Source organism: Protofrankia sp. BMG5.30 (assembly GCF_001983005.1).
Classification (GTDB): Bacteria; Actinomycetota; Actinomycetes; order Frankiales; family Frankiaceae; genus Protofrankia; species Protofrankia coriariae.
Genome location: NZ_MOME01000029.1, coordinates 1 through 57,671 on the forward strand (window position 1 = coordinate 1; position 57,671 = coordinate 57,671).

General features: G+C 69.6%; 44 protein-coding genes and 1 pseudogene. 8 read left to right on the plus strand and 37 right to left on the minus strand.

Annotated elements, in window-relative coordinates:
- Positions 1-470: 470 nt before the first annotated feature.
- From BL254_RS16400 to BL254_RS16435, 8 genes are all read right to left on the minus strand, one after another.
- Positions 471-2,348, minus strand: a complete 1,878-nt coding sequence (locus BL254_RS16400; RefSeq protein ID WP_052914749.1) for a hypothetical protein — start codon at positions 2,346-2,348, stop codon at positions 471-473.
- Positions 2,348-3,040: a hypothetical protein gene (locus BL254_RS16405; RefSeq protein ID WP_047223916.1), complete on the minus strand. Its 693-nt coding sequence runs from the start codon at positions 3,038-3,040 to the stop codon at positions 2,348-2,350. Before BL254_RS16405 ends, BL254_RS16400 begins: the two co-directional genes overlap by 1 nt.
- The gene (locus BL254_RS16410) at positions 3,037-4,749 is read right to left on the minus strand and encodes a GMC family oxidoreductase (RefSeq protein WP_076843915.1); all 1,713 of its coding nucleotides are present in this window, start codon (positions 4,747-4,749) and stop codon (positions 3,037-3,039) included. The genes BL254_RS16405 and BL254_RS16410 overlap by 4 nt, the downstream gene beginning before the upstream one ends.
- A gap of 285 nt (positions 4,750-5,034) precedes the next feature.
- A complete protein-coding gene (locus BL254_RS16415) occupies positions 5,035-6,066 on the minus strand; it encodes a 1-aminocyclopropane-1-carboxylate deaminase/D-cysteine desulfhydrase (protein WP_175648395.1) in 1,032 nt (343 codons plus the stop codon).
- A complete protein-coding gene (gene lnt, locus BL254_RS16420; protein WP_076843917.1) occupies positions 6,063-7,787 on the minus strand; it encodes an apolipoprotein N-acyltransferase in 1,725 nt (574 codons plus the stop codon). Before lnt ends, BL254_RS16415 begins: the two co-directional genes overlap by 4 nt.
- Before the next feature lie 72 nt (positions 7,788-7,859).
- Positions 7,860-8,312, minus strand: coding sequence for an SRPBCC family protein (locus BL254_RS16425; RefSeq protein ID WP_047223914.1), 453 nt, complete (start codon positions 8,310-8,312; stop codon positions 7,860-7,862).
- 235 nt (positions 8,313-8,547) lie between these two features.
- Complete coding sequence (locus BL254_RS16430) at positions 8,548-10,389, minus strand: hypothetical protein (protein WP_047223935.1); 1,842 nt, start codon at positions 10,387-10,389, stop codon at positions 8,548-8,550.
- A 320-nt stretch (positions 10,390-10,709) separates the two neighbouring features.
- Positions 10,710-14,546, minus strand: a complete 3,837-nt coding sequence (locus BL254_RS16435; protein ID WP_254858232.1) for a TM0106 family RecB-like putative nuclease — start codon at positions 14,544-14,546, stop codon at positions 10,710-10,712.
- 242 nt (positions 14,547-14,788) lie between these two features.
- Between BL254_RS16435 and BL254_RS16440 the strand changes: the two genes are divergently transcribed.
- The gene (locus BL254_RS16440; protein WP_047223913.1) at positions 14,789-15,355 is read left to right on the plus strand and encodes a Uma2 family endonuclease; all 567 of its coding nucleotides are present in this window, start codon (positions 14,789-14,791) and stop codon (positions 15,353-15,355) included.
- A gap of 154 nt (positions 15,356-15,509) precedes the next feature.
- Here BL254_RS16440 and BL254_RS16445 read toward each other — a convergent pair whose 3' ends face one another.
- Positions 15,510-16,544 carry a hypothetical protein gene (locus tag BL254_RS16445; protein ID WP_254858233.1) on the minus strand — a complete coding sequence of 345 codons (1,035 nt, stop codon included), beginning with the start codon at positions 16,542-16,544 and terminating at the stop codon, positions 15,510-15,512.
- Positions 16,545-17,198: 654 nt separating this feature from the next.
- Here BL254_RS16445 and BL254_RS16450 point away from each other — a divergent pair.
- The 4 genes and pseudogenes from BL254_RS16450 to BL254_RS28510 all read left to right on the plus strand — a co-directional run.
- Positions 17,199-19,823 carry an ATP-binding cassette domain-containing protein gene (locus BL254_RS16450; RefSeq protein WP_076843923.1) on the plus strand — a complete coding sequence of 875 codons (2,625 nt, stop codon included), beginning with the start codon at positions 17,199-17,201 and terminating at the stop codon, positions 19,821-19,823.
- Between the two features lie 182 nt (positions 19,824-20,005).
- On the plus strand, positions 20,006-20,947 hold the full coding sequence (locus BL254_RS16455; RefSeq protein ID WP_254858235.1) for a ParA family protein: 942 nt from the start codon (positions 20,006-20,008) through the stop codon (positions 20,945-20,947).
- Positions 20,948-21,230: 283 nt separating this feature from the next.
- Positions 21,231-21,389: a hypothetical protein gene (locus BL254_RS27215; RefSeq protein ID WP_157180533.1), complete on the plus strand. Its 159-nt coding sequence runs from the start codon at positions 21,231-21,233 to the stop codon at positions 21,387-21,389.
- A 15-nt stretch (positions 21,390-21,404) separates the two neighbouring features.
- Positions 21,405-21,592: pseudogene (locus BL254_RS28510) on the plus strand (IS982 family transposase); the annotation flags it as partial.
- 27 nt (positions 21,593-21,619) lie between these two features.
- Here the strand turns inward: BL254_RS28510 and BL254_RS16465 are convergent.
- From BL254_RS16465 to BL254_RS28515, 11 genes are all read right to left on the minus strand, one after another.
- Positions 21,620-22,813: a hypothetical protein gene (locus BL254_RS16465; RefSeq protein ID WP_047223909.1), complete on the minus strand. Its 1,194-nt coding sequence runs from the start codon at positions 22,811-22,813 to the stop codon at positions 21,620-21,622.
- 443 nt (positions 22,814-23,256) lie between these two features.
- On the minus strand, positions 23,257-23,649 hold the full coding sequence (locus tag BL254_RS16470; RefSeq protein WP_235433634.1) for an NUDIX hydrolase: 393 nt from the start codon (positions 23,647-23,649) through the stop codon (positions 23,257-23,259).
- A 37-nt stretch (positions 23,650-23,686) separates the two neighbouring features.
- Positions 23,687-26,056 (minus strand): lamin tail domain-containing protein, encoded by a 2,370-nt coding sequence (locus BL254_RS16475; RefSeq protein ID WP_076843991.1) that lies wholly within the window; start codon positions 26,054-26,056, stop codon positions 23,687-23,689.
- Positions 26,057-26,233: 177 nt separating this feature from the next.
- Entirely contained in the window at positions 26,234-27,244 is a 1,011-nt protein-coding gene (locus tag BL254_RS16480) for a DUF2889 domain-containing protein (protein WP_076843926.1), read from the minus strand.
- 199 nt (positions 27,245-27,443) lie between these two features.
- Entirely contained in the window at positions 27,444-28,430 is a 987-nt protein-coding gene (locus tag BL254_RS16485; protein ID WP_047223908.1) for a metallophosphoesterase, read from the minus strand.
- Between the two features lie 133 nt (positions 28,431-28,563).
- Positions 28,564-29,151: a DUF1353 domain-containing protein gene (locus tag BL254_RS16490; RefSeq protein ID WP_047223907.1), complete on the minus strand. Its 588-nt coding sequence runs from the start codon at positions 29,149-29,151 to the stop codon at positions 28,564-28,566.
- Positions 29,152-29,256: 105 nt separating this feature from the next.
- Entirely contained in the window at positions 29,257-30,432 is a 1,176-nt protein-coding gene (gene glgA, locus BL254_RS16495; RefSeq protein WP_076843928.1) for a glycogen synthase, read from the minus strand.
- Between the two features lie 97 nt (positions 30,433-30,529).
- A complete protein-coding gene (glgC, locus tag BL254_RS16500) occupies positions 30,530-31,774 on the minus strand; it encodes a glucose-1-phosphate adenylyltransferase (RefSeq protein ID WP_076843930.1) in 1,245 nt (414 codons plus the stop codon).
- A gap of 653 nt (positions 31,775-32,427) precedes the next feature.
- Positions 32,428-34,590: a glycosyltransferase family 39 protein gene (locus BL254_RS16505; RefSeq protein WP_076843932.1), complete on the minus strand. Its 2,163-nt coding sequence runs from the start codon at positions 34,588-34,590 to the stop codon at positions 32,428-32,430.
- Positions 34,591-34,642: 52 nt separating this feature from the next.
- Complete coding sequence (locus tag BL254_RS16510) at positions 34,643-35,149, minus strand: hypothetical protein (RefSeq protein ID WP_139342352.1); 507 nt, start codon at positions 35,147-35,149, stop codon at positions 34,643-34,645.
- 80 nt (positions 35,150-35,229) lie between these two features.
- On the minus strand, positions 35,230-35,418 hold the full coding sequence (locus BL254_RS28515; protein WP_235433633.1) for a type II toxin-antitoxin system RelE/ParE family toxin: 189 nt from the start codon (positions 35,416-35,418) through the stop codon (positions 35,230-35,232).
- Between the two features lie 302 nt (positions 35,419-35,720).
- Between BL254_RS28515 and BL254_RS16520 the strand changes: the two genes are divergently transcribed.
- Both BL254_RS16520 and BL254_RS16525 read left to right on the plus strand, forming a co-directional pair.
- Positions 35,721-36,347 (plus strand): RNA polymerase sigma factor, encoded by a 627-nt coding sequence (locus BL254_RS16520; RefSeq protein ID WP_076843935.1) that lies wholly within the window; start codon positions 35,721-35,723, stop codon positions 36,345-36,347.
- A 1-nt stretch (position 36,348) separates the two neighbouring features.
- On the plus strand, positions 36,349-37,044 hold the full coding sequence (locus BL254_RS16525; RefSeq protein WP_076843937.1) for a hypothetical protein: 696 nt from the start codon (positions 36,349-36,351) through the stop codon (positions 37,042-37,044).
- A 131-nt stretch (positions 37,045-37,175) separates the two neighbouring features.
- Here the strand turns inward: BL254_RS16525 and BL254_RS16530 are convergent, their stop codons facing one another.
- From BL254_RS16530 to BL254_RS16610, 16 genes are all read right to left on the minus strand, one after another.
- Positions 37,176-38,615: an FAD-dependent monooxygenase gene (locus tag BL254_RS16530; protein ID WP_076843939.1), complete on the minus strand. Its 1,440-nt coding sequence runs from the start codon at positions 38,613-38,615 to the stop codon at positions 37,176-37,178.
- A 22-nt stretch (positions 38,616-38,637) separates the two neighbouring features.
- Positions 38,638-39,798 (minus strand): glycosyltransferase, encoded by a 1,161-nt coding sequence (locus BL254_RS16535; RefSeq protein WP_076843941.1) that lies wholly within the window; start codon positions 39,796-39,798, stop codon positions 38,638-38,640.
- Between the two features lie 72 nt (positions 39,799-39,870).
- Positions 39,871-40,710: an ester cyclase gene (locus BL254_RS16540; protein WP_076843943.1), complete on the minus strand. Its 840-nt coding sequence runs from the start codon at positions 40,708-40,710 to the stop codon at positions 39,871-39,873.
- Positions 40,707-41,981 carry a beta-ketoacyl synthase N-terminal-like domain-containing protein gene (locus tag BL254_RS16545; protein ID WP_076843945.1) on the minus strand — a complete coding sequence of 425 codons (1,275 nt, stop codon included), beginning with the start codon at positions 41,979-41,981 and terminating at the stop codon, positions 40,707-40,709. Before BL254_RS16545 ends, BL254_RS16540 begins: the two co-directional genes overlap by 4 nt.
- Positions 41,978-43,270: a beta-ketoacyl synthase gene (locus BL254_RS16550; RefSeq protein WP_139342353.1), complete on the minus strand. Its 1,293-nt coding sequence runs from the start codon at positions 43,268-43,270 to the stop codon at positions 41,978-41,980. The genes BL254_RS16545 and BL254_RS16550 overlap by 4 nt, the downstream gene beginning before the upstream one ends.
- Positions 43,271-43,331: 61 nt before the next feature.
- Positions 43,332-43,745, minus strand: a complete 414-nt coding sequence (locus tag BL254_RS16555; RefSeq protein ID WP_047223899.1) for a cupin domain-containing protein — start codon at positions 43,743-43,745, stop codon at positions 43,332-43,334.
- Positions 43,746-43,868: 123 nt separating this feature from the next.
- Positions 43,869-44,345, minus strand: coding sequence for an SRPBCC family protein (locus BL254_RS16560; protein WP_047223898.1), 477 nt, complete (start codon positions 44,343-44,345; stop codon positions 43,869-43,871).
- Between the two features lie 52 nt (positions 44,346-44,397).
- Positions 44,398-44,742, minus strand: a complete 345-nt coding sequence (locus tag BL254_RS16565; RefSeq protein WP_076843947.1) for an antibiotic biosynthesis monooxygenase — start codon at positions 44,740-44,742, stop codon at positions 44,398-44,400.
- Between the two features lie 468 nt (positions 44,743-45,210).
- Complete coding sequence (locus BL254_RS16570; protein WP_047223896.1) at positions 45,211-45,465, minus strand: phosphopantetheine-binding protein; 255 nt, start codon at positions 45,463-45,465, stop codon at positions 45,211-45,213.
- Entirely contained in the window at positions 45,443-45,832 is a 390-nt protein-coding gene (locus tag BL254_RS16575; protein WP_047223895.1) for a TcmI family type II polyketide cyclase, read from the minus strand. The genes BL254_RS16570 and BL254_RS16575 overlap by 23 nt, the downstream gene beginning before the upstream one ends.
- Before the next feature lie 377 nt (positions 45,833-46,209).
- A complete protein-coding gene (locus BL254_RS28520; RefSeq protein WP_254858238.1) occupies positions 46,210-47,355 on the minus strand; it encodes a LuxR C-terminal-related transcriptional regulator in 1,146 nt (381 codons plus the stop codon).
- A gap of 18 nt (positions 47,356-47,373) precedes the next feature.
- Positions 47,374-48,018: an ATP/GTP-binding protein gene (locus BL254_RS16590; protein ID WP_047223893.1), complete on the minus strand. Its 645-nt coding sequence runs from the start codon at positions 48,016-48,018 to the stop codon at positions 47,374-47,376.
- Positions 47,999-48,367 (minus strand): DUF742 domain-containing protein, encoded by a 369-nt coding sequence (locus BL254_RS16595; RefSeq protein ID WP_047223892.1) that lies wholly within the window; start codon positions 48,365-48,367, stop codon positions 47,999-48,001. The genes BL254_RS16590 and BL254_RS16595 overlap by 20 nt, the downstream gene beginning before the upstream one ends.
- Positions 48,368-48,586: 219 nt before the next feature.
- A complete protein-coding gene (locus tag BL254_RS16600; RefSeq protein ID WP_013872032.1) occupies positions 48,587-49,006 on the minus strand; it encodes a roadblock/LC7 domain-containing protein in 420 nt (139 codons plus the stop codon).
- On the minus strand, positions 49,006-51,849 hold the full coding sequence (locus BL254_RS16605) for an ATP-binding protein (protein ID WP_047223891.1): 2,844 nt from the start codon (positions 51,847-51,849) through the stop codon (positions 49,006-49,008). Before BL254_RS16605 ends, BL254_RS16600 begins: the two co-directional genes overlap by 1 nt.
- A gap of 636 nt (positions 51,850-52,485) precedes the next feature.
- The gene (locus BL254_RS16610) at positions 52,486-54,972 is read right to left on the minus strand and encodes a serine/threonine-protein kinase (RefSeq protein ID WP_076843951.1); all 2,487 of its coding nucleotides are present in this window, start codon (positions 54,970-54,972) and stop codon (positions 52,486-52,488) included.
- A 420-nt stretch (positions 54,973-55,392) separates the two neighbouring features.
- Here BL254_RS16610 and BL254_RS16615 point away from each other — a divergent pair, with 420 nt between their 5' ends.
- A complete protein-coding gene (locus tag BL254_RS16615) occupies positions 55,393-55,884 on the plus strand; it encodes a hypothetical protein (protein ID WP_175648396.1) in 492 nt (163 codons plus the stop codon).
- Here the strand turns inward: BL254_RS16615 and BL254_RS16620 are convergent.
- Positions 55,871-57,511 carry a DUF2142 domain-containing protein gene (locus BL254_RS16620; RefSeq protein WP_052914740.1) on the minus strand — a complete coding sequence of 547 codons (1,641 nt, stop codon included), beginning with the start codon at positions 57,509-57,511 and terminating at the stop codon, positions 55,871-55,873. The genes BL254_RS16615 and BL254_RS16620 overlap by 14 nt on opposite strands.
- Between the last annotated feature and the right edge of the window lie 160 nt (positions 57,512-57,671).

The window sequence follows — 57,671 nt, forward strand, 5'->3', positions numbered from 1 at the left end:
ACGCCCACAGAAATATGGTCGGTCAGGCGGCCTGCCGCCGAAGACTCGTCTGCCGAATTCACAATCCATTCTATCGTGGTGGTCCGCGCATGGAAGTATGACGCACCGCCCGAGTGCATACGCCAAAAACCGCACTGAAACGATCAAGCAGATATTGATCTTGTCGGCGCCCGTTCTTATCTTAGCGGCATTGGTCCTTACCACCGAGGTAGTAGTCGTACATCCGGGTTGGCGTGGGCCGGTCGGAGCGAATATCTACGTCCGGCCCCCAGCTGCCGTCCGACGCGGGGGCGCCCGATGCAAAGGTCGAATGCGCCATCACTTTGACATCCTACGGTATTTCTCACCATGTGTTCGTCGAATCGACTCGACCGGGACTGTCGTGACGGCCCGCCGGCGGTTACTCCTGGTCGCTCTTTCTGGCGACGCCCGCGAACGACCATTCGGTGCGTATGGTGTCCTCGTCCGCGTTACGAGTTGGTCGGTTCGACGTCGTCGCCGCGAGCGTGCTGGGACGGGACGGCCGGCGGGCCGCCGTGGGCAATGCTGACCGGGGGTTCGATGAGGAATGGCTCCACCTGGCGGTCCACGGGGGTGAACCAGGGTGCGCCCGACGCCGCGTGCGGGGTGAAACGCCAGCGTTTCGGCACCCTGCGGATCCCGACCGGGTAGATGGTCAGCGATCCGTCCGGGCCGATATGCAGCCGCAGGAGGTTCTTGTAGTCGGCGATCCCCTGCGCGGCGAACAGCTCATTGGTGTTCAGGCCCGCGAACCGGTCGGCGAGCCAGAGATAGCCGGCGAGCAGTTCGATGGCGGCGAGCCCGCCGAGCACGGTCACCAGCGGCAGCACACCGGCCAGCAACCAGGTGTTCGGCAACGGGTCGACCACCGTCACCACGGCAGCCAGCAGGGCGACCGCCAGCAGGAGCTGGGCCAGCCCGTGCGCGGCTCCGACCGCCAGCCCCCGGGCCGTCCGGCCGCTCTTGGTCAGGGCCACCCCGACGCCCAGGACACCCAGGCTCAGCGCCAGCCCTGGCACGTTGTCGACCAGGCCGGCGAACAGGTCGCCGGTGCCGGCATCGCGCAGCCCGTCGGCGATGGCGTCGAGGCGTCCGGTGGCCCTTGGCCTGCCCGCGCTGGCGGTGGCGCCGATCACCAGCGCCAGCAGCAGGTGGATACCACCGAGCAGGCCCGCCAGCCCCGGCGCGAACGCCGGCAGGCGGACGATGCCGGCGGCCAGTCGGCGAGAGGTGCGCGCGTCCGGGAAACTCGTCTCGAGCTGGTAGTGCGCCGGCGGGTCGGTCCTGCTCGGCGCCCGCGACGCCGGTGACGGCAGCACCAGATGCTGTGGCAGGTGGTGGGTGGCGGACAGATAGGCTCCGCCACCGCCGGCGGTGAACTTCTGCGTGTCACCGTCGACCTGGCGGTAGCGCGCATAGTGGTGCAGGTCACCGGCGAGAGAGACCCGTACCTGCGCACCGGCCTTGCGGATCACGGTGCGTTCGAAGTAGTCGAGGACGGCGAACGCCTCGGCGTTGCCCTCGCCCGTGCTGACCCAGCTCGGTTTCGCCGAGCACAGGATCACCGCGTCGCCGGGCCGCATCTGCTCGGCGACGTCGAGGAAGTACCGGCGCTGCGGGTCGTCGATGTAGGAGTCGAACTGGATGTCGATGCCGAGCAGCCACCACCGGTGCGGCAGTTTCACCGCGAAGTAACTGCGGGTCTGCTCGGTACGCCAGCCGCCGATGGTGGAGCGCTGGCAGAACACCCGCGTGAAGGCGGTGAGCCCGTCGTACCAGTCGTGGTTGCCGGGAACGACGAACAGCTTCGGCTGGGCCGACCGGGCCGACCGGGCCGACTGGGCCGGCTGCCCGTCGGGCCCGGGCGGCGCGATGGGCGACGCCGCGGCGGGCGGTGCCACGGTGGGCAGCGCCGCCCGGTAGGGGCCGATCAGTTTGTTCTCGTAGCCGGTGATGCTCGGCGTCGGATAGCACTGGTCGCCGCCCATCACCAGCAGCTGGCCCCGCGGGGTCGGTGAAGCGGCCAGCTGCAGGCCTGGCGCGGCGAGCAGCGAGGCCACCGTGTACGTCGAGTCGAAGCCGTCGCCGAGGTCGCTGACATAGTCGAACCACAGCTCGTCCTGGTCCGACAGGTCGGTCGCGGGGGTGGCCGGCAGCGCGGCCATCGCCTCCCGCTTGTCGGCGTAGGAGCCGAGCACCTCGCTGATACCGACACGGACGGCGGTGCCGAGTAGCAGGGTGGGTGACAGCCAGCGGGACATCGACGCCCGTACGAAACCGAGCGCCTGCTCGCCGTCGTCGGCGGGCCTGGGCGGGGTACCGGACATCAGATCCCGCCATCCTGGCCGTCCCGCGGGTCGTCTCCGTCCCACGCGTCCTTCTCGTCCGTGTCCTCCTCGTCGTCCCCGCGTCCGAGGGAACGGCCGTAGACCTCCCAGAGATCGCCGAGGAACAGCCGGCCGAACTTCACCAGGCCCGCCGTGCCCCCGGCCGGACCGGACGTCCGGAACGTCGTGAGCTGCCACAGGAAGTCGGGGATGTGGATGGTGACGATGCCGGCGCCGACGATCCGGGCGGTGGATTCGCCGGCGGCGTCCACATGGCCGGCGAAAATGCGGGTGTAGAGCGTCGAGGTGTCCCGCCACAGGTCGAATCCGGGATCGTCGTGGACATCCTTGAACCCGCTGAGCGTCAGCGGGTGCCCGGCCGCGTCGCTGAACGGCAGCCGGTAGAGCATCCGCCGGTGCCCGGGGGTGTCGCCGACGAAGAGGTTGAAGACACCGTTGCCCACCGGGCGTTTGCCGCCCAATACGTCGCAGCGGACGTATCCGCTGGCGGTGGCCTCCCGCAGCCGGTCGGTGGCGAAGGCGTCCACGTTCTCGGTGTGGATGGTCAGGCGGAAGGACAGCGCGGTCCCGTCCTCCCTGCCCTGGTCGTATCCGCGTTGGGGATCGGTTTCGTCGAGGGTGAGGAAACCCTTCATCTTCTCGGTGAACCGCAGGCTGGTGGGAGGGGTCATGGCTGTGTCTCCAGGACGGGGCCGGCATCCACGGCATGTTCGGCGAGCCGGTCGGCGAAGGCTGCGATGGTCAGCGACGGGTTCGCCCCGACCGGTCCGGGCAGGGCGGCGCCGTCGGCGACGTACAGGCCGGGGTGGTTGAACACCTCGCCCCATTCGTCGATGACGCCGGTGGCGATGTCGGTGCCCATGGAGGCGCCGCCGAGAGGATGCACGGTGATGACCCGGGACAGYAGGGTCAGCGGATTCCGGTGGTATTTGCCGCCCATTTCCTCGGCTAGGTCCTCCATAAGCCTGTCCAGGCGTTCAAAGTACGGCTGGCTGTCCGCCGGATAGTTCTCGATCTGCAGATAGTCGTCGCGTACCGAAATTTTTCCGGTGGGAATGTCGCGCCCCATACCCAGCAGGGGCATCGCGCCGGCGGACGCCTCTCCCGGGCCGAGCAGCCGGCCGACCAGCGCGCCGATCTGGCGGGACGGGCCGCCGGTGAGACGGGAACGGATCAGCTCGTAGACGGTGCGGACGATCCGGGACGCCTCGTTGTCCAGATTGGCCGCCTCGACGAGCCATTCGGCGAAACCGGGGTAGCCGGCGTCCTCGATGTAGCAGCCGCGCTCGGCGCCGGGGCCGCCGCGGCCGCCGGCGTGGCCGCCGTGGCTGTCGACGGCGTCGGGGACGCGGACGGCGGTCGTGATGACCGGGGCGTGCGCGCTGCCCAGGGCCGGGCCTGGCACCCCGCTGACGAAGCCGAGCAGGTCGCCGTTGCCGCTGAAGCGTCGCCCGAGCATCCGGGAGATGCCGGGTAACGCGGCGCGGTTGCGAAGCAGCAGGTAGGTGGTGCCGAGCGTGCCGGCGGCAAGGACGAGACGATCACAGGTGATCGTCCGCTGGGGGAGCGCGGAGGTGGCGACGACATCGCCGGGGGTGTGTACCACGTATCCGACGGTGTACCCGCCGCCGTCCCCTGGGGTGATCGAACGGGCCTCGTGGTGGACGCGCAGGTCCGCGCCGTGGTGTACCGCGGCCGAAAGATAGGTGTGGTCCAGGGTGTTCTTGCTGCCGTAGTTGCAGCCGAGGTCGCACTCGCCGCACAGCACACAGGTGATCCGCGGCCGACCGTGGATGTTGCCGTAGGCCGGCTCACCGATGGGTGCCCCCGGTACCGGCGCGTCGCCGCCGACACCGAACGTGACCGCCAACGGCGGCTGCTCGGCGGTGTATCCGAGCCGTTCACCGGCCTGCTCCAGCACCTCGGTGCGGCGGGAGACCTGATAGCGCGGCTGCCCCTTGGGGAAGCGCTGCACACCTATCGTCTTTTCGACGGCCGCGTAGTGCGGTTCCAGGTCGGCTCGGCTGATCGGCCAGCTCTCGTAGCCCTCGCCGGCGGGCGCGTCGCGGACGAACCACTTCTCGTCCTTGCGGAGCATGACGTTGGCATAGATGAGCGAGCCGCCACCCAGCCCGCTGGAGACGACCGCCTCGAAGTCGGCGAAGGACCAGACGTCGAAAAGGCCGTGCCGGCCCTGGCTCGGGTCCCAGAAGTTCGCCGCGATCTCGGTCGGCGAGCGGGCGAACGACCCCGGTGGATACGCCTTCCCCCGCTCAAGCAGGACAACGCTGTGGCCCGCCTCGGCGAAACGGTAGGCGGTCACCGCCCCACCGAATCCCGAACCGACAACCACGACGTCCGCGTGCTCGCTCCTGCCCACCTGTCCCCCAGGCCCGCCCGCGGCTCGCCGACTGGAAACACCCCACTCACGGGCGTGACGAGTGAACCACGCCCAGCCGCAACCAAAACAGGGCGGGTCGCTGTCCACAGTCCGACACCGGTCCCCGCGACGCGTGGCCTGGCTTCATCAACCCACTCCTGACCTGCCCTGGGTCCGGGTGCACGCTTCGGACCGCGGCGGTGGTTGTTTCCGGCGTCGGCTACCGGTGTGTTCGTGGACGGGTGTCGCCGTCGCGCCCGCGAAAAGTTGGGAACCGGCGCGGGATCAGGCCCGCACCGGATGGCTGGCCGCTCTCGGGTGCTCGTCCGGGCCGGTGATGACGGCCAGGACGGTGCTGCCGGGGGTTATCGTGCCGCGGCGGGTCAGCTCGAGCAGGCCGTACATCATTTTCGCGACGTACACCGGCTCGAGGGCGATGCTGTGGCGTTCGGCGAAGTCGTCGATGAACCGCTGGAGATCCGGTGGGCGGCGCGCGAAACCGCCGAAGTGGAAATCGCATTCGATCCGCCAGTTGTCGGTGGCGTGGCCGAAAGTGGCACGTTGGAGGTCACCGACGACGTCCTGGAGGAACCGGCCGCCTTTGAGCGCGGAGAATCCGATGGCCCGCTGGCCGGGGCGCAGGCTCGCCGCGATACCGGCCAGGGTGCCGCCCGAGCCGCAGCCGCAGGCGGCGATGTCGAAGGGTGACTCGACCTCGTCCAGGATCTCGGCCAGGATTTCGGCGCAGCCGCGGACACCGGCCGGGTTGCTGCCGCCTTCCGGCAGCAGGAAGAAGTCACCGAAACGCGCCCGCAGGTCGGCGAGCACGTCCGGTTCGTGTTTCCGGCGGTACGTCGACCTGTCCAGGTAGGTCAGCCGCATGCCGTGGGCGGCGGCGGCCGACAGCGACCAGTTCAGCGGCAGGTGTTCCTCGCCGCGGATCACGCCGATGGTGGTGAAACCGAAAAGCGCCCCGGCGGCGGCCGTCGCCCGGACATGATTGGAGAACGCCCCGCCGAAAGTCAGGATCGTCGATTTCCCGGACGCCGCCGCGTCCACCAGATTGTATTTCAGCTTGCGCCACTTGTTGCCCGGTAGCACGGGGCTGACGAGGTCGTCACGCTTGAGCAGCACCCGGACCCCGTGCCGGGCGAACCGCTCGTCATCCAGCTCCTCGACCGGCGAGGGAAGCCGCACCACCCCCGGACGCAGGGCTATTGGTGACAGGGTCTCAGAGTGCAGGGCTTCGAGGCGTGGAATTCGAGAGTGCTCGGCCTCCGGGTCCGGAGCCTCCGGACCCGGAGACTGCATGTTCATGTCGACGCTCCCTGCGAACGTCGTGACCGCCATGTGGCGTGCAGGGCGGCGGTGATGYCGGCGGTGGACAGGATGACGAGTGAAACGGTCGGGACCCAGTTGCCGAAGCGATCGTAGAGAGTCTGTCTGGCCGCGAGCGGTATGTCGGCGCGGTAGGGGCCGCGTTCGTGGGTGTCGAGACGGACGAGTTCGCGGCCGGACGCGTCGAAGACGGCGGAGACACCGGTGAGCGTGGCGTGCACCACCGGGCGTCCCGACTCGACGGCGCGCAGCGCGGCGAGGCTCGCGTGCTGCGCGGGCGCCCAACTGCCCTGGAAGGTCGACGTCGCCGACTGCACGATGATCACTTCTGCGCCCATCCGGGCAAGCCGGCGTCCCAGGTCGGGAAAGGCCGACTCGAAACAGATCAACGTCCCGAAGCGCACGCCCGCCGCCTGCATGACGGTGAGCTGATGACCCGTCCGGCGGTTCTCCGCGGCCGCGTCGGTCACCGATGACATCCAGCCGAATACTGACCGCAGCGGGATGTACTCGCCGAACGGCACCAGGCGCATCTTGTCGTAGCGGCCGCGCGGTCCGTCCAGGCCGATGAGGACCGCTGTCTTGTAGATCCCGTCACCAGGCGCCTCCGACCGCTCTCGTGGGCCTGGCGAACCAGGTGGACGTGCCCGCTCCGGGCCGCCGCCGTCGCGGGTCGGCCCTTCGGCGGAGCCCGGTGAACCCGGTGAGGCCGGTGAGGCCGGTGAGGTCGGTGAGGTCGGTGAGGTCGGTGAACCATGTGCACCCGACAGATCGTTCGGTGTGCCGAGGGTTCCGGTTCGGCGGGCGTCGGTGTTGACCAGGATGTCGGCGCCGACCGCGCGGGCCGCCGCCTCGATCCGGGCCAGGTGGGCGGGATCGTCGGCGAGGTCGAAGCCGACGCTGCTCTCACCCCAGACGACCAGGTCGACACCGCTGCCCGCGAGACGCCGGGTGGCGGCTTCGCTCGCGGCGAACCGGGGTTCCACGGCGTGGACGACGCCCGGCTGGGCGCCGCCGAGACGCAGCGTCCCGGTTGCCGGGGGAGTGGGCCTCAGTACCGCCGCGCCGCTGACGGCGAGGGTGACGACGCCGACCGCCGCCAGGCCCGCGATGATCCGTCTGCCGGCCGGCGCGCCTGGGATCCCGACCGCGGCCAGCGCCAGCCCGACGGCGGCCAGCACGAAGCTGAGCAGCCACACTCCGCCGAGCGAGGCGAGCGCCAGCACCGGCCGGCTGTTCCACTGGCTTGCGCCCAGCAGTGCCCACGGGCCGCCGAGCCCCTGCCATGATCGGAGAAATTCGCCGGCCACCCAGGCCGACGGCACGACCAGCAGCGCCCACGCGAGCCTGCGGGCTGACGGAGACTCGCGCAGCGCCGCCCACACCGTCACACCCCACAGCGTCCAGGTTGCGCCCAGTATCGCGGCGAGTACGAGCAGGAACGGTCCGGTGTTCGGAGCCAGCCAGTAACAGGCCGCCAGGAAGAATCCGGTGCCGCCCCACCAGGCCCGTACGGCCGCCTCCCGCCTGGTCGACGCGGTGCGGACGACCAGCATGAGCGGTACGAGCCCGACGAAGCCGAGTACCCATATCCCTGGTGCAGGGAAGGCGAACGCCGGGATCGCTCCCGCCAGCCCGGCGAGCCCGCGGGCCGGCAGCCGGCGACCGGTTGTCCCGCCCGGGCGCTTCCCGCCGTCCATGTTGCGATGCTGCGACCACTTCGAGCACCCGCGCAAAGCAGCGCAGCATGTGGGCCGGTTGTGTTGATCAGCTCAGGCGGAGGGTGTCAGGCGGGGGGTGAGCTTGTCGAGGACGCCGTTGTACAGCTTGCGGATACCGATCGGTGCGAAGGTCCGTTCGAAGAATCCACCGACGCCGCTCGCGCCGGCCCAGCTCGTCTCCACCGACACCCGGGTCGTGCCCGAGCTGACCGGCTGCACCGTCCACACGGTCCGCAGGGTGGAGTTCTGGTCGGCTTCGACCAGGGTGCGGTCGGGCTCGGGCGCGGAGACGACCGCCTCGACGGTGCGGACGCGGCTGCGGGTCGCGTGCAGCTTGTAGCGGATCCGGGTGCCGGCGCCGGTGCCGCCCTCCAGCACCTCGTAGTCCGTGATCGTTTCTGGCCAGGTTTCGGCCCGGATGCCCTTGTAGTCGCCGAGCGCTTCGATGACGGCGGTGGGCTCGGCCGTCACGACCCGGGCCACGGTCACCTTGATCTCTGCCATCCGATCTCCATTCATGGTCGTAAACAGCGCGGACAGCCGGCCTCGGTCTTGTCCTGGCTCAGGCCGCCTCCGACGGACGTCCGATCGTGCGGACGGCGCCGAGACGGCCACCCGTAACCACCAACATCCATCGGAGACGGCCTACCCGCGTCCCGCCAGGCACATTCGGCGTTATGGCCCCGCGACGTTAAGACATTGCGACGTTATGGCATCGTGGTGCCAGGACGTCGCGGTGTCAGGGTGTGTCGAGCAGCCACAGATCCACACCGTCGACGTGGCGGCCAGTGCCGCCGGCCAACTCGGTCAGCAGTTTCACCAGTTCGTCGCGATGGTCGCTCGGGCCGAGGATGACCGCGTCGAGGTCGAAGCGGTCGAAGGTGGCCCGCAGCCCGGGCTGCCGCAGCGCGTCGTCAGCGGTGCTGGCGCCGGTCGCGACCGCGATGAGGGCCGAGTTGAGCGGGTCCGGCTCCGGGTGGAAGCTGGAACGTCCGTTACGGTCGGGAACCGTACAGTAGCAACCGGGTATGGCGAATCGGAATTTCGCCTGAGCCTGCCAGAGCATCGCCACGTTCTGCTGCGGATACGGGTAGGGCACGACGAGCGCGGTCGATCCCTCCGGCAGGGCGTTGCTCACCTGCGAGCCGGTGAAGAACGCGGGGGTGGCCGGCGAGAAGGCGAGCAGGGACGCCGGCACCAGCGGCACCAGGGCGGCGACGGACACACCGACGGTGACAGCGCGGATACGAGGTGGCTGTGCCTGGTCCAGCCATATGGCGATCATGATGCTGGCCGCGAGCGCGACGTAGAGCGACAGCCGGGACGGCAGCGCGTTGTGCAGCACCGGCCCCAGCTCCAACACGCGCCACGGCAGTGGGATACCCGTGTTGTGCCCGCCGACATGCAGATGCGGGCCGAGCGAGAGGACCGCGGCGGCAACCGCCAACGGCGCGCACAGGGCCACCAGCCGGTTGTGCCGCAACCGCACCGCGATGAACAGCAGCAGAGCCAGCAGGGGCAGGCCGAGATAGCCGCTGACCTCCACCGCGTTGCCGGTGAACGTCAGGCTCTCCCGGACGGCGAAGTCCGGCCCGAACGCCTGCAGGGGTGTGGGTGTGACGAACGTAAGCAGGTCGGAGACGGCGACGTCCGGCGGCTGGATCGAGCCGTGCACCCGTTGCGGGCCGAAGAACTGGGTGGCCAGCGGCCAGGCCAGCGCCGCCGTGGCGACACCGGTGCAGATGGCGAGCCCGCGGATGGCCGCGCCCGCGCGGGCGCGGACCTGGTCGCGGTACTGCAGGCACAGGATGGCGATGGCGATGACGGCGACCACCGCCGAGGTCGCCAGCACCTCCTCGCTGATCAGCGCCTGGGCGGCCACGGCCACCCCGAGCAGGACGCCTGTCCGCCGGATGTTGCGCTGCCGGACGAACAGGTCGTCCATGAGCAGCAGCAGGATCGGCGGGAAGGGCACGAACGACAGGTGCAGGTGCCCGTAGGAAGCGCCGATCAGGTACGGGCCGAAGCCGTAGAGCAGCCCGGCGACGGCGGCGGGCAGCGCGGCCGTCCAGCGGCGCACCGCCAGGAACATCGCCCAGCCCGACAGTGCCGGCGCCAGCGTCGTGAGCACGTGGAAGGTCACCAGCGGGCCGGCGAGCATCGTGATCGGCGCGGCCAGCACGCCGAGCAGCGGCACGCCGGTGCTCCACATGATGTTGACGCCGTCCGGCACGTTCAGGAACTGCGTGACAAAGGGGTTCAGCCCGTGCGTGAGCGCGTACGGCGTCCACCCCAGGTACCAGGAGAACAACACGGCGTCACCGCCGCCGTAGACCGTCCCGCCCAGATCGGTCCAGCCGTCGCGGAAGAGCAGCACGGACAACCCGCAGAACGCGACGAGGACGGTCAGCGCGGCCGGCCACCGCCGTGACCGCGTCGGGCGCGCCCGCGGCGGCAGCGATCCCGGCCCCGGGCCGCGGGGCTCGACATCGCGCGGCCCCGGATCCAGCCCCGGGGTCGGCGTCGAGCCGGCGCCGCCGCGGGCGGACCGGACGCCGGCGCCGATGTCGGTGGTGGTCACGGGCATCTCCTCGAGTCGATGCGAGCGATCCAGGTGGACGTCCCGTAACGCATCGGACCGGCAGGAGCTTACGTCACTGCTGATACAGCGGATACGGCGGATCTGTTACCGAAAAACGATAACTTGTGTGGTAATGGGATGTTTGATTGCGCTACATCCCACCGCTCGGCGTGTCGCCCGCGCGGGCCGGGCATCTGGYCGGCGCGACCGCTCAGCCGGCCCGACCGCCTGGCCTGCGCGGCCACTCGACAAACACGACAGGTCCGGCCAGGGCTGACGGGGCTGGTCGTCCGGCCGGTGTGATCACCTGACCGGTATCGTCACCCGACCGGTGCGGCCACCTGGTCGGTGAGGTCGGTCCGGGCATCGGCCCGCAGCCGTACCAGACCCGCGAGCAGGCGCAGCTCGTCCACTGTCCGGGGAGCGGCGTCCAGCAGCGCTGGTGACATCACCAGGACCGCGAGCACCTGCGCCCGGGAGAGCGCGACGTTCATCCGGTTGCGTGAGAGCAGGAAGTCCAGCCCGCGCGGGGCGTCGGCCGCGCTGGACGTCGTCAGCGACATGATCGCCACCGGCGCTTCCTGCCCCTGGAAGCGGTCCACCGTGGCGACCCGGATCCCGTGGATGCCGGCCTTGCCCAGCGCGTGCTCGATCGCGCGTACCTGCCGGTTGTACGGGGCGACCACCAGCACGTCGTCGGCGCGCAGGACGCGCTCGGCCGCGCCGTCGACGAAGCGCCGGCCGAGGATGCCCGTGAGCAGGTCACGGACGGCGTCCACCTCCGGATCGGACCGGGTGGTGTTGCCATGGTGGACCACGTCGTGCAGGTACAGGCCGGCTGCCACACCGTCGACGCGGCGGCCGGCGGCGACCGGGTGCGCGCGCAGGCGTCCCTGGTAGGCCAGCGCCGACACCGGCGCGCACACCTGTGGGTGCATCCGCCGGGTCAGGTCCAGGAAGTAGCCGAACTCGGCCGGGATGATCTCTTCTTCGCCGAGCAGGTGGGACAGGGCGGAGGCGTCCGCGCCGTCCGGGTGGATGCCCGCGACGACCTGTGGGAGCTGCTGCGGGTCGCCGAGCAGCACGAGGTTGCGCGCGGCGCCGGCCACGGCCAGGGTGTCGGCGAGCGCGAACTGCCCCGCCTCATCGATGATCATCACGTCGAACGGTTCCGCGCGCRGCGTCGGGTTGGCGAACGCCCAGGCGGTGTCGCCGACGAGGTGCCCGTCCGGGTGCGCGGCCCGCCAGGACGCCAGCACCCGGATGTCGCGCGGGGTGTCCCACGGCGTGTCCGGGTCGGGTTTCCGGCCGGATCGCAGTTTCTTCGCCGCGGCGACACCCCGGCTGGCGGTCGCCGCACCGTCCGCGGACACCGGATCGTCCGTGGTTACCACGGCGGCGGGGCCGATCGCGGCGAGCATGGTGTTCTCGATCGCCTTGTGGCTGGTCGAGCACACTCCGACGGTGTGCCCCGCCCCGACCAGGTGGCGGATCAGCCTGCCGGCCAGGTAGGTCTTGCCGGCACCCGGCGGCCCCTGGACCGCGAGGTAGGAGTTGTCCAGGGCGTCGACGGCGGCGAGCACGGTGGCGATCAGATCCCCGCCGTGCTCGGCCGGATCCGGCAGTCCGGCACGCCCGGCGGGCCGGCCGACCAGCCGCGGCGGGCGCCGGCGCAGCAGGTCCATGGCAGCTCCGTCCGGCAGCTTCGGTCCGTCCGGCAGCTTCGGTCCGTCCGGCGGCTCCGGCTCGGCCTGCCGCGGGGCGGGCACCGGATGCGGGGCGGGCAGGACGGCGGCCACCGTCTGGGCGAGTTCGGCGATCGCGGCCGGTTTGGGCTCCGGGCGCACTGGTGGGCCGGGCAGCACCGCCAGYGGTGGCTCGGCGCTGTTGTCCTCCGGTGCCGCGATCTCCCGGACGAGCAGCCGGTCGGGCTCGCTCCGTTCGATCTCGGCATCACGGGTGCGGACGGCGACGTCATCGTCACTGAAAGTCCCGGCAGTGCCACCGTCACCGACGGTGTCCGGGTAGAGCAGCCGGACCCGCTCGCCGGTGGTGAACGGATGGGTACGGTCGGGATCGAGCGAGGCGAGCAGGCCGCGCCGGGCCTTCTTCTGCCGTCCGGTGGGGGCGCTCCAGCCCTCGACGACGGTCCACTCCAGCGGGACGGCGCAGCCGTCGTCGGCCTCCAACGCGGCCCGGTCGGCGGTGAGCCAGGCGAAGAACTCCCACCAGGCGGGCTTGTTCTCCCGCCGGTGGTAGCCGACGGCAGCCGCCAGCAGGGCCTGTGCCCGCTCGTCGTCGCTCCAGGTCGCCGGGTCCTCGGGCAGACCGGCGACCAGGGCGTCGACGGTCGCGTCGGTGGGATCCGGCAGCGTGTCGGCGGTCGTCTCCCCGGCGTCCGCCGTCGGCGCGGGCATGATCCCTTCGGCCGCGCGCAGGTCGAGCAGCCAGCGGTGCAGACGGTGGGTGGACACGCAGTCGACCCGGTTGTACTCGGCGATCTCGTCGAGGATGTGCTCGGCGGCCACCTGCTCGCCGGCCGCGCGGTGGGCCAGGACGTTCTCGTAGGCGACGATGCTGTCGACGGCGGTCTTGACCTCGGCGCCGCGCGCCCCCGGCAGGTACAGCGGCTCCAGATACTTGATCGAGTACGAGCGTTGGGAGATCTTCAGGCTGCGTCGGACGACCGTGTACAGGTCCACCAGCCGGTGCCCGGCGAGCAGGGCGTCCACCTGCCGTTCGCGGGTGCCGTGTCTGGCCGCGAGCCGTTTGAGCGCATTCGGCTCGTACGGTGCGTAGTGGTATATGTGCGCTCGGGGATGGTCCGCGAGTCGGCGCAACACCCAGTCGACGAACCGCTCGAACGTACGCTTCTCCTCGGCGCGGTCGTGCGCCCAGAACGGGTGGAAGACCTCCACGGCGTCGGTGGTGAAGCCCGCCGCCGGGCCGTGGCCGGGGCGGCCCGTGTCGTCGCCGCTGTCGGCGGCTGTGCCGACGGCATCTGTACCGACAGCATCTGTGTCGACAGCGGTTGTGTCGACGGCGGTTGTGTCGAGGGTGACGGCACCGAAGAGGTACTCCAGACCGGCGTTGTCCAGCGCGTACGGATCCCCTTCCATGTCGAAGTAGATGTCGCCGGGATCCGGCGTGGGCAGGGACGCGAGCCCGTCCGGCGCGACCACCCGGACGGTCACGGTGCCGGTCCGGTCGTCGTCGGTGCGGGTCGCGTCCTGGATGATCTGTAGCTGCGCCTGTAGCCGCAGCCCGGCGAACGTCGCCGCCGCCATCGAGGCGGGACGCCGTTCGTCGTCCGCGGCGGCAAGGTCCTCGACCGAGGTGATACCGGCGGCCCGCAGCTTGCGCCGCTGGTCCGTGCGCAGGCCGGCGACCAGCGACAGGTCGCGGGCGGCCTCCCGGCCCCGCTCGCAGTGGGCGGTGAACGCGCAGGCCCCGCAGGCGGGCCGGGGATCGCCCCAGGACGGCCGGGGGGCCGCGGGCGGGCGCGCGAGCTGCGCGGCCAGCCTGCCCCGGGCGTGGTCGACCATGGGTGCGACGTCCTCGACCCGCAGCGACTCCAGCCGGCCGTCGCCGAGTAGCAGGTGGATGCGGCGCGCGGCGGCCACCCCGATCGTCGGCAGCGCCCGGGCGTAGGAGGCCAGCTGCACCACGGCCGCGGGGCGGGCGTGCCGGGCGAGCTTGGCGTCGTACGGTTCGTAACGGCCGGGCGTGGCCTTGCCGGTGCGCGCGCCGGTGACCGGGTCGAGGTGCGTGGCGATCAGAAAGTCGGGCCGTCCCTGGTAGGAGCCGTCGAAGAGCACCGCCTGGTAGATGACGGCGGCCCCGGCGGCGACGGCGGCACGGGTCTGCTCCCGGGCCGCCTCCAGCGCGGCCAGGCCGCTCTCGGGGCGTTCGATCATCGCGACGGCGTCGGTGCCGAAGAGGCCGACGAGATGCGCGAGCCACCGCCGCTCGTGCGCGTCACCGTGGCGGACCAGCAGTTCGTCCGCTTCACCGGCCGTGATCGGCTCGCCGGTGCTGGCGTCGTCCAGCGGTACCCCGGCCGCGTGGGCGTGCGCCAGCGCGAGTCGATGCCCGCACTCGAGCGCGTCGACGACGTCGCTCGCCGACACCACCCACCGGTCCTCGAACCGCTGCATGCTCCCCCACATCACCCGGGTCCCCGTTCCCGGATTCACTCGCCGGGCCCGTGGAAAGCGCCGCGGCCATCATCCCGCCCCGGATCCCGGGTTRCTCGCAGGCAACAGAAAAGCGTCCCCGGTCGTATCACGGGGACCGCTGGGAACTCACGGTATGCTTGATCGCGGCAGCATCCGGCATCGGACACGGCACGGCATCGGACACAGCCAGGTCTGCCGCGCGGGTTCGCAGGAGGTGTGCCATGGCTGCGGAGATGGTCGCTCCCGCATGGATGCACGAACAGATCACGGCGGAGCGGTACGACTCCTGGTCCGAGGAGCAGTGCGCGGGCATCGAGATCGTGGACGGAATGATCGTTGTAAGCCCCAGCGCCTCCAAGCGGCACAGCCGGCTGGCCCGCATCATCGCGAACGCCCTGGACACGGCCGGCGGGGCGGACTGGAACGCCGATACGGACTTCGATGTCCGGCTGCAGGACGTGCCGCTGACCAATCGGCGTCCGGATGTCGTGGTGTACCGGGCGGACACGATCGATGTCACGCCCACCCGTCCGGAGCACGTGTTGCTGATCGTGGAGATCGTCTCGCCGGGTTCGGAGACCACGGACAGGATCGTGAAGGCGGATCAGTACGCCAGGGCCGGCATCGCCTACCACTGGCGGATCGAGGGGTCCGCCACCGGTGCTCCGCTGGTGTACACCCACGTCCTTGACCCGGCGACCAGGACCTACCGGAACGCGGAGGTGTTCGTCGGCGTACTCGACACCACGGCACCCTTCCCCGTGAAGCTCGACCTCGGCCGGCTCTGACGCTGATCTGACGATCGGTGGCGCCGCCGACCGCCTGGTAGGGCGGGCAGGTCGCGGCGGCAGACATCGGCATCATGCGGGCTGATTCTGATCTCGATATGTCTGAATCGTGTTTCAGCGGCCGGCTGGCGGCGGAGGCTTGCGCGACGGTGTGCTAACCGGTTCGGGTGCCGTAGCGGGTGGCGGCGTCGCGGACGAGCCGCAGGGATTCGGTGTCGGCGGTCAGGTGTTTGTTGTCCATCAGACTGAACGCGAACAGGCCGGCGCCGGTGACCTGTCGTATGTAGTCGTCGGTGAAAACCGCCCGCAGGTCGTTGTTCCAGGTGTCCGCCGAGCCGTCGTCGGGTTTGTAGTGCGCGACCATGACCGGGCCGTATTTCCCGAGAATTCGGGTCATGTCACGGATGTCGTCGACGTTGTTCTTCGAGTCCATCGCCTGGAAGCTCTGGAAGTCCGACTGCCGCAGTACGTCGTCGAAATGTCCGATCAATGATTTCCCGCCGCCTTTCCCGGGGTCGTCCCAGCGGGCCTGCCAGCCGCCCCAGCCGAGGGAGACCCGGGCATTCGGCGCTATCGAGTGGAATATGCCCATCGCGGYGGTGTACTGGTCCTTGAGTTTCAGGTAGTAGTTCGTCACCTCCGGGGTGGCGGCCCAGGTGTTGGCCTTGCACGGGTAGGTCTGCAGCTCGGTGAACAGCGTGACGTACAGCGGCGGCCCGTCCGCCTCGCCGCCGAATATCTGGGCGAGCCGGCGGGTGTCGCTGAGGAACGACGACGACAGGGGGTAGTCCCGCCCGCAGGCCGGCCCGTACCTGGTCTGTACGGTGGCGACCCTGCCCGCCCCGCCGAGCCACACGACGAGGTGAATCGCGCGTCCACCGGCGTAGACCTGCGGAATCAGGTCCTTCGACCAGTTGGTAAGAAAACCGAAATCATTGGGACTGTTGTACCAGGTCGTGAACATTCCCAGCTGGTCGGCGACGGGTGAGGTCGAGTCGCTGTCGAGGGAGGGGCCGAGGCCGAACACGAGCTTGCCGGCCTGGCCGAAACCGGGTGGTCTGGCCGCGCCGGCAGCCGTGTCGCCGGTTTTTTCCACGGTGTCGGACGCGCCTGTCGTAGCCGCGCCGGTGCCGGTGGGGGCGGGTGTGGGGACGGAAGTGGGGGCGGTGCTGGCGGTGGTGGACGTCACTGCCGGCTGTCGTGCCGGCGGGCGGCCTGTTATGTCCGGCAGCGACCACACGGCCAGTCCGACCAGTGTCGTACAGAAGATAATTCCGGCCGTCAGAACGTGAAACCGTTTCAGCACGGACAAGGGGGCCGCTCCGTAGTTCTCCTGAAGTTTTCCCCCGGACGGGGACAGCGTACATGTTGCGGCATCGAATGATCTCCGGGGCGGAGATCGTCGCTCGAGTGAAGGTGACGACAGCGAAGGTGACGACACGGAAGCGCAACGGCATGGACCCGGCGCCGACGGCATCGTTCGTCATCGACGAACGGAGGCTCCCACCCGGCTGGTGGCGACACGGCAGGGAGGACCCGGCGTCGACGCACGGCATCCGGCATCCGGCAGCTGGCATCCGATGTCGGATATCCGACCGTCTCGCCGTCCGTGCCGCTGGTCGCGGCCATCTACCGAGCCGCCGGAGCATCGATTGCACCACTCATTGTGTCGTAGATTGTACTGTCTGTCATAGTGTCGTCGGTCGTGTTGCTGTCAGCCGGTCCGCTCGGTCGAAACCCCCGATTCCGTCCGGATGCGGCAGTTATGATCGCTCCGGCGAAGGACGCCGGTAGCGACTGGCCCGGTGGCCACCAACCTCCGGCCACGGGGGGAGATACGCAGGTGGATGGGACCGCGCTGCAGGTCAACACCCCGGACGGTCAGGTTGTCCTTGCGGCTGGTGGACCGTACGTGGTCGGGCGGGCGCGTCAGGCCGACGTCGTCGTTGTCGACCGGCGCGTGTCCCGCCGGCATCTGATCCTGGAGTCGGGTGCCGACGGCTGGCTGGTACGCGACACCAGCGCCAACGGCCTGTGGTGTGATGGCAGGCGGGTGGGCAACGTCAACGTCACCACGCGTGGTGGGCAGGTCCGGATTCGGCTCGGCGCCGTGGACGGACCAGAGATCGTTTTTGTCCCACGCTCCGATTCCCGCCCGGAGCCGCCGGGCCGCACGGAGCAGCCCGGCGACCCGCTGACCGCACTGGCCGGCGCCGGTGACCCCCCCGGCCCGCAGCCCAGACGGGTGGTCCGGGCCGGTGCAGCCGACGACGACGTGTCGACGTTGCAACATCAGGTGGTGGGCCACGACCGTAGGGTCCACCGGCTGCGTCCCGGGCGGATGATGCTGGGCCGCTCCCAGGACAACGACGTGGTCGTGGACGACTTACTGGCCTCTCGACACCATGCCCAGCTCCGAGTCGGCCCTCAGCGTCGGGTCGGCGGCGTGGGCGGTAGCGGTGCTGATGGCAGCAGGGCCGACGGCAGCATCGTCGCTGGGAACGGTAACGGTGCGGGCGGGGACGGTGCCGCCGGCGCCGCCGGCATTGCCGTCGAGGTCGTCGACCTGGGGTCGGCCAACGGCACGTTCGTCAATGGCCAGCGGGTGGTCCGGGCGTTCGTGGCGCAGCGTGACGTCATTGCGATCGGGCACCACCTGTTCCAGCTCGACGGCGGCACGCTGGTCGAGTACGTCGACAGCGGCGACGTCACCTTCGAGGTGAAGAGCCTGTCGGTGTGGGCCGGTCCCAAGCAGCTCATGCACGACGTCACGTTCCGGCTGCCGGCCCGGTCGCTGCTCGGTGTGGTCGGTCCGAGCGGCGCGGGCAAGTCGACGTTACTCAACGCGCTCACCGGGTTCCGCCCGGCAGATGCCGGTGTGGTCCGCTACGCCGGTCGGGATCTCTACGCCGAGTACGACGAGCTGCGTCGTCGGATCGGCTACGTCCCGCAGGCCGATCCGCTGCACGGTCAGCTCACCGTCCGCCAGGCTCTGGAGTACGGCGCCGAGCTGCGCTTCCCCGCGGACACGACGGTGGAGGAGCGGCGCAGCCGGGTCCGGGAGGTCATCGCCCAGCTCGGGCTGCGTGACCATGCCGGCACGCCGGTGAGCCGGCTGTCGGGCGGGCAGCGCAAGCGAACCAGTGTCGCTCTTGAGCTGCTGACCCGTCCGACCCTGCTGTTCCTGGACGAGCCCACCTCCGGCCTCGACCCGGCGAACGACCAGTCGGTGATGGAGGCGCTGCACGGGCTCGCCCGTGGCAGTGACGGCACAGCCGGCGCCGCGGGCGGTGGTGCCAGCAGCGCGGGCGAGGGTCGCACGGTGATTGTGGTCACTCACAGCGTTTTGTTCCTTGATCTGTGTGACTACCTGCTGGTGCTCGCTCCCGGCGGCCATGTGGCCTACTTCGGTCCGAGCGAAGGTGCGCTGCGCTTCTTCGGCAAGAAGGACTTCAAGGAGTTCGTGGCCGTCTTCCGGGAGCTGGAGGCGACCCCGGGCGACGTGCTCGCGGCCCGCTTCCGCGCGTCCGAGTACTACGTCCCGTCCGCCGTTGTCGCGCCGGTCGTGCGCCGCCCGCCGGCGCTGCTGCCCGGCATCCGCCAGCAGCCGGTGATGGCGCAGTTGTCGACGCTGGTCAGGCGGTATCTGCGGGTCGTGTTCGCGGACCGCTCCTACCTGCGGCTGATCATCGCGTTCCCGTTCCTGCTCGGGATCATCCCAAGGGTCATCCCGGCGAAGGACGGTCTGGCGGCGTTGCCGGAGCCCAATCCGGACGCGACCAAGGTGCTGGTCGTGCTCGTGCTGTGTGCGTGCTTCATGGGAATGGCGAACTCCGTGCGCGAGATCGTCAAGGAGCGGCCGATCTACCGGCGGGAGCGCACGATCGGCCTGTCGCGTACCGCCTACCTCGGCTCGAAGATCGTGGTTCTGACCGCGATCACCACCTGTCAGTGCGTGGTGTTCACCCTGATCGGTTTACTCGGGCGCCTGCCGGCCAATGCGGTACTACTCGGCTCGCCCCTCGGGGAGTGTCTGATCGCGGTGGTCGTGGCGGCGCTGTCATCGATGATGATCGGGCTGCTGGTGTCGACGCTGGTGGACAACGCCGACAAGACCATGCCCGTACTCGTGCTCGTCACCATGGCCCAGCTCGTGCTCTCCGGGGGCCTGGTGTCGGCGGTGGGACGGCCGGTGCTGGAACAGGTGAGCTGGATCGCGCCGGCCCGCTGGGGCTTTGCCGCGCTGGGCTCGACCGCCGACCTCAACGATGTCGCCAAGCTCGGCCGCGTCGGGCCCCGGGGCGATCCGCCGGATCCGCTGTGGGAGCACAGCGGATCCACCTGGMTCCTCGACGTCCTCGCCGGGGTGGGGGTGGGTGTCGTCGCGCTGGTACTGACCGCGTACATGATCCGCCGGATCGAGCCGAAGGTGAGTCGGCGCAGGACGATCGCGGATCCGTCATCCTGAGGTGACGGATCCGCGATCGGGAAGGCTCCCCGTGTGACCGGAGAGGCGGTGGTACGGATGTGGGTTCATCAGCACGTCCCGGGCCGTCATCATGATCAGAGGCGCGCGCTATCGTGGCGGTTCATCTGGTCGGATCTCACCGCGGCGGCCCCGCGCCGGTGAGGGTAGGCGGGGGAACGACGTTGACGCGCATCATCTCGACGATCAACCTCAAGGGAGGCGTCGGCAAGACGACGATCACCGCGGCGCTGGCGGAGATCCTGGCCGGGGAACACAGCAAGCGAGTGTTGATCATTGATCTGGACCCGCAGACGAACCTGACCGTCTTCATGATCGGCGAAGTGCGCTGGCAGGAGCTCAACGACTCCGGCCAGACACTCGCGGCGCTCTTCCGGGACGCGGTGGACCCGGGCCCGGCCGGCGGCCTCTTCGACATCCACCAGGCGTTGCAGCGGGACGTCTCCCCGGTGGGCAGCGTCACCCAGGTCGACCTGCTGGCCTCCTCGCTGGACCTCATCGACATCCAGGACAGGCTGCTGTCGCCTGCCGGACCGCCCGCCACCGGCGGCCACAACCCGGTGGAACTGCTGCACCGGCAGATCGAGAAGGTCGCCGACGACTACGACTACATCCTCGTGGACTGCCCGCCGAACCTGAGCGCGCTCACCCTGAACGGGCTGCGGATCTCGCACGGCTATATCGTCCCGACGATCCCGGACGTCATGTCCACGTACGGCATTCCGCATATACGGGCCAGGATCCAGGCGTTCGCCACGAGTGTGGGCCGGGACATCCCCGCCGTCGGCCTGGTCGTCAGMAAATACCGGGCGAACGTCTCGCTGCACCGGCAGACGGCCGACTATCTGGCCCGCTCCGGGAAGGAGACCGGCCTGCGCGTGTTCAGCTCCAGGATCCCGGATTCGACGGAGATCGCGGAGGCGGCGGAGTTCAACGACTGGGGCACCCTGCGGCAGCGGTACGGCTACCACCGGCACTACGACGCCCTGGCCTCCCTCGCGACCGAGTTCATAGCCGCCGTCGAGGACACTGTCCCGTCATCGCGGCCCTCTTCGCCGCCTTCTTCGGGGTCGCCTTCTTCGGGGTTGCGGGACGTGCCTTCGTAGGACATGCCCACGAGCGCAACGGACACATACCCGATCACGCCCGATCACGCCAACCGCGGTAGCTGCCCGCGAACCAGGCGCGCCTGGCCGGCCACGACGCCCCCGATGTCCACGACGTCCACGACAGGCCTGTCGGGCGTCGGCGCGACCCCGGATCGTTCGTCCTGCCTCGACAGCCCCGGAATCAGCCGCTACGGGTGCTTCATCCGCATCATTCTTAAATTCAATGAAACTTTATGACGAAACACTACGAAACATCTCTCCGCCGGCCGTGTCCGCCGGGATGACGCTGTCGGCGTGGGTGGACAAGATGCTGGCCGAGTCGATCTGGACCGTCCGGTTCGCCCGCCAACAGCAGCGCAACGCCGCCCTGGGCGTCACCCCGGACTACCTGGCGGCCGAGTACGCCAGGCTGGAGGACCTGCGGCGTGCGGCAGGGTGAGGTGTGGGCGCGCGCCGACACCTGGTCGAGTCGGTCAACGACACCCTCAAAGGGCAGCCTGACCTGGAACAACACGGCGGCCGGACCTTCGAGGGCGTCGCGATCCGGGTCGCCAGCGGCTACTGGAGATGGCCGCGGCGATCTGGCACAACAACAAGACCGCCGCGCCCGTCACCCGATCACTGATCGCCTACGGCCACTGACCGACCCAACCGTTCGAACCTACTCGTCTAGAGGCTCGTCACCGACGGGTGGTCGGCCGCCARCTTGGCCCGCAGCGCGTCGATGAGCCCCTGGTCGTACGGCCCGGGGGACCAGTTCTGCTTCTGCAGCTCCTCGGGGATCGGCCGGGGCGAGGTGAGGTCGTCCGTCGCCGGGTTGTAGTCGTCCCGCCACAGGTGCGGGGTCTGGGGAGGAGCGGTGATGGGGAAGGGCAGCTGCTTGATGAGCTGTATCCCGTCCCAGAACGTCCAGTCGCGTTCCACCAGGCCCTCGTCGTTGTAGACCTGGATGGTAATCCCGTCGATGAATGGCTTCACCCCGCCAGTGGGTATGCCCAGGAACAGGTCGCCCTGAAAGTTGGCCTGCCACACCCAGTTGAACACTCCGAGGCGTTCGCCGCCCAGGTAGTCGGTGGCGATGAACTTGTGGGTACCGAAGAGGTCCCGCCTCGACCACAGCGGGAACAGTTTCATCATCCGGTCGTGGCCGACGATGTGCTGGTCCAGGATCGGGTCCTCGAAGATGCCGTCCTTGGCGTAGAAGTCCCGGGTGGCCTCGCCGCTGATGAAGAAGGCGTCAAGCCAGGGCTGGGCCTTTGTGTCGACGAGGTCCATGCGGGCCACCGACTCGGCCCCCTCGGGAACCACACGCAACTGGTCCAGCAGGTCCTTCGCGTACGGCCCCGGCGACCACTCCAGCTTGTCCAGCGCCGGCGGGCAGGGCCGAGGGGCCGTCATCGGGTCGGTTGCCTGATCCCAGCCGTCCCGCCACAGGTGTGGCGTCGCCGGCGGGTTCTTGATCGGGTATGGAAGTTGCCTGATGCACTGGAGGGCGTCCCAGTAGGTCCAGTCCCGTGTCACCTTGCCGTCTTCGTTGTAGACCTGCACGGTGATGCCCTCGATGTAGGGCGTCACCCCGTCGGTCGGCATCCCTAAGAAGTTGTCGTTGAAATTCGCCTGCCACACCCAGGGAAATACGCCGAGCTTCTCGTTTCCGAGATAGCTCGTGGCGATGAACTTGTGAGTGCCGAAAACGTTCCGCATCGACCACAGTGGGAAGAGGCGCATCATCTTCTCGTGGCCGTTGATGTGCTGGTCGAGGACCGGATCGGTGAAGATGCCGTCGGGAGCGTAGAAGTCCCGGGTGGCCTCCCCGCTGGTGAAGAAGGCGTCCAGCCATGCCTGCGCGTATTCCAGATTCACRCCACATCACTCCCCGTGTCGTTGTCGTGAAAACGGGCTCAATCTAACTCGCGTCACTGCCGAGCGCAAGGGAGTGCGGKCGGGACGGTAACCCGGATGCACCGCTGTTTATGCTTGCCCGTTGGGGTTCCTGAACGCGAAAACGCCCTTTGAACTGGGGGAACGAGAGCTCTCCGGGCTTCCGCCCGCCGGGTCGAGAGGGCATTTCCGACGTGCGATTGTCGCACGCGGTGTCGAGGACGCGCGACCGCGTGAGTGGGATGCCTTCCTGGGCGGCGCGAGGGCCGGGGAGTTCGAGCGGCTGTAGCAGGCGCTGTGACTTCGCAGGCGCCGTGATCTCGTGAGTTCCGGGACGTCCGCCTTGTCTGGCTCTCGGCGACGGTGACGAAGGCCCGCCCCCGCGCACGTCCGGGGCTGCGTGCGCCAGGACGGGCGGCCGGGCATCAGCGAAGGGCTTCGGCGATGCGCTGCCGCATTGTTGCGTCGCCGAGACTGTCGATGTTGCGCCAGGTCGCGTCGGTGGCCTCCTCGGTCTGAAGCTGGCCAGTGCCGGTAGTGGCGTGGAAGAGGAACCGGAAGTCGATGTGCCGGTGCTCCGGCTCGCCCTTGGCGTCGTTGGCGGGGATGGGGTGAACGTCGATGTGGATCGGCCGATCGTCGGCTGATGTGACGGTGTCGGTGGGGATGCCGGTTTCCTCGGCGAGTTCGCGCAGCGCCGCGTCCAACAGGGTCTCGTCCGAGATCTCCAGATGGCCGCCGGGCAGGAGCCAGGCGCCGAGCGCTCGGTCGTGGTGCTGACCCGGAGGGTGCCGGCCGCCATGTACGGTGACCGGCACCAGGTCCTGCTGCGGAGAAACGCTGGGGTGCGGAAACTCAGGGCAGGGTGAGCCGGGCTACCTGGGGGTCGTGGTCGCTTTGTTGGGTGGCGAACTCGGAGTTCACGTGGACCACGTCGTAGCTGTGCTCGGCGCCGGCCAGCGCGGCGGAGAGCAGGATGTGGTCGAGGACCTGCGAGTTTCCGTCGTAGACGTAGGTGTAGCGTTCGGCGTCGGCCAGGGTGGCCGGTAGGTCGGTCAGGCCGGCGCTGGTCAGGGTCTGCACCGGCGCCGAGTAGGGGAAGTCGTTCAGGTCGCCGGCCACCACGATCCGTGCCTGGCTGTCGATCGCCAGGATCGACTGGACGAAGTTCCGCACCACCGTCGCCTGCTGGTTGCGCTGCGCCTCGCTGGTGAGGGTCGGTGGCTGGTAGCGGCCGAATAGCGGGTCGTCACCGCCCTTGGAGTTCCAGTGGTTGGCGATCACGAACAGTGGCTTCGAGTTGAAGGAGAACTTGCCGACCAGCGGTTTGCGGCTGGCGTTGAAGGCCGAGTTGGCCGGGTCGATCCGGCCGGGGTTGACGCTGAGGCTGACCCGGTCGGCGGGGTTGCCGCTGTCGGAGACGGCCACCGCGGTGGTGGAGCCGCCGGGTGTGCCGGGGGCGAAGGTGAGCCCGATGTCGGTGCGGAAGAGGAAGCCGACGCGGATGTTGCCGCCGGGCTCGCCGCCGTCCTGATCGTCCACCGGGTTGATCTGCTGGTAGGTGTAGGTCGGCCCGCCCGCGGCACCGATCGCGCTGATCAGCCTGGTCCAGGTCTGGTCGGCGGCCACCACCGAGCTGTTGGTCGCCCCGTCGTTGTCCTGGACCTCCTCGACGGTGATGATCCCCGGCGCGGCCAGGTTGGTCACGATCTGGTGCGCCAGCCCGTCGAACTTGCTCTGTGGGTCGGACGGGTCGAGGTTCTCCACGTTGAACGTGGCGACCGAGATCTGCCCGGCGCCCGGCCCGCCGGTGCTCTCCGGGGCGAGCCCGCCCGCCACTCGGCTGATCGCGCTGGTCAGCAGCAGTTTGAAGTTGCCGAAGGAGTGGTCGAGGACGCCGACCGCCGGGCCAGAGAGGTGGTCGCCCACGTTCACCCCGGCGGGTGTGGAGCCGACCAGCGCGCCGTCGTCCAGGATGATCCGTTCCGGGTTGGCGTCGGTCTGGCGTGTCACGATGCCGCCGCGGGTGGTGCGCACGGACGCGTTCGCGCCGTTGTCACCGAGCACCGGGATCTCGTTGTAGCTGTTGGCCGGGCCCACCGCCACCGGGTTGTTCACCTGGACGCGCATGCCCTCCAGGGACTCGTAGAAGTCGATGCCGTCGGTGGCGGGGTCGAAGGTGCCCGAGGTCTCGACGCTGCCCGTGGCGTCGTTGTCGATCACCGTGGTCGGTGGTATCCGGCCGCCGGTGCCGATGACGGTCGCTGCCGGGACGGCCCTGCTCCCCAGCACGGAGACGGACGGCGAGGTGATCTCCGTGGTGGTCAGGTTCGTGGTGCCCGACCCGCCCGGCCGGTACTCCGTGACGGTTCCGCCGACCGCGACCTCCTGGCCGACGGTGACCGTAGGTGCGCTGGACGTGTACACGAACAGGCCTTCGGAGGTGTCGTCGTCCGCGTCCGGGCACGGGTCCTGGTACCAGAAGCCGCTGCCCGTCACCGCGGTGACCACACCGCGCACGTCGGACACCGACTGGCCGCTTCGCGGGGAGATGTGCGCGCTGCCCTGGACGTCACGGATGCGGGTGGTGTAACCGGCGCAGTCGCTACCCCCGCCCCCGCCGGCCTGGGAGTTCTGCGGGCTGGGGCTGGCCCTGGCGAAGTCGCTCGCGTTGTTGTCGCTGTCAGCGGCCGGGTTCGATCTGGTCGCCGAGGTGGTGTTGGACAGGCTCGGGGCCGGCGAGGCCTCGTAGTCGTTCGCGCTGCCGTAGCCGACGAAGTCCTTCACGCCCGGCGCGGTGTCGCAGTTGCCGCCGCAGGTCAGGGCGGTGGTGCTGGTGACGAGCGCGACCTTGCCGGACGTGGCCGACAGGTTCGTCGTGCCGGTCGCGTCCGGGGTGGGCAGTGCGGCGCCCTGGCTGCCGCCGGAGGCGAGCCGGACCAGATACCTGGCGCCGGGCTGGATCGTGCCGGACAGCGCGGTGGCAAGGTAGTTGGTGCCGGCCGCGGAGGCGTACTGTGCGGACCAGCCGGCAACGCTGACCGCCGTGGTGYCGCGGTTGTACAGCTCTACGAAGTCGTTGCGGTACGTCGCACCGCTGTTACCGCCGCCGCCGTAGACCTCGCTGATCACCACGTCGGGCGAGGCCGGGAAGGCCGGGGTCGCGACGATCCCGGTGAGGCTGAGGCCACCGGCCAGGGCCACGGCGAGTACAGGCGGCAGCATGCGCCGCACGAGGGATCGGCCACGAGGCGAGGGACAAGAATGATCCATGGACGGGCTCCTGACCGACAGCGCGCGGACAGCGACACGAGCCCGTCATCTCTATCGAGCGGACAGCGCCGTTAGAGTCAGCTAAAGGCGACGGTCAGTGAACGGATGCGTGAATTTCTGACGTGACGGTCAGGCCAGCAGCGGGAGCAGGGCGTGGATGTCGGCGAGGGCGCGCAGCTGGTCGGTGAGGTGGGTGCAGGTCGTCGGCCCGGTCATGGAGGAACGCAGCTCGCTGCGCAGCCCGGGCAGGCGCTGGCCGAGCACCCGGTTGACGCTCGTCGCGGCGAGCGGGCACTGCGGGCCCGGCAGGACGCGGGGTGTCGCCTCCGCCGCGTTGATCGTCGCGGTGGCGAGGTCGATCGTGACGTTGACGGCGTACTCGTGCACGATTGCTTCCGAGCCGTCCAGGTCGTGGTAGATGTCCCGGAAGAGCCCGTCCACCACAGCCTCGCCCGGCCGTGGCCCGGGTGCCACGTCGATCCTGCGCCGCCGTCGGATGCTGCCGGGCGGCAGCGGCGGTGCCACGTGCCAGCCCAGCGGATCGCTGTCGTCCTCCAGCCTCGGGGCGTTCGGCCCGCGGCCCAGGAGAGCGGACGGATCCTCGCGGTTGGCGACGTCCAGCCCGCCGCCGGCCACCCAGCCGGCGCAGACGTTGACCGGCGGCATCCTGACGTCGGTGAACGGCACTCCGGCGGTGCGGGCGATCATCGAACCCGAGATCAGCATGACCACGGGCACCTCGTCGAGGAGCAGCCCGAGCAGGGTGCCTCCGGTGGTCAGCTCGGGCACGGCCCGGTCCAGCGCGGTGCGGAAGCCCGATCCGGCCCGGGCGCCCAGCAGCGCGTCACTGCCGGCCACCGCCGGATCGCAGTCGATCGCGGTGACCGTCCGGTCGCCGAAATAGTCGATCGTGACCCGTACACCGGCCTCGGCCACGACCCGCGCGTCGCCGTCCGTTCCCGCCCGCTCCCCGATGGTGCGCAGGTCGCGTGCTCGGCCGACGATCACCACCGGACTTTCGGTGTCGTCCGGGCACAGGACGTCAACTGTGCTGGTACGGCGCACCGAGCAGGGGAGGCGCGGTGGCGTGTCAGTGGTCGGCCCGGTGGGGGAGAGCCACTGGAGAGCAGTCGTCGTCACTCTTCCAAGGGTTGCACTCCGAACCACCGATGGCTCTGTGGCAGCCCGTTCGGAGCAGGGAAGTTGGCAACGTCACGTTCTCCGTGTCGTCTCCGCGGTTGCCGGCCTGTTGCTCGATGGTTCTTCGAACCACCGAGCAGGCCAGGGACCGGGGCTCTCCGGATCCGCCGGGCCCGCCGCCCGCCTGCCGGTCGGTCCGTCAGGTGGACGGCACCGTCTGCGTCGTCCACGAGAAGACGCCCGGCGTGCGTGGGTTGGCGGTGACCCGCAACCACTGCGTGGCGGTGTCGCCGAAGGTCTCCAGCCGGGTCAGGTTGGGTACTCCGGCGTAGGTGGGCTCCACCTCGTAGATGTGCTCGTCGCCGTGCACGAGCAGGACCGGCTTGCCGTATCCGCGCGACCGTTCGGCGATGCGTCGGCGGATCTCGGTGAAGCCCGGGGTCTCGGTGGGCTCGGCCTGCATCAGCAGGAGTACGCCGGGAGCGTGGGTGCGCTCGGCGGTGGCAAAAGCGGTGTCGATCCAGTCGAGCGCGGCGGCCCTGCGTGCCTCGAACTCGGCCAGCCGCAGGTCCGGCCGGTCCCCGCCGGGCAGCTGTGACCACGGTGCCAGGTCGTTCTCGCTGCCGACGACGTGCACGGTGGCGAAGACGATCCGGTTCCGGGTGAAGAGCACGTTTTCGCGGTACTCGCGGTGGCGCTGGTCGGATGCCTGCGTCGCCACCCTCAGCTGGTGACGGCCGAGGGTACGGCCCGGTTCCGGGAAGAACACCCGGCGAACCGCATCCAGGCGCTCGGTGGGCAGGTATCCGCCGGCGGCCGTACGGTGGCAGTCAGTCCATTCGTTGTCGCCGGGTGTCAGCACGAACGGATCGTCGAACGTGCCGAAGAGCTGTACCAGATCGGCGAAGCGGGCGTCGTCACAGGTGGACGAGCCGTTCTTGACGTCGCCGGCATGCAGCACGAAGCGTACGTCCGCATCGGCGTTGACGGTGTCGACCAGGTGCGGGAGGACGGCGCGCTGGGCGTCGCCGTAAGGAGTGTCGCCCAGCAGGGCGAAGGTGACCGCGGGCCTGTCGGGGCCGGCGGGGCCGGGATTGCCGGGCGCGGCGATGGCGGTACCGGCCGGGACGAGTCCCGCGACCGCAATGGTCGCGGCAAGCGCCACTGCTAACAGGTGTCGTCGCATGCGATGACTCTCGACACCTTCGACCACCGGCCGGTGACGACAGTTCAGCCACCGGGCGACGCCTGGTCGACAAGCGCAGTGCGCTGACACCCACGGGCCGCCCGGCACCGGCTCGTGGAAGATACGGGACCGTCTACGACGGCGTCCACCGGAATGACGGAGGGTTGACCTTTTTCACCGGCTTTCCGGTCGGTGCCCGCCGGCTGCCGATTTTCAGAATCAGGAAGGCGATGGATTCGGCGAGATAGAAGACGAAGAGCGCGGCAAGGACGACGCAGCCGGGGACCAGGACGAAGAGAAAACCGGGAAGGGTGACGGCGACGAGCGCGGCGAGCTGCCCGAACCCCGGGCGCCACAGCGTGGACAGCCCCGATTTCCGGACGCCGGCGAGTCGCACCGCCGCCCACATCAGCCACCGCCGTAAGAAGGCCACATCGAGTTCACGCATTGCCCGGCGGAAGATCCCGTCCGCGTCGGCGCGGTCGAAGTCGCCGGCGTCGGCCAGTTTCCACAGCCAGTCGTGCAGGATGGCCGCCTTGGTGTAACGCCCGTATGTGGGTACCAGCCAGGTGAGGAAGCGTGGGACCGACGCGAAGTCGGTCGTAAACCCCGTCGGCACGGTGAAGACCTGTTCTTTTCCCTCGTAGCTGACGGGTTCCAGCAGGCGCCAACGGATGTCGTCGATCTCTTCGACGGCGATCCTGTCACTGAGAAAGGGCATGTGTCCCTCGTCGTTCGTTCCGCGGCGTTGGGGGCGAGGACGGGCAGGCCCCGGACGATAGCCGGAGCCAGGAGGACGACCGGAGCCAGGGGGACGGTTGTGGGATCAGGGGGACGGCCGGAGCCGGGCAGGGGACAGGATCGACTCGTACAGGCGGGCGGTTCGCTCCRCCACGGCCGGCCAGCCGAACTCGGCGACGGCACGGTCCCGGCCCCGCCGGCCCATCACGTCCGCGCGCGCCGGGTCGCCCAGCAGCGTGTTGACGGCTTCGGCGAGCGCCGCGGGGTCCTCGGGCGGGACGAGCAGCCCGGTCACACGATCGTCGACGACCTCGGGGATGCCACCGACCCGGGAGGCGACCACGGCCGTCCCGCAGGCCATGGCCTCGAGGTTGACGATCCCCAGCGGCTCGTACACCGACGGGCAGACGAAGACGGTCGCGTGCGTCAGAAGCTGGATGACCTCGGGTTTGGACAGCATCCCCGGGATCCACACGACGCCCTTGCGGGTGTCGCGCAGCCGGTCGACCTGCGCCGTCACCTCCGCCAGCAGGTCGTCGGTGTCGGGCGCCCCCGCGCAGAGCACGAGCTGGGCCCGCGGGTCGAACCCGGCCGCCGCCTTCAACAGCACCRGCAGGCCCTTCTGCCGGGTGATCCGTCCGAYGAACACCACAGACGGCTGCTCCGGGTCGACGCCGTGGCGGGCGAGGACGTCGGTGGCCGGATCCGAGGTGTACTCGTCGGTGTCGATCCCGTTGCCGATGACGTGCACCCGGGCCGGGTCGACCGCCGGATAGGCCGACAGGACGTCCGCCCGCATGCCCCTGCTCACCGCGATGACGGCCGCCGCCGACTCGATGGAGACCCGCTCACACCATGACGACAGCGCGTAGCCGCCGCCGAGCTGTTCGGCCTTCCACGGCCGCAGCGGCTCGAGGGAGTGCGAGGTCATCACGTGCGGGATCCCGTACAGCAGGGACGCGAGGTGTCCGCCGAGGTTGGCGTACCAGGTGTGCGAGTGCACCAGGTCGGCGTCCGCGGCGGCGGCGGTGGCGGACAGGTCGGCCGACACCGTCCGCAGCGCCTCCCCGGCGTCCGCGAGCACCTCCCACGGCCGGTGCGCACGTACCGTGAGGCCGTCCGGGCTCGGGCGGTCGGCGCCCTGGCAGTGCACGGTCAGGTCCACCAGGTGGGCCAGCTCGCGGGCGAGGTACTCGACGTGCACCCCCGCGCCGCYGTAGACCTCCGGTGGGTACTCCCTGGTCAGCAGTGAAACGCGCATGCCCGCCCTTGTGGTTGGTGACCTGTGCATGGTGGCCGGCCGAAGCCTGTGGAGCCGGTCGGGCTCCGGCTCCGGCCGGAACGCTGAACGCCCGCTGTCAGCAGGTGATCGTGACACCCTTCCCGACGACGGTCACGCCCTCCGGGCTCACGGTGAACCCACGGGCGCGGTCGTGCTCCTTGTCCACCCCGACCTCGCAGCCTTCGGGCACGATCACGTTCTTGTCGAGGACGGCGTTACGGACCATGGCCCGCCGTCCRATCACCGTGTTGTGCATGACGACCGCGTTCTCGACATGCGCCCACGAGTTCACCCGCACGCCCGGCGACAGCACCDAGTGGCGCACCAGACCACCAGAGATGATCACGCCGTTGYTGACGATGCTGTTGACGGCCGTGCCGGTCCGGTCCGGGTGCTCGTGGACGAACTTCGCCGGCGGCAGGGACGGGACGTTGGTCAGGATGGGCCAGTTCCGGTTGTACAGGTTGAACACCGGGTCGACCGTGCACAGGTCCATCTGCGCGTCGAAGTAGGAGTCCAGGGTGCCGACGTCACGCCARTAGCCGTGATCCCGCTCGTTGGCCCCGGGCACGTCGTTGGAGGTGAAGTCGTAGACCTGCGCCACGCCGGCCTTGGCGAGCATCGGGATGATGTTCCCGCCCATGTCGTGGACGCTGGTGTCGTCGTCCGCGTCGGCCCGCAGCGCGTCGATCAGGACGTCCGTCGAGAACACGTAGTTGCCCATGGAGGCGTACGTCTGCTCGGGGCTGTCCGGTAGGCCGGGCGGGTCGGCGGGCTTCTCCAGGAAGGCGTCGATGGTGTAACCGTCCGCGCCGGGGCGGATCACGCCGAACTGTGTGCCGTCGGCCCGCGGGACGCGCAGGCCGGCGACGGTGACGCCGGCTCCGTTGGCCAGGTGCTGGTCGACCATCTGCCGCGGGTCCATCCGGTAGACGTGGTCGGCGCCGAAGACAACCACGATGTCCGGCTGGTCGTCGTAGACGAGGTTGAGGGACTGGTGGATGGCGTCCGCGGATCCGGTGTACCAGCGGGGGCCGAGTCGCTGCTGGGCCGGTACCGGGGTGATGTAGTTGCCGAGCAGGTTGCTCATCCGCCAGGTGGTGGTGATGTGGCGGTCCAGGCTGTGGCTCTTGTACTGGGTGAGCACGCAGATACGCAGGTAGCCCGCGTTGACCAGGTTCGACAGGACGAAGTCGATCAGCCGGTAGAGGCCGCCGAAGGGGACGGCCGGCTTGGCCCGGTCGGCGGTGAGTGGCGCGAGCCGCTTGCCCTCGCCCCCCGCCAGCACGACACCCAGCACTCGTGGTCGTGGTCGTGACATCCCAGACCTCTCAGGGTGACGCCGATGCTTGTAACTGCTTGGTTGCTAATGGTTCAGATAGCACAGTGTGATTGCGGTGAGTGACTGCGCTGTGTCGTCATCGACCGGTCGGGCGCGGCCGCGTTCGGCCGGGCCGACAATGCCGAAGCCTAACAGCGGGTAGTGGAATTCGGGCTCCGGACCGTAAATCCGCGACGACCTGCCACCGCCGGGTTTACCGCCGCCCGGTAGCCGGACCGCCCGGCGGGGCGGACTGCCACCCGGCGCATCACCCTCTGTTTACCGCCGCCCCGGTAGCCGGGCCGCCCCCGGCGCCCGTGACAAGGATCATCCCGCTGGACGCCGGGACACGGGCCTGTTGCCGGCGTCCACCCAGGCGGCCAGGCTGCCCGTGCGCCAGGTCGTCTCAGGTGCCGGGCCGCCCGGCATGTTCCGGCTCTGGCGGCGCCCTGGCCGCCTGCGGACGGTCGCAAGTGGCTGCTGTCGGTTGAAAGGACGGCCGGTTGGAAGCTGGCAGCTGAAAACTGGCAGCTGAAAAGTGGAAAGAAGCTGAAAAATGGAAGAAGGCCTCCCGGTGGCGCGAAAAGCGCTTTTCGCGCCACCGGGAGGCCCGTGCCCCGGTCCTGTTCCGGAGATGCTGCGCGGTGATTACTTTATGCGGCTGGCCTGGTCAGGTCGTAGACGGTCGTGCCGCCGATCGTGGTCGTGGTGAAGGTCTGCTGGACCCATGTGATGATCGCGCTGGTGGTGCCGCCGGAGCCGCCACCGCGGCCCATGCCACCGCTGGCGAGGAAGTAATGGATCTTTCCGGCTTCGACGTACTCCTGGAACTGGGCYAGCGAGGGGGCCGGGTCGGTCCCGTTGAAGCCGCCGATGGCCATCACTGGTGCACGGGCGGCGAGCTGGACGCCGGCGGCGGAGTTGGATCCGATGGTGGCCGCGACCCAGGTGTAGCGCTCGGCGTTCTGGGTGAGCGCGGTCACCAGTTCGGCGTTCGGCGTCCCGGCGTCGAGCAGCCCCCCGAGGCCTCCGCCCCGGCCGAACATCGCCGCACCCTGCTGGCCGAAGCCGCCACCCAGGCCCGTCGTGCCGCCCTGGCCCGCCACACCGCCCTGGCCCGGCACAGCGCCCTGGCCTCCCGTCGCGCCGCCCTGGCCTGTTGTGCCGCCTGGTGGCATCCCCTGCGAGACACCCCCGCCCGGACCATTCATCCGGACGCCGCCGCCGAAGCCTCCGCCGCCGAAACCGCCCCCGCGAGGGCCGCCGCCGAAGCCGCCGGTGGGCCCCGCCGACGGGAGGGCGCCGGCGTGGGGGGTGGCGGCCGTCTCGACCGCGTAGGCCGCGGGCCCGATCAGCGTCACCAGGATGCCGGCGGCGGCCAGCACCGTCGCGGCGCGACGTGCCGGACGCGCGGGAAGCACCAGCGTGAGGATCAGCGTGACGATCGCCACGGCACCGACAGCGATCACGAGCGCTCGCAGCCACGGCTGCCAGTCGGGCGTCCGGTGCAGCAGGACGTACGACCACGCCGTCGTGGCGGTGACCGCGGCCGCCAGGACCAGGCAGGACCCGAGCCGGTCGCGTTCGCGCCACAGGTGGACGCCGCCGATGCCGACGACGGCCGCGGCCGCCGGCGCGAGCGCGATCGTGTAGTAGGGGTGGATGATCCCTTTGGCGAGGCTCAGGGTGACGCCGGTGACGACCAGCCAGCCGCCCCAGAGCAGCAGCGCGGCCCTGGTCCGGTCGGTGCGTGGGGCGCGCCCGCGCATCGCGATCACGGCCACCATGATGATCAGTGCCGCGGGGATGAGCCAGGAGATCTGCCCGCCCATCTCCGTGTTGAACATCCTGGTCAGGCCGGTCTCCCCCCAGCGGCCGCCGGTGCCGCCGCCTCCGCCGACGCTGCCGGCCTCGTTGCCGTTGAGCCGTCCGAAGCCGTTGTAGCCGAAGATGAGGTTGAGGATGCTGTTGTTCTGCGAGCCGCCGACGTAGGGCCGGGAGCCCTTCGGCCACAGCTCCACGGCCGCCACCCACCAGCCGGCGGCGACGAACATCGCCACCCCGGACAGCAACAGCCGACCGATCCTGCGCCGCAGCGATATCGGCGCGGCCAGCAGGTAGGTGGCCGCGAAGACCGGCACGACCAGGAACGCCTGTATCATCTTCGCGAGGAAGCCGAACCCGACGAAGACCCCCGCCCAGACCAGCCATCTGGCGCTGCCCGTCTCCGCCGCCCGGACGGTCGCGTAGGCGCCGAGGAGCAGCAGCAGGACGAGCAGCGCGTCGGGGTTGTTGAACCGGAACATCAGCACCGCGGCCGGTGTCAGCGCGAACACGGCCGCGGACAGCAGCGCCGCGGCCGGGGAGAACCAGCGCCGGACGGTCACGTACAGCACCCCGACGGCGGCGACACCTTCCAGCGCCTGCGGGACGAGCACGCTCCACGAGCTCAGCCCGAAGATACGCACCGAGATGTCCATCACCCACAGTGATGCCGGTGGCTTGTCCACGGTGATGAAGTTCGCGGCGTCCGAGGAGCCGAAGAAGAACGCCGTCAGGTTCGACGACCCTGCCTGGACGGCGGCGCTGTAGAAACTGTTCGCCCAGCCGGAGGCGCCGAGCCCCCAGATGTAGAGCACGGCCGTCCCGGCCAGCAGGGCGAGCAGCGCGAGACGCACCCATGCCGGATCGCTCTCCCGGCCGCGCAGGAGGCTTCGCGCCCACCGGCCCCCCGCCCGGGAACCGGCGCCGGGGCGGCCGGGTGCCGCGGCCGGGGCGGGCGGAATGCCCGCCCGCTCGGGAACGGTCGTGGTCATGGCCGGATCCTCGCCGTCGGTCCGGGCTGCTGTCGAAGGTCGAGAGTCACCGTCATGGGACCTGATAGTGGGGTTTCAGCCTGACGCTGACCTGATGCGAGCCTGGGAGCCGACTGAGAGCCTGTCCAGGTCTGCCCAGGTCAGTCTGCTCAGTTCCAGGCGGCCGATTCATGACACCGGGAGCGCTGCTCGAGCTCGTCGGGAAGATGCCTCTGCTGACACCGTACGTGTCGGCTCCGTCGTCGACCTGGATGATGACGGGTGCGTCGCTGTCAACCGCGGCCTGCCAGCGTTCGGGTTCTTCGGCCCGATTCAGCGGAACCATCCATGAGCCCTCACCGTTCACCCAGATCACATCAGGAATGAAATCGGCTCTGCTTACACCTTCCCCGTGCCGTTGCATACCGAACACCTCTTCTTCTTTCGGGAAACCGCCGCGCAACGCCAGCTCGACGTAGTCCCGCAGATCGGGCGGGTCGGGTGGTGCCCGCAGCGGCAGACTGCCGAGATTCCGCAACGTCTGATGCAAAGATTCCACACCCCTCAGTACCAACTTCACGTAACCGCGAGTGCAAAGATTCCCACCCGCTCCCTCCTGCCATGGGTGATCCGCCATACGCGAAGAAAATCGGTAGCGGGTCACAGTGGTCGGTAGGCATCCCGGCGGTGCTCGACGCGGAGGACGACGACTTCGTGCTTGTCATCATTGATCCGATAGAGGATGCGATAGGTGCCTCGGCGGGCCGCCCACATTCCTTCGAGATCGAAGCGCAGGGGCTTGCCTGTTCTGTGCGGAGCTTCAGCCAGGACGGTGGTGAGAAACTCCACTCTGCTCCCCGTTCCTGGCAACGGTCGTGGGCCCCTCCGTGACCGTCCGCATCCGATCGATACCGTGACCGGTGAGGGCTGCCACCGTGGCGATTCACGGTGCCTGTAGGCGTGAACAGGTCGCGAGCGCATGGATGCCGTTGGTGATCAACCTGCCGAAAGATTCTTCGGCCGCCGTCTCGGGGCCGATGCGGATCGGGACTCCGGAGCCCCGCGAGCCGCCGAAGCTTGCGTCCTGGAAACGGTGGTTCGCTGGGAACTTGACGAGCTCGTGCGGACATTACGAGGTATGAGAGCGATCGATGACGCCTGAGCCGGCTGATGACGGTGAGCTGCTTGCGCGGGCCCGGTCCGGGGACGGGACGGCGTTCGGGCTTTTGTTCCGCGCGCACTCCAGTGCCGTCTACACCTACTGCTTCCGCCGGCTCGGTTCGTGGAGCGGCGCGGAGGACGCGACGTCCGTGGTCTTCCTGGAGGCGTGGCGGCGGCGGGCCGACGCGGTCGCTCTCTCCGGCTCGTTGCGCCCGTGGCTGCTCGGGGTGGCGACGAACGTGGTGCGTAACCAGACGCGGGCCGCCCGTCGTTACGACGCGGCGCTGTACCGGCTGCCGCCCGCGGAGGTGGAGCCCGATCCCGCCGACGAGGTGGTGGCGCGGCTCGACGACGAGCAACGGATGCGGGACATTCTGCGCGAGCTCGCGGTCCTGAACCGTGGTGAGCGGGATGTCGTCGCCCTGGTGGCGATGGCCGGTCTGAGTTATGCGGAAGCCGCGGTCGCTCTGGGCGTTCCGGTGGGAACGGTCCGGTCGCGGCTGGCCCGTGCCCGTGCCCGGCTCGCGAAGACCCGGGCCGCGGGGACGGGCGCGGTTCAGGAATCCATTGATCCGGCGATACCGGTCACAGGCCGACACGGTCGGGAAGGGGCGTGACATGTCCGATCTGGATTTTCCGCGGCTTCCGCCGCAACGGGCCATCCCGGCGGATCGTCTGGCACAGCGCCAGGAACTGCTCGAACGCCACGTCGTGGCGGCTTCCGAGCCGGCCCGGAGGCCGTGGTGGCGGCGAAAGCTGATAGTCGTTCCGGCCGTGGCCGTGGTGGCTGTTCTTGGGACGGCCGCCGGCCGAGAACTGCTTCCCGGTGATGTGGCGACCCAGGCCACGACGGTGTCATGTTATAAGACGGTGAGTCTTCACGGTGACACGGACATTGTCGGCGGCGGGGTGACGGACCCAGTAGAATCCTGCCGGCAGGTGTGGCGGTCCATTGGAATGAACGTACCGTCGGAACTCGCCGCCTGCCTTACCTCGGGTGGGGCCATCGCGGTGTTTCCGTCGAAGAAAGCCTGCCGCGCGCTGGGGCTGCGTCCTTTTACGGGCCTGTCTGATTCCGCGCGCAGATTCGCGGCTTTCCAGAACGACGTGGTAACCGCCGTGCGGGCAGATCACTGCCGCCCCCGCGGCGAGATCATCGAAATGGTCCGGCAGAAGTTGGATACCTACGGCCTGCAGTCCTGGCGGATCRACGACAGCGGCTTCGGTCAGCCGTGGGCCGTGGGCCGGCCCTGCGCCAGCCTTTCCTTCAACCACGACCAGTCGATCGTGATCATAGTTCCGAACACGGAATGATACTGACAGATGCGGTGACCGTCTCGACACGAGAGAGGTCACCGCATCTGTCCGGTAATCTGCTTTACGGTATTCTGACGGCCGAGACGCGGCCGCTCCAAGCGTTGGAGAGCATCGCTTCCCAGAAGAGATCAGTCGACGAAGATGTCGGTGCGGGCTGAGACGCGTTGGGTGCCGAAGGCTACCGGGGACGCGTTGACGACGAGCGGCGGGCCACCGCGGCCGGGACCACCGCCGGCAGGCGGGCCGCTCGGCGGGCCGCCGTGCCCGTGCCCGTGCCCATGGCCGTCCCCGGGACCGCCGCCGGTGCCTGGGCCGGTTGGGGGACCACCGCGTCCGGTATCCGGGGTGGCCGGCGGCCCGCCGTGCCCTGCGGGCGGGCCGGCTGGAGGGCCGCTGTGTTCGGCGGGCGGGCCGGCCGGGGGGCCGCCGTGCTCGCCGGGGGCGCCGGGGGCACCGTGTTCGGCGGCCAGGTCGGGTGGGGGGCCGCCGGGGCGGGCGAACAGCAGTTTGGCCTGCCTGGCCTGCATCTGGGTGACCGTTTCCACGACCGGCCGCCGCTGTTGTTCGAACTGGCCGAGCGTGTCGCGGTCGAAGCTGCCGGCGGCCAGCRCCGAGACGAGGATCGGGTGCGCGAGTGCCGCGTCCTGGATGGCGAGGTTGATCCCCTGGCCGCCGATGGGGCCGTGCGTGTGCGCCGCATCCCCGATGAGCAGCAGACCGTCCCGGGCCCAGGTGTCGGCGAAACCGGCGAACACGTCCAGCACCGCGAGGTCACCAGGCACGTTGATGTACTTGGTGATCAGGTCGGCGTAGCGGGGAACGGACTGGCGGATCTGTTCCTTGATGTGTTCGATCCCGTGCTGGGCCAGCGACCGGTAGCTGCGCCGCGGGAGCGTCCAGCCCAGTTGGAGGCTGTCGGGGTAGGCGTCGTAGACGATGATCGGGTTGCCGTCGCCCTGGAAGACCGTCACCTCGGGGCCGTGTCGTTGTGGGGCGGGCAGTTTGAACCACACCATGTCGTAGTCGAAGGCGTCGATCTTGGTGAATGTGATGTCGGCCAGCCGCCGGGTCTTCGAGTGCCGCCCGTCCGCGGCTATCACGCACCGGGCGTTGATCCGCTGTTCGGTGTCGCCGTCCGGCAGGGTGACGCCGACGACGCGCTCGCCGTCCAGGAGCAGCCCGCTCGGTGACCGGCCGTCGAGATACTCGAAGCGGTCGTACTGTTTGCAGGCGTCGAAGAGTTCTTCCAGGACGTTCGGCTGCGGGATGYTGAGGAAGTGGTTGTACGGCGGTTCGATCTGGTCGTACTCGGCCTGGAACAGGGGGCGTCCGCCGGAGACGATACGGAAGCGCGAGCACTCGTAGTGGCCCCGTTTGCGGGCGCCGTCGAGAACACCCAGCTGGTCCAGTATCAGCGCGCCTCCGGGCTGGAGGATCTCGCCGCGGTATTCGCGGTCGAACGACGTCGCCCGTTCGACGAGAACGACCCGGGCGCCGGATCGCACCAGCAGCAGCGACAGGCTGAGCCCGGCCGGGCCGGCGCCGATGACGCAGAAATCTGTCTCCATGATGAAAGCTGCTCCCGTTTGGTCAGACCAGGGCGGCGGTGAGGTCGTGGATGACCGCGACGACGTCGGTGGGCGTCGGCTGGGCGGCGTTCTCGGCGGAGAGCGCCGCCGCCCTGTCCCGGTACGAGGGGGTGTCGAGCAGGTCGCGGCAGGCCGCGACGACCGACTTGGCCGTGACGCCTTCCCCCAGCAGCTGCCGGCCCGCGCCGGCGGCGCTGATGCGCGCGGCGTTGTCGAACTGGTCCGCGAACCGCGGCAGCGCGAGCTGCGGCAGGCCCGCCGTCACCGCGGTCAGCGTCGCCCCGGAGCGCCCGTGGTGGACGACAAGGTCACTGGTGGGTGCGACCAGGTGCAGCGGGAGCAGGCCGGTGGGGGCGCCGGCCGGCAGCGGCAGCGTCCAGCCGGGGCTGATCGGATCCTCCAGGCCGGCCACGACCTCGATGCCGAGGCCGTGCAGGACGGCGGCGACCTCCGCCAGCGTTTCCGCGAGGTCCCGGAAGGCGGCCCTGACCAGGCTGCTGCCGACGGCCAGGGTGACCCGGGGCCGCTCCGTCCGCCCGAGGATCCACTCGGGCAGCGCGGCGGCTCCGCTGTAGGGGACGTAGCGGATGTGCCGGTCGCGGGATCCGGGCGGGTCCGCGGGCCGCAGGCTCGGCGGGCACGGGTGCAGGCGCAGCGCGGGTTCGGGCAGGTCCGTCAGGCCCAGGCCGGCGAGTTCCGGCGTGAGTTCGTCGCGGGCGGGCGGCCGGGCCTCGGGCATCGTCGTCACACCCCAGCCGTGTTCGACCCAGGGCAGGCCGTGCGTCTCGGCGGCGAGCTGGCCCGCGTGCTCGGTCGGTTCGCTGATGATGACGTCCGGGCGCCAGCGCTCCACCAGTTYCAGCGTGTACGGCAGGGTGGCGGCGGTCAGGCGCCCCCAGGCCCGGCCGGTGCCCTCGTTGCGTTCCGCGGCGTTTGTCGCGGGCGGCACCGGCCGGCCGTCCCGGTCCCTGGTCATGATTGTGAGGAAGTCGACCGACGGCGCGGTCGCCCCCGCCGGCAGCGCGGCCTCGGTGATGGCGCCGGTGAAGTTCGCCGGCGCGGCGACCAGGACGTCGTCGCCGGCCGCCCGCAGCGCGTGCGCGAGCGGAACCAGCGGAAAGAGATGACCGTGGACCGGAGAAGTGGTGAAGAGCACTCGCACGAATTGCTCCTTACGGGTGTGACAGGTATGGGGACACGGCCCGCGACGGTCGTCCCGGGCCGGAATCCCGTTTCAGGCGGTGAACGCCGGGTCGCGGTCACTGGTATCCGGCTGGAGTGTGCGAGTACTTCCCGGCAGACTGACGCCGAGCCCGCCGGAATGCGTTCCCCCCGTGCCCACACCGAGTTGGCGCAGCAGGCCGCGGTCGTCACGGATGGCGTCGTGCTCGACCACCGTGCCGTCCAATATGCGGAACCAGTGGATGTGCCGCCAGGTGACCCGCTGGCCGGTCGCCCRCACACCCATGATCACGTCTTGTACCTCGCCCTCGACCGCCAGTTTCGCCACGACGTTCTCGGTGTCCGCGACGATGCTCTCGACCGTCCAGGTCGCGGTCGGGAAGGCGCGCAGCACGACCGCCAGGGTCTGGGCCAGCCCGTCGCGCCCCGGGGGGCTGCCTGGCTGGAGCCGGTGGTTGACCATGTCCGGCGCGAAGGCCGACACGGCGGCGTCGACGTCCCCGCGCTCCAGCGACCGGAAGTGCTCGAGAATCGTTCTCCGGTTGGCCTCGACCTGCCTGTCGACAGCGGATTCCGCTCTTTCCGGAGAAATTTCCGAGTCTTCTTTCTCGACATGCAGGACGATTTCTGAGACTTCCATTCTCGCGCTTTCCCGAAGTTCGCGCAGGGGTGCGGTCAGGACGTCCTGTTCCGGGCTTCGCTCGAATTTCTGGAATGCTTCCGGGCTGTCCCAGTCGCTGGTGATCACAAATTCGCGGGGGCCGGTGCGCAGGAGACTCTGGCGCAGGTTGCCCGGCGCCTGGCGGACCACCGAGGCGATCTTCTCCCAGGCGTCGACGAAGTCCTGTTCCCGGTCGGGACGGACGAGCATGCGCAGCGTCGCTCTGATCATCGGATTCCTCCGTCCGTGGTCGCGGGGTCGACGGCCCGCAGGATCAGCGAGCTGTTGAAGCCGCCGTAGCCGCGGGCGTTGACCATGGCGACTCGCACCGGGGCCTCGCGCGGCACCCGGACGAGGTCGAGGCGGTACTCCGGTGCCGGGTCGTCGAGGTTGCCCACCGCCGGGATCACCCCGTCGCGGATGGACAGCACGGCGTTGACGGCGGCCAGCGCCGAGCCGCCCGCGCTCATCCGCCCGGTCAGCCCCTGGGGGGCGGTGACCGGGACGCGTTCGGCGTGCGCGCCGAACGCGGCATGGATCGCGCGTGCCTCGACCTCGTCGAGGTCACGGGAGCCCGCGCCGTCCGCGAAGATCACATCGACGTCGGCCGGGGTGAGCCGCGCGTCGGCGAGCGCCCGGCGCATGGCCTCGGCGTACCAGCGCGGATCCGGCGTCGGGTCGCGGTGGTGGTACGCGTCGTGGGTCGCCGCGTACCCGGCGATCTCGGCGTACACCCCTGGCGCGCCGCGGGCCGCCGCGGACGCCGGGTCCTCCACGACGAGCGTCGCGCCGCCCTCGGCGGGCACATGGCCGCCCGCGTCACGGTCGAACGGCTTGTAGCCGCCGCGTGGCTCACGGCTGGTGGACAGGCGTCCGCTCGTGGTCTGGCAGGTCAGCGCGTAGGGGGTGAGGCCGGCTTCGGCGCCGCCGGYGAGCACCACCGGCGTTCCGCGGCGGATGGTCCGCCGCGCCTGCGCCAGGCTGTCGAGACCGCCGGCGTCGTCGGAGACCACGACCCCGGACGGCCCCTTGATTCCGTGCTGGATGGAGGTCTGGCCGGTGGTTGCCGCGTAGAACCAGGCGATGGACTGGTACACGCTCACGGCCTGGCGGCCCCGGCTCCACAGCCGCTGGATCTCCCGCTGGCCGAAGTCGTTACCGCCGGATCCGGCCCCGAACACCACCGAGGTCGCGTACGGGTCGTACGCCGCCGGGTTATAGGCGGCGTCGGTCAGCGCGAACCCGGTCGCGGCCATGCCCAGCCATGTCCACCGGTCGGTCTGCAGGATGATCCGGCCGCCGATGTGGTCGGCGGGGTCGAAGCCGGTCACCTCACCGGCGAGCGTGGTGGCGTACCGGCTGGCGTCGAAGCTGGTGATCGGCCCCACCCGCAGCTCGCCGCGCAGCGTGGAACGCCAGTGCTCCTCGGTCCCGATGCCGCTGGGGGTGACCGCTCCGATGCCGGTGATGACAGGACGCAGCCCGGCGCGGGTGGCGCTCACCGGTCACCTCGTCCGCGGTCGAGCACGATGGCCGACTGGAACCCACCGAAGCCGCTGCCGACCGACAGCGCCACGTCGACGTCGTGCTCGCGGGCGATGTTCGGCACGTAGTCCAGGTCACACTCGGGGTCCCGGCTGGACCAGTTGGCCGTGGGCGGGACGACCCGGTTCTCGATCGCCAGGGCACAGGCCACGATCTCGATGGCGCCGATCGCCCCGAGGGAGTGGCCGACCATGGATTTGATCGAGCTCACCGGGACGTCGTAGGCGTGCTGCCCGAGCGACTTCTTGAACGCGGCCGTCTCGTGGCGGTCGTTCTGCTTGGTCCCGGAGCCGTGCGCGTTGACGTAGCCGATCCTGGTCGGGTCGGTACGGCCCTGCCGCAGGGCGTCCGAGATCGCTTCGGCCATGTCGAGCCCGTCGGCCTTCAGACCGGTCATGTGGAAGGCGTTCGAGCGGGCGGCATAGCCGGTGATCTCGCAGTACACGTGCGCGCCCCGGGCCCGGGCGTGCTCGAGATCCTCCAGGATGAGCACGGCGGAGCCCTCACCCATGACGAACCCGTCCCGGCTGGCGTCGAACGGTCGGGAGGCGTGCTCGGGATCGTCGTTGCGGGCCGACGTCGCGCGGATCGCGTCGAAGCAGGCGATGGAGATCGGGGACAGCGGCGCGTCCGTCGCCCCCGCGATCACGATGTCGGCCTCGCCGTCGGCGATGAGCTGGTGGCCGTACCCGACCGCGTCGATCCCGGAGGTGCAGCCCGTCGAGACCACGTGCGCCGGGCCGTGGGCGGAGAAACGGCAGGCCACCTCGGTGGCCAGACAGCTTGGAACCAGAGCGTGATAAAGGAACGACGAGGCGTAGACGGGATCGACGAGCCAGTCGCGTCCGCTGTCGCTGGCGACGACGTACTCGTCCTCCAGACGGGTGGTCGCGCCGACCGCGCTGCCCATGCTGACGGCCACCACCGGGCCACCGCCGTCGGCACCGTCGGCGCTGTCGGCGCCGTCCCGGCCGAGATCCAGACCGCTGTCGGCCACGGCCTCGGTCGCGGCCGCGAGGGCGAACTGCACGAAGCGGTCGTTGCGGGCGATCTCCTGCGGGGTCAGGCCAGCAGCGGCCGGGTCGAAGTCGCATTCGGCGGCTATCTGCGAGCGGAACTGCGTCGGGTCGAAGAACGACAGACGCCTGGTCGCCGTCCGGCCCTCGGTCAGCAGATCCCAGAACTCCTTGCGGACAGTGCCTCCTGGCGCGACCACGCCGATGCCGGTTATGGCCGTCCTTCTCACTTCCGGCTCCTTCACGGGGCGTTTCTCACGGGTGTTCCATAGCGGGTGTTTCGGGGCTGGGTCAGGGCTGGGGGAGCGGTTCGGTGTCGACGTGGCCGAGGTCCGGCCGCGGTGCCAGCGGGCTGAGATGAAAGACGAGGAAGGCGGTCTCGTCGCCGTCGTTGACGATCCGGTGGCGGGTGCCGATCGGGATGAGCAACCCGTGCTCGGCGGGGAGCGCGGTGTGTTCGCCGTCGAGCCGCGCGACGACCTGCCCGGACACGCAGTACAGGAACTCCTCGGAGTACGGGTGCCAGTGTTCGCTGACGAACTCGCCGGGCCGCAGCGTCAGCGTGCCGAGGAAGCCGGACTTGGCGCCCACCGTCGCGGGGGACAGCAGCGTGCGGATGTCGCCACCGCGGCGGCGGTTGGCCGGGACGTCATGGATGGAGAGCACCTTCGGCGTCACGGCCGGGTTGTCGGTCGTCAGGGTCATCGCTTCTCCTTGAGTGCGTCGCGGACCTCCCGGAGCCGCCTGATCGGCTTCCGGGACGGGATCCGATGGGCCCGGCGCTGCGCGCGGGATTCACAACAGACGCCAGGCCCTGATCGGAGCTGATCAGACCTGCTGAGGAAGGGCCTTCGCGTGCTGGGCGGCCCGCTCGACCTTCTCCCGGATGACGCCCATCTCCCGTCGGGTGTTGTTGTTAATGTTGTTGGTCATCCACTCGTCGTCGACCGGCGCGTCCGGGCGCATGTGGAAGTCCTGCACCCAGCGCATCCTGGTGCCGGCGCCTTCGGGTTCGTAGGTCCACTCGATGTTCATGAACTCGAAGGGGCCTGGTTCGACCCGGCGTGCCCGGACGCGGTGCTTCTCCGGATCCAGTGTCCGTTCCGAGACCCAGCTCCAGACCTTTCCGTTCGCGTCCGGGTGCATCGTCAGACGGAACCTGAAGGTCTGGTTCTGGTGCTCGAGAATCTCCACCGCGGCGTATTCGGTGAAAAGATTCGGCCAGTCCTCGAGATTGTTTGTGATCGTCCAGACCAGATCGATGTCGGCGTCGATCCAGATCGAGTTCTCCGTGTGCCCGGCCATGGCTCTCCGTTTGCTTGACGATGTTCCGGTCGAGAAAGCTGTCGGCGCTGGTTCAGCCAGCCTGCTCGGCGTACGCGCGCGCGCCGACTCCGGGCAGGTGCGCCACCACGGTCCCGGTGGCCGCGGAGAAGCTGGTGCRCAGCGCGTGCAGCCGCTTCCGGTGCTCCAAGTGCTCGGGATTGCGCTGGAACTCCTGGTACGCCTGCTCGTTGGCCCACTCGCCGAATATGTAGTAGGTGCTGGGATCGTCCGTGGAACGGACCAGCCAGGCGCCGAGATTTCCCGGTTGTTTGGCGGCGTCCGGAGCGACCTGCAGCCAGGTCTCCTCGAACTCGCGTTCCCGGCCGGGTATGATCTGCTGCGTAAGAACGATCCGGAAAGTGCTGGAAGCACTCATCGGGTATCTCCGTTCGGATGTCTGTGGTCAGGTTCGGGCCAGCGCGGGACACGGCCCGTGGCGCCATCGCTGATATGTCTGAACCGGCTCGTCATCCGGGTACACGTGCCAGCGGACGGCGAAGAACCACAGATGGTCGACTTCGCCCGTTCGACGGCTTCTGGATGCCCCCTTCGCTGGACGTCCCTCCGCACCGGATCCGGGGTCGGAGCCCGCCGGATCCGGCGGGAGCTCCGAGCCGACAGGGCCCACGTACGATCGTGTCGTCCTCGGCCCTGGAGCGTCGGTCAGACGGTCGCCAGGTGTCCGGTCCCGGTCGGGGACGGACATCGTGTGCGCGGACGGCTGTCGGCACAACCGCGCGTTCCCCCTGGTTGCATGATTCTCGCTGTCCGGTCGTGAATTCCTGTCGGATACGGAGTGAATTCCTGTCGGATACGAGACGGAGCCGCCGGTCCGGTCGACAGCCTATGCGACRCCGGCTCTGGCGGTGCTGTTGATGGTGGTGAGGATTTCGGCGAGAGTGTAGTCCTCGGGCGGCTCCGCCGGCAGTTCGACGCCGAAGGTGTCGAGGACGACGGTCTGCAGGTGCAGGTAGGCCAGTGAGTCCACCCCGACCTCGGCGAACGTGACGCCAAGATGGTCGGGCCGCTCGTCGGCGACGAGTACCGTGCGTTCCACGAGGAAGTCGAGCAGTTGGTCAGCGGTCCACTGATCCGCCATGGTTCTCTCCTTCGTCATGGTGATCCGGTTTCACCGGGTGCCGATCCGCGACCCATGAATAGAAGTTCCGGGCGATCGCGTCGCGTGGGCTGCGCCAGGTGTCCGGATCGTACGCGGTGATGTGTCTGGCGAGTTTCGTGTTGACGTCGACGAACAATGGGTGCTCGCGTACGGCGGGCAGGGCGGGCGCCACGTCGTCGGTCGCCTCGATCAGATGAAAGTAAAGTCCGTGAAAACTGAAGAGATCACGCCGGACGACGCCCAGCAGGTGTGGCAGCTCCCCGTCGTCCGATTCTCGGAAGATATCGGCGACGGGGGGTTCGTCGTCAGCACTGACACGAGCCACGATGAGAGTACGGTGCGTCATTCGACGGCCCTGTTCCGGGCCGCCGGAAGCCGGCCGGAGAATATTGACATGCCTGCCCCCTGACAGCTTGAAGAAAAGGACGGGCAAGCATGCCGCACCGTCGGCGTCGATGGTGCGGAAGCTGCCCGCGCAAGTCAGTGACCCGACGCCGTCGTCGGTGGTTCCGGTGTGAGAGCCGATGCGGTGGCCATCGCCCAGCCTGGTCAGCGCGAGTGCCGCAAGGCGTCACTTCGCGAAGGCTGGGGCCTGGCCGCCGCTCCGGCCCGTCTCTCTACGGAAGCATGAGGTATTGGGCCTGTCGTGTCTCGCAGTTGGCATGGCAAGAACGTGTAGTGGCAACTTGGTGCCGCTGGTGTGGCTCCACCGGCGTGGAAGTGCTATAGCCAGTCTTTTTTCGCCGCGAGGATGCCGGCCTGGAACCGGCTGCGGGCATCCATTCGTCGCATGAGATCAGCGATCATACGCCGGACTGTTCGTACCGACACGCCGAGGTGTCGGGCAGCGGCCTCGTCCTTGGCGCCGAGGCTCAGAAGTCGCAGCAGGAGGCGCTCGGAGTCGCTTGGAGCGGAATTGTCAATTCGTTGTTTTTTTGTGTTCGGGAGACCGCCGGCCTRATCGATCAGGTTGGCCTGGCCGGCCAGGCCGCGAACGGTGGAGGAGCCGCTACTGTCACCCGGCGCGCCCTGGCCGAAGGCGATGTGGTCGAGGCCGGCGCGCCGGAGTTCGGCCTGGTCGAGCTCACCGGCCCGTTCCAGGGGCCGCGCGGCTCTCCAGAGCTGATCGAACAGCATCGTGACCAGACCCGTCAGTGCCGGCTCCTGGAGCAGCAGCGCACAGCCACGCTCGTCGTCCGGGTCGGACGCCAGCAGGAGCAGGGCGGTCTCACGGTCGGCGATGGCCACGTCCGCCAGCGGGGCGTCGGCCATCCGCAGTTCCAGGCCCTGCGCGTCGACGAGGTCGCATCCGGCGGGGGCGTCGTCCCCCTGAGCCGGGCGTGGCCGGATGGCGCGTATGGCGACCCCGCGGCGGAGGGCCTGCAGCACGGCCTGGGAGCACTCCGCCGTCATGATCGATGGCTGCCAGGGTCGGGTGTGCAGAACCAGCAGCTCCCGTTTGGCCTGGGCTACGAGATCGAGCAGCTGGTCTGTGACCGCTTCCGCGCCCTTCAGTCGCACGACATCGACGGCCTGCTCCGGCTGCCGGCCCTGCATGTAGTCGGCGACCAGCGTGCTCACCTGCATACGAGCGCGGATGAGTTCCTCCTGTCGGCGGATGAGCTGATCGTGTTGCTGTCGGAACAACTGTTCGAGAGGAACCTCGGGGTGCACGGCGACCAGCCGGTCGGGGTTCTCGCGGGAGGGCACCAGCAGCGAGAGTTCGACGAGCCTGTCGCAGGCCTGCCGGATGGTGGTCGTGGAACACCCAAGGGCGATGCTTACCTCCTCGGCGCTCATGTCCTTCCGGCGTAGCCACAACCGGTAGGCAGCGAGAGCGATGTCATCGATACCGAGAAGGTCGAGCATCGTCATCTCCCCGGTCGACTAGTCCACGCGGGTGTTGGCCCTGGGCAGGCCCCGTTGCGCCTCTTCGCTCGTGACCACGTCGAGGGAGTGACGGACCAGCGCCACCAGGGCCTGTCTGACGGATTCCCGCCGGCGCGCGTCACAGAAGATGATGGGCCGGCGGGGGTCGACGTCGAGCGCGTTGCGGACCTCGTCGAGCCGATATTCCCTGGCGCCTTCGAACCGGTTGACCGCCACCAGGAACGGAATATCCCGCTCCTCGAAATAGTCGACCGCCGGGAACGAGTCGGCGAGCCGGCGGGTGTCGACCAGGACGATGGCGCCGATAGCGCCGAGAACCAGTTCGTCCCACATGAACCAGAAACGGTCCTGGCCAGGTGTGCCGAACAGGTAGAGAATCACGCTGTCGAGCAGTGTGATTCGGCCGAAGTCCATGGCGACCGTCGTCGTGGTCTTGGCACCGACCTGGGAGGTGTCGTCGATGCCGAGGCTCGCCGAGGTCAGTGCGGCTTCGGTCGTGAGCGGGGGAATCTCGCTGACCGTCCCGACGAACGTCGTCTTTCCGGCGCCAAAGCCACCGGCGATTATGATTTTGACCGGGCTGGGCGCCGGGCTGGCTATCTGTCTGCCGACCGTGTGCGGTCTAGAGGGTCTGTAGTCCATCGAGCACCTTTTCCATCAGCGCCACGTCGGGACGCTCGCTCGGTCGGGCTGGGCGGGTGACGCGTACGAGACCGGCGTCGATCATGTCGCCGACGAGAACACGTGCCACGCCGACCGGCAGGTTGAGCTGCGCGGATATTTCCGCGATCGACTGGATGCTCTGGCAGAGCAGCACGATGTTCCGTTGTTCTGGATCAAGAGTTCGGACCATCGCGCGCCCGTGCTCCGTCGTCGACACCAGAGCCACCAGCTCCAGCGCGCGATTGGCCGCCGGTCGCGTCCGGCCGCCGGTGACGGCATAGGGACGGACGACCGGACCTGCGTCGTCGTCGTACCACTCCTCGTCCACCGGTCCTCCTGATCAGGGCTTGACAGTAATCGCTGAAATTCGTCCTGCCGGAACTCGTCCCGTGAAAATCGTTCGGTCAAGAATCCGCCGACATCGGGCGGCGGTGGTCGGCGGCACTGTGCTGGAAACTCGGCCCGACGACGACCGTTCGGGCCGAGTTCCGGCGGAAACTCTCGCGGGACAAACCGGAACCCGGGCCGCCAGGGTTCCGGTTTGCTGTCAGCGGGGGAGCGCGGCCTGCATCTCGGCACGCAGTTCGGGGGTGAGGAACTCGCCGACACGGATGACCAGCAGCGCCATTTCGTAGGCGATCAGACCGATGTCGGCGCCGGGCGTGCTGAGGATGGCCAGACAGGACCCGTCACCGACCGCCGTGACGAAGAGAAATCCCTGCTCCATCTCGACGATCGTCTGGCGGACGTTGCCGCCGCCGAAGAAACGGCCGGCGCCGCGAGCCAGGCTGTTGAAGCCCGAGGCGACCGCGGCCAGCTGGTCGGCTGTCGTCCGGTTCATTCCGTTCGAGGTGGCGAGCAGGAGGCCGTCCGCCGACAACACGACGGCATAGGTAACCTCCGGGACTTTCCGCGTGAGGTTGTTCAACAGCCAGCTCATGTTCTCGACCGGGCCGATGTGGCGCATTACATCACCCTTTTCGCGTCGTCGTCGCCGTTCGGGTTCGGTCCCTCCTGTAGACCTCGGCCGAAGTTGGACTGGAAGGAGGACATCATGGATCGGATCTCGTCCGGTGACCGCGTTCCGGTGAGGAGCGACGGTGCGACGGGAGCGTTGGTGGGTGTCCCCTTCAGTTCAGGCGCGAGGCTGGCCCGCCGCTGCCGTTTGGGCAGCCCCGTCTCGTCGGGCTGCCCGGGCGGGGCGGCCGGCGCGGCCGACGCCTGGGGGAACCCGGAGCCGGTACCTGAGAACGGCTCTGCCGCGGGGCCGCTCCTCCTGCGGTTGGGCAGGCCGCGCTGCCGCTGCGCATCCAGTGGGTCGGCCCACCGGTCCGCTGGTTGCGGCCAGCCAGCGGGCGCGCTGGGCGCGTCGTCCCAGCGGGCGGACGGAAGTGGCGGTGGGGCGGGGCTGTCCGACGGTGGCTCGGTCCAGGAGTTGGGCTCGAGCGCCAGGTTGTTGGAGCGCAACCGCTCCCGCGGATGTTCGTTCCCGATGCCGTCGTCAACGCCGGTGCCGGTGTCGGCGTCCCCGTCACCGAGCTGGTCGGATTCGGAAACGAACCAGCTTGAACGGATTGTGGGGAAGACCGGCAGATCGTCCATGAGCGGCCTGTCCTCACCGCCACCGCCACCGCCGGAGCCGGAGGTGGCGGACGGCATCGGCGACGCACTCACCGACAGCAGTTCGCTGGTGTCGAAGGAGCCGGAGAGGGGGAGCCGGTCATCCAGCGGGTCCGAATCGTCCATGGGGATCGGGTCCCGCAGCGAGAGCGGCTTGCTGATGGCGAGCGAATCGGTGAGCGCGGTCGGGTCACCGAAGTCGATGGAATCCTCCAGGTGCGCGTCCAGGGGCACGTCCAACGGTGCGTCCAGTGCCGGCGTCCTGGTCCGCTCGGGCCTGGACGTGGTCGGCTCCTCCTGCGGGGCGTCGTCGATCTCGCGCAGCAGGTTGGTCGGGACCAGGACGATGGCCAGGGTGCCGCCGTACGGCGACGGCCGCAGACGGACCTGGATGTCGTGCCGTTGGGCGAGGCGACCGACGACGAACAGGCCCAGTCGTTCACTGGTACGGAGGTCGAACGGAGGCGGGTTGCTCAGCCGTCCGTTGATCTCCGCGTATTCCTCGTCGGTCATGCCCAGGCCGCGGTCCTCGACCTCGATCACGGATCCGTTGGAGACCTGGTGCCCGGACACGTGCACGGGGGTGTGCGGCGGGGAGAAGGAGGTGGCGTTCTCGATCAGTTCCGCGAGCATGTGGATCACGTCACCGACGGCATGCCCGCCGATGGCGGAACCGGCGATCGGCAGCACCTTCACCCGGGTGTAGTCCTCGACCTCGGCGACCGCGCCACGCACGACATCCTTGATCGCAACCGGCCGCCGCCAGCCACGGGCGGGCTTCGACCCGGACAGCACGATGAGGTCCTCGGCGTGACGGCGCATACGGGTCGCCAGGTGGTCGAGCCGGAACAGTTCGGCCAGCTCGTCCGGGTCGGTCTCCTTGCGCTCCAGCGCGTCGATGACCTTCAGCTGACGGTGGATGAGCGCCTGGCTGCGGCGGGCGAGGTTGAGGAAGGTGTCGCCGATGCTCTTGCGCATCGCAGCCTGTTCGACAGCGGTGCGCACGGCGACCTGGTGGACGGTGCCGAACGCCTCGCCCACCTGCCCGATCTCGTCCTTCGTCCCGATCCGGATGGGGAAGACCTCGGTTTCGACCTGGACCTGCTCGCCGCGGTGCAGCCGTTCCACAACGCTGGGCAGGCTGTCGTTGGCCACCTCGAGGGCAGCCCCCCGCAGCCGCCGAAGCTGGCGGATCATGGGGCTTGCGACGAGCAGCGAGATACCCACCGACACGGCCAGGACCAGCGCGACGAGGAGGCTGCTCAGCCAGGCGTTGCGAGTCGCGTGCGAGGCGATCGCGTTGCTCTCCTTCGTCAGGTCGGCCGCGATCTGGTTTTCCACCAGGCGTATCCGGGAGATCTTGTCCGCCATGGACTCCAGGGCACGCTGGCTGTCGATGGTGATCGGTTGGTTCATCTGGGCCGCGAACACGATGGCGTCGCGCATCTGGGAGACGCTGTCCGCGACCGGGCCGACCGTTTTGTCGTAAAAGTCCTGTTCCTCCAGGGAGGCGGTGGTGCGGAACTGCGCGATCCAGGCATCCTCGGCACCGGCGTTCGCCTGTGCCTGTTTGACGACCGCGACGTTGGTCTGGTGGAAGAGGATCACCGAGATGCTGCCGCGTTGCTGGGCGGCGGCCTCTCTCGCCCGTGACACGCTGGTGAGGGCGCCGACGTAGTTGATCAGTTTGGCGTTGTCGGTGCCGGCTCCCACCTGGGCGATGAGATCGAGCAGGTCGTTGATGCTTTTGTTGTAGAACTCCGTGTTCTTCACGCGGTCGGTCTGCCGCTGGTCGATCGCCTGCCGATGGTCGGGAACCTGGTCGAGCTGGCGCTGGATGGTGTCTATGACCTGCTGTAGGTCCTCGGTCACGCTCTTGGGGAGCCTGGTCGCCTCCCGCTGGTAGGTCGTGACGGCGGTGTCAGTCGGGCCGCGCCTGGCCTGCATCTCCTCGACGCCCTCACGGAATTGGCTGCCCACGACCGCGGAAGAGGCATAGCGTTCCTGCTGGAGTGCGTCAATAAGATCGTTGACTTTGGTTGAGAAGGCTGCGAGGTCCCGCACCCGGTTGCCTGTGTCGACGCTCTCAAGGTCGGCGCGCACCTGGAGGGCGCTAAAAACGGCCAACGCCACCAGCGGGAGGATGAGAATGGCTACCAACTTGGAGCGGATTGGCCAGTTCTGGAGCATCCGATCCTCTCCTTCGACGCAGTGTCCTGACGCCTTGTCGGGGCGAGCGTTCTGGTTCGGCGTTCCGTGTGCCGGCTTACACCTCGATCCACGGCGAAGACCGTGGCCGCGGCTCTTTCCCCCTGGGCCGGACAACTGTACCCGGGCTATTAAGCCCTCTCTGAACAGGGGTATAGGGGGGTGGGGAACGGGCTCGAATCGGATCAATAGGCGATCATCGGTTGGCCGTCCGGTCATRCTCGGGCAGCCCGCCGGCCGGCTCCGGGATAGGCGCGGATGATATTCGTGACGGATTGCGCGGCCCGATGATCGACGTTCGTTGTTGTGACTGGCGAGCTGCGAAAAGGTTAGTCGTGGACGGGTGGGTGTTTACGGATTGTGGGTCGGTAGACGGCCGAGTTGAAAGACAGTGGACATCGGGTCGCGCCGGGAATGGTCCGGAATCTGTCCCCGAACTGTCCCGGTCGGCCGCGGTCGGCGGGCCGGAGACGAGAAAGTGCAACAGTCAGGTGTCGTTCGGACCACTACCTGGTGCCGGTCACCGGGAAATCACCGCCACGGCCACCGGTGGGTGGTGGGGTCGGCGTTGATAGTGTCGGGACAGGCACTACCGGTCAGGCGCCCGCCATGCGTCGATCATTCCGACGGGTTGGGGCGGGCCCCGGCCCGGGCGGTCACGTGGGCGCCGTTGGGCACCGCACGCACCTCACCGGCCGTCCGGACGAGGGGATACACGGCGAAGTAATAGGTGGCCCCGTCCTGCGGGTCCCGCAGGTGCCAGCCACCTCTGATCTCCAGGCTGCTGTTGGTGACCTTCGCACGCCGGGCGGCCGGATCGTCCGGCCCGGTGGGGGTGGTGTCGTGCCGCCACAGCACGCGGGCTTCGGTGATGCCCGGCGGCATCTGGAACGTCAGGGTGATCGTGTTGCCCTGGTCCACGGCCCGCAGCGCCCGGATGTGCGGCCCCGGCCGGTGCCGGATGGAACGGCCGACGACCGCCCTGTCCTCGGCGATGCTGACCGGCGTGTACACCGTCGGGCCGGCTGTCGGGTCGGCCGCCGGGTCGGGCGCCGGGTCGGGCGCCGCGGTGTCGACCAGCCGCCCACGCCGGCTGGAGCCGACCAGGCGTTCCCGTCCCCGCAGGGACGCGGTGGACAGCTCGTGATCAACAGGGCCGAACGGTTCCGGCTCCGCCGCCGGTCGCGGGCCGTGCTCGTGGCCCGCCGGGTCACCTCCGGGGGCCTCCGGCGCGGACGCCCCCGCCTCGGACGCCCCCGCCTCGGCTCCCGCTACCGCCACCGGATCCGGCGGTGCCTCGGTGGCATAGATCCGGACCAGCGCGCCGGGTACCGTCGTCCACCGCAGGACTGTCGTTCCGCCGCTGTCGTCCACCTCGAGGTCCAGGACGGGCCGGGGCCGCCTGACCACGGTCACGACCACCTCCACCCCGCTGGTGTGGGCCAGCGCGCCGAAGGGATCCGGATAGGACACCCGCACCCGGTACCGGTAGGTCGCCCCGGTCTGCACGTCGCGGTCGACATGCTGTCCGCCGGTGGCGCGGAAGCGGCGGGCGGCCCCCCGGAACGGCGACGACTCGTCGAAGGTCCGCTCGATCAGCACGTCGTCGTAGCCCGCGTCGAGCCGCCAGGCCAGCGCCACACCGTCGCCGTCCATGTGGGCGCGCAGGCTGGTGACCTCCGGGACGATCACCAGCGGTGGGGTACGGACCGGTTTCGACCGTCTGCCGCCAGCCGTCGACATCACCTCGTGCCAGACCGTCACCCCTCGGGGCACGCCCGCGTCGGACAGCTCGGTCGAACCGGTCGTGCCCAGGCTGCGCTCGAAGCGCCCGCCCGGCGCGCTCGGGTCGGCGACCACCCGCAGAACACGGAAGGCGACCGGCCCCGCCGAGCGCGGCGGGGTCCATCGCAGGAGCACCGCGCCGTTGTCCTCCCTGGCGGTGAGGTTGGACGGCGGCGCGAGCGCGCCGGACTCGCTGGTCCCGCCGGGGCCGCTGGCATCGGCGATGTGGCCGTCGTCGACGCCGGCGGGATCGACCGCCTTCGGTTGTGGACGGGCCGGCCCGTCCACAACGGCAGTGCCGCCACCGCCACCGGTGCCGCCGGTGCCCTCGTCGACGACGGTGCTGCCCCCGTCGACAACGGTGCTGCCGCTGTCGGGGATGGTGCCGAAGGAATAGCGGGTACCGATGTCGTCACGGCGGACGATCCGCGAGCGCCCGCCAGCCTGCGTCTGCGTCCCGGCCCGTGCCGAGGTGGCTGGCGCGCTGCCCGGCCGTGCCGTGGCGATGTCCGCCAGCAGCTGGCGCGCCTGCCGCGCGGTCATGCGCGCACGCGGGTCCTTCTCGAGCAGACCGATGAGGACGTCGACCAGCGGGCCGGCCAGCCTGGTCGGCGTCGGCGGTTGGAACAGGATCGCCGCCACCATCGCCGCGAAGGTCTCCCGGTAGAACGGCGGCCTGCCCTCCACCGCGAAGTAGAGGGTCGCGCCGAGGCCGAACAGGTCGGCCTCCGGGGTGGCGGGGTCACCGTTGAGCCGTTCCGGTGACATGTACGAGGGCGTGYCGAGCACCCCGGTGACGGTGAGGGCGGAGTCGCTGTCCCGGGTGGCRATGCCGAAGTCCGTCAGCACCACCCGGCCTTCCGTGCCGATCAGCACGTTCGAGGGTTTCACGTCCCGGTGCAGGATGCCGAAGGCATGGGCGGCCTCCAGCGCGTCGCTGATCGCGACTCCGACGCGGGCCACCTCGGCGACCGGTAACGGACCATGGCCGCGGACCAGTTGGAGCAGCGACTGGGACGGCACGAGCTCCATCACGATCCATGGCAGGCCGTTCTCGACGACGACGTCGAGGATGGTCACCACGTGCTGGTGGCCGCGCAGCCTCGCGGCGTGCCGGGCCTCCCGCAGCGCCCGCTCGACCCGGTCGGCGCGTTCGGACGGGTCGAGACCGTCCTCGAGGTCGATTTCCTTGAGCGCGGCGTCGGCCAGYAGCACCTCGTCGAAGGCGCGCCAGACCGTGCCCATTCCGCCGGCACCAAGCCGTTCGATGAGCCGGTACCGGCCGGCCACAAGGCGGTTCACCTCTGGAGCGGCAGCCACGTCGCCCCCTCCGTGATGTTTTCGTACCGCGTTCTCCCAGTGCAGCATGCCACTTGGGCCGGGGGCCGGTGCCCGTGGCGTCGTCGGGCCGTCAGGTGTTCCGAGGCCGCCGGTCGGAAAGCCGGGCTGGAAAGCCCGGCCGGTGGGCCCGACAGGTGTCCCCGGGTGGCGGCGCGGCGGTGGGGTGGTGCTTTAGTGGTCGGCAAACCGGCGCCGGCGGCCCAACCACCGTGGCCGCCACCGTGGCCGCCGCTGTGGCCGCCGCTGTGGCCGCCGCTGTGGCCGCTGTTGTTGTTACCGCACAATGGTGACTATTTGTCATCGCTATTGCCCATATTGTGACTGCTCGTACTGCGACTGGAGGTATCGATGGGCCGGGCCGGAATGCTGCCGCGACGTCGGACAGCGGCGGCCGGTGCCGTGGGTCTGGCACTCCTGCTCGGCGGGTGCGGCGGGTCTGCCTCCGATGACGCGGCCGTCACCGTCCCGGAGGCGTCGGTGACCGATGCCGGGGCTGGTGCCGGTGCGGGTGCTGGTGCGCTGCCGACCGACCTGCCGACCGACCTCGTGCTGCCGAGCCAGACGGCGTCCGCGCAGCCCACCCCTGCCGTGACGACCGGTATCGGGGCGCTGCGGGGGACGCTCGTCCCCAAGCACTTCCCGTTCCCGAAGGATGCGACTCCCCGGCTCGTCAGCGCCGAGGCACAGGCGACGACGGTCGCGCTGAGTGGTGTGACCGCCGACGATGTCATCCGGTACTACCGGCAGTCGATGCCTTCCGCCGGCTACACGTTCCAACAGCAGAACATCGCCGGCGGACAGACGACGCTCACCTATACCGGCTACGGCCAGCGGGTCCAGGTGAACGCCGGCGGCTCCCGGGAGGTCACGCTCGTCTTCACCGGCGGGTAGGGCGCATGTGCCACGTCCGCAGCGATATGTAGTCCCGCTGGAAGGAATCAGGGTCGGGGCTGGAGCCGGGCCCGACGGCGGGAGCGGTCGCGGCCACGGCGTCCCGGTGGGCAGCCCGGGCCGCCGCAAAGGCGGCGATCATGGGTACGCAGGCGAGGGCCGTCCACGGCGCCCACCCGCCAGGCGGTGACCATGCCGGGTGCCGCAGGAAGAACCACAGCGGCCCGTCCGGGCCGACCGCGTACCGGTGGCTGTTGGTCAGCCATGCGGCGAACTGACCGGCCCCGCTCACCGCGATGACGCCGGCGGCGGCCACGGCGGCGCGGGCGGACAGGCGCGCGGGCAACCGGTCGGCCAGCACCTCCACGGACAGCAACGGCAGCATCACCAGCGCTGGCAGGATGTACCGGCCCTGCATGCCGAACCCGTTCTGGATGAACACCGCCGCGGCGAGCAGCTCGTACAGGACGACGACCACCAGCAGGCCCCCGGCCAGCAGCGCTCGGTCCCGCCACCGGCCGACCACGAACGCCGCGAGGAACAGCCCCCCGGCCAGCAGGGTCCACAGCCCGTACAGGGCCGTCGGCAGCGGGACGGACTGCCAGCCGAAGACCCCGATCGTCTGACGCGCCGACTCGGCGGCGGTTTCGGTGGCGATCACCAGCCCGTGGCCCAGCCTGCCCCACAGGACGGGGGTACGCAGCGACAGCGCCTGCGTCCAGAGCACCGACCCGGCAAGCCCCAGCATGACGATCGCCACCGCGGCGGCCGCGGGCCGGCCGCCCCCGCGGAGGCGGTGCCACGCCGTGCGTGGGGAGAGACGGCCGACCCCGAGGGCGGCCGCGAGCACGATCCACAGCGGCGCCATGGGACGGCTGAGCGCCGTCACGCCCATGACGACGCCCGCGACCCACCAGACCCGGGCCGGCGGCTGTTCCTCCCGGGACAGCCGCAGCGCCGCCGCGGCACAGGCCAGCGCGCCGGTGAGCTCGGTACCGCTGGCGCCGACCTGGGAGCCAAGAAAGATCACCATTGGGGTGACCGCGACCGCGGTCCCGGCCAGCGCCAGGGGGCGCCGGCCAGGCCGCCCCTGGCCCCCCAGCAGGAGCCAGGTGGCGGCGGCCAGCAGCACCGCCGAGATGAGCGCCGAACCGAACCGGGCGAACACGTAGCCGGAGCGGACCGACCAGGCCGCCCGCGTGAGAACACCCTCGGAGATGTACATCAGCGGCGGATAGGCGCCCACGATGCTTTCGGCCCGGCCGGGCGGGACCGCGAGGGGCTGGCGCAGGCAGGCCGCGGACACCGTTGCCTGCAGGGCGGTGCAGGGCGGGTTGGTTGTGGTCCGTAGCTCCGGCGGCAGTTCGAAGCCGCGGTAGGCGTTGCGGACCTGGCGCAGTGAATCCTCGCTGAACACCCCGAAGGAGCGCAGCCTGGCGAGCGGGACGGGCTCGCCCAGTACCTGCCCGTGCCCGGCAGCCACCGCTTTCGCGTAGTGGCTCGGCTCGTCCGGCGCGGTTCCCAGCGGGTTTGTCAGTGTCCACAGGAAGATCCAGCCGGTCAGCGCGGCGAGCAGGAGAGCGGGCGCGCCGAGTTGCCGCGGCCAGGAGCACCAGGGCCTTTTCATCGGGGCCGCACATTACCAGGGRGACGTTCCGTGAACGGCATGCGAATTCCTCCCCCGCCCGACCCCGGAAATGCTCATGGCGCGGAGCAACGGTAGCCTTCCGCCGCCTGACCGGCAGCGGGCGGGTGGGGCGGGAACGGAAAGAATGCGATCATGGCAT

Bases quoted from the DNA above. Each gene is read 5' to 3' on its own strand.
- BL254_RS16400 (WP_052914749.1), bottom strand. From the start codon at position 2,348: ATGTCCGGTACCCCGCCCAGGCCCGCCGACGACGGCGAGCAGGCGCTC.
- BL254_RS16405 (WP_047223916.1), bottom strand. From the start codon at position 3,040: ATGACCCCTCCCACCAGCCTGCGGTTCACCGAGAAGATGAAGGGTTTC.
- BL254_RS16415 (WP_175648395.1), bottom strand. From the start codon at position 6,066: ATGAACATGCAGTCTCCGGGTCCGGAGGCTCCGGACCCGGAGGCCGAG.
- BL254_RS16425 (WP_047223914.1), bottom strand. From the start codon at position 8,312: ATGGCAGAGATCAAGGTGACCGTGGCCCGGGTCGTGACGGCCGAGCCC.
- BL254_RS16440 (WP_047223913.1), top strand. From the start codon at position 14,789: ATGGCTGCGGAGATGGTCGCTCCCGCATGGATGCACGAACAGATCACG.
- BL254_RS27215 (WP_157180533.1), top strand. From the start codon at position 21,231: ATGACGCTGTCGGCGTGGGTGGACAAGATGCTGGCCGAGTCGATCTGG.
- BL254_RS16485 (WP_047223908.1), bottom strand. From the start codon at position 28,430: ATGCGACGACACCTGTTAGCAGTGGCGCTTGCCGCGACCATTGCGGTC.
- BL254_RS16490 (WP_047223907.1), bottom strand. From the start codon at position 29,151: ATGCCCTTTCTCAGTGACAGGATCGCCGTCGAAGAGATCGACGACATC.
- BL254_RS16520 (WP_076843935.1), top strand. From the start codon at position 35,721: ATGACGCCTGAGCCGGCTGATGACGGTGAGCTGCTTGCGCGGGCCCGG.
- BL254_RS16555 (WP_047223899.1), bottom strand. From the start codon at position 43,745: ATGACCCTGACGACCGACAACCCGGCCGTGACGCCGAAGGTGCTCTCC.
- BL254_RS16560 (WP_047223898.1), bottom strand. From the start codon at position 44,345: ATGGCCGGGCACACGGAGAACTCGATCTGGATCGACGCCGACATCGAT.
- BL254_RS16575 (WP_047223895.1), bottom strand. From the start codon at position 45,832: ATGACGCACCGTACTCTCATCGTGGCTCGTGTCAGTGCTGACGACGAA.
- BL254_RS16590 (WP_047223893.1), bottom strand. From the start codon at position 48,018: ATGGACTACAGACCCTCTAGACCGCACACGGTCGGCAGACAGATAGCC.
- BL254_RS16600 (WP_013872032.1), bottom strand. From the start codon at position 49,006: ATGCGCCACATCGGCCCGGTCGAGAACATGAGCTGGCTGTTGAACAAC.
- BL254_RS16605 (WP_047223891.1), bottom strand. From the start codon at position 51,849: ATGCTCCAGAACTGGCCAATCCGCTCCAAGTTGGTAGCCATTCTCATC.
- BL254_RS16620 (WP_052914740.1), bottom strand. From the start codon at position 57,511: ATGAAAAGGCCCTGGTGCTCCTGGCCGCGGCAACTCGGCGCGCCCGCT.